This window comes from Pedobacter petrophilus, assembly GCF_009674725.1.
GTDB classification, from domain to species: domain Bacteria; phylum Bacteroidota; class Bacteroidia; order Sphingobacteriales; family Sphingobacteriaceae; genus Pedobacter; species Pedobacter petrophilus.
In genome coordinates, this window is record NZ_WKKH01000023.1 from 1 (window position 1) to 57671 (window position 57671).

Sequence of the window (57671 nt, forward strand, 5' to 3'; positions counted from 1 at the left end):
TCAAAATGAAATACGTTTGGTTTACTAAAGCAAAAGAAACAAATTATTTCTTTTCCCCCAAGAATTCCGCTTGATCCATATTAAGGCCGAGTAATTTTCCAATAAAAAAACAAAACCCTCTTTACAGATTGTAAAGAGGGTTTGTGGGCCCAGCTGGGCTCGAACCAGCGACCAAAAGATTATGAGTCTTCTACTCTAACCAACTGAGCTATAGGCCCCGAAAAAAAACAGTGTTTTTTGCGAGTGCAATGTTACAAATTTGCATTCAATTTTGAAAAACTTTTTTATAATAATTATCGTAAATCTGCCATTAACCTTATTTTCAGGCTAATGTAATTAATTAAAAGGCTTTAGCGTTAAGAGATAATAAAGATTTTTATTCCTGGAATGAAGAAGAATATCAACATTAAGATTGTATAATCAATAAGTCAAAATTTAGCTTAGCTGCTTAAAGATATATTTTTATACAAAATAAGTGTAGTTTTATATCCTTTAATGCCGTAAATTTTTAGCTTTAAACGATCAGGAATTGCTTCAGCGTTTCATAAAGAAAGATCATATCATACTAACATGTCCATAGACTATAAACAATTGCAACACGAGGTAGAGAAATACGTTGGCAATTACTTCCGTACGCACCACGATCCGCGTTTGGTTTACCACAACCTCGAACATACTCAGGAAGTAGTAGATGCGGCACAGCAAATCGCCAATCATTACCAGCTGAATGACCAAGACTTTTTTACCGTCACCATTGCTGCATATTTTCACGATACGGGTTACTTCGAAGAAGCATTACAACATGAAGCAAAAGGAGCAGAGCTGGCAGATCAGTTTCTGGCCGAACACCAGGTAGGAACAGAGCTAAGAGATAATGTAAAGAGTGCTATTTTATCGACTAAAATTCCACAGCGCCCCAAAAATCAGATCGATAAAATTTTATGTGATGCAGATTTATTCCACCTGGGATTGCCAGATTTCCGCCAGAAAGGCAAACTGATGCACAAAGAAGTAGAATTAATCTACGAAAAAAAAATCAGCAAACAAGAATGGCGCAAGCGTGATATTCAGTTTATGGAATCACATCGCTATCAAACCGATTATGTAATCCTGTTGCTTAATGATCAGAAACAGGCAAATATCAGTAAGCTTAAAAGCAAACTCACCACGCAGGAGGAAATTAAAGTAGAACAGGAAGAACCTAAAAACTTTGCCCCGAACATTATTTCCGATACCAATAAAAAGAAGGGCAAAGATGATCGTCCGGATAAGGGGATAGAAACCATGTTCAGGATCACCTCAGCCAATAATCAGCGTTTGAGCGACATGGCCGATAATAAAGCCCATATCCTGATTACCGTAAATTCGATTATGCTTTCCTTAATCGTGAGTTTACTTTTACGGAGACTGGAAGACCATGGTAACCTGATTATTCCAACATTCATTTTATTAATTGTGAGTTTAACCTGTGTGGTAGTTTCCATTTTATCAACCCGGCCATCCATTCCTAAAGGTGAATTTACCCAGGAAGATATGGACAATAAAAAAGTAAATCTCCTTTTTTTTGGTAACTTCTATAAAATGAGTTTACCGAGCTATACCGATGGGATGATCCAGGTAATGAATGATAAAGACTTTCTTTATGGAACATTAATTACCGACGTTTATTCTCAGGGGGTTGTGCTGGGCCGTAAATACAAACTCATCCGCTTAGCCTATAATATTTTCATGTTCGGATTAATTGCTGCGGTATTTGCTTTCGTTATCGCCTATGCAGCTTACGGAAAACTTTAATGGAACAAATGATCGAAACAGCACTTTTTAACAGGGATCTGAGCTGGTTGAAATTCAACGAACGCATTTTAACTGAAGCTGGCCGAAGTAATGTTCCGCTATTGGAACGCATCAGATTTCTTTCCATTTTTTCTTCCAATCTGGATGAATTCTATCGCGTAAGGATGCCCGTATTGCTCGCGTTGGAAAAACTGAGCAACAGGGAAGGTAACGATATTCATCTTGAAGAAGACTTGCTCAAGAGTGCAAATGACTTGATTTCGCGTCAGCAACAGCAATATGGCAGGGTACTGCAGCTGGAAATTATTCCACAACTAAAAGCGCATCAAATTAACCTGCTTTACGGACAGCCTTTTCCAAAAGAGATTCAAAAAACGTTAACGAGATACTTTTTGAGTCAGGTAATGGCCTTTCTGCAGCCGGTTTATATTAATAATAAAACTGATTTTTTCCCGTCTAACAATGAGTTATACTTCCTGATTACGTTAAAGAACGGAAGTGATACCAAATCCGTAATTTTAAATATTCCATCAAATGAGTTGCCTCGATTTTACAAGGTAGAAAGTGCAGGCGAGGGTTTCGTTGTGTTTTTAGATGATCTTGTTCGCTATCACCTCGATCGTGTATTTCCCAATGATGAAGTTTTAGGTTGCTTTAGCTTCAAAATTACCCGGGATGCTGAAATTGATTTGAAGGATGAATATTCGGGCAGTTTATCCGATCAGCTGGAGAAGCAACTCATGAAACGTGATTTAGGTTTGGCCACACGCTTTCTTCACCAGCCTGGCATTCCGGCCAACGTGTTTGAGGTGATGAAAAAATTGTTCAATCTCAAAAAGGCGAACATGGTAGAAGGTGGGCAATACCATAACCTGAAAGACTTAATGAACTTTCCGGTTAAAAACGACCAGCTTTCCAACCAGCCCTGGGAAAAAATCTGTAATACCGATTTTGCAGTTGGCACTCTTACCGAAGCCATCACTAAAAAAGATATCATTGTTCATACCCCGTTTCAAAGCTATGAAAGTGTGCTTCGGTTCTTTAACGAGGCTGCTATAGATGAGGCAGTTAAGGAAATTTATGTTACACTTTACCGTGTAGCCAGCGATTCTAAAATAGTTAACGCCCTGATTAGTGCTGCTAAAAACGGCAAGAAGGTTACCGTTTTGGTAGAACTTAAAGCCAGGTTTGATGAAGCAAATAACATCAAATGGGCAAAAAAAATGAAATCAGTTGGAGTAGATATCATTTATAGCGTTACCGCACTCAAAGTTCATGCAAAGGTTGCCTTAGTGAAACGGAAAGTGGAAGGCAGAATGCACTATGTGGGTTTATTCGCAACCGGAAATTTTAACGAAAGCACGGCATCATTTTATACCGATCACATTTTGATGACAGCCCACAAGGAAATGCTGAGGGAAGTGGAATTGTTATTTATTTTTCTTGCTAAACGGATAAAACCAACCTCTACAGATTTAATTCCTTTTAAACATTTGCTGGTGGCACAATTTAATTTGCAGCAAGGCTTTTTAAATTTAATTGATCGGGAAATAGAACATGCTTCGCAAGGCAAACCTGCGGGCATTACCATTAAAATGAATAACCTCGAAGAAAAGGTTTTGATTAACAAACTTTACGAAGCATCTAATTCCGGAGTAAAAATCGATATGATTGTCAGAAGTATTTGCAGGCTGATTCCGGGTGTAAAGGGAATGAGTGAAAATATAAAAGTAACACGCATTGTAGATCGTTACCTGGAACATGGCCGGATTTTTGTTTTTCATAATCTTGGTAAACAAGACGTGTATTTAGGGTCTGCAGATTGGATGAACAGAAATATCTATCGCAGAATCGAAGTATGTTTCCCGATTTATGATGAGTACATCAAAAGAGAAATTCTGGATATTATCGATATACAAAAACAAGATACTGTACAGGCTGTTTTGATTGATGAAAAAATGGACAATATCCCGGTTCACACTGGTGAGAATGCCATTTCATCACAGCAGGGTGTTTACCAGTATTTAAAAGAAAAATATTAAGTTTCAGGTCATGAATAAGAATAAAACAAGATTGGCATCATTGGTAGCCGCATTTGCAATTGCTTTTATAGGCGTTTCCTGTGTGAATGAAAAACACGGTGATCAGGCAAAAGATAACAGCGAAACGGCTACTGAAGGTACATCGGCCACTGGCCAGAAAACAGACTTCCCCTATGATCTGGCCAATCCTGTAAAATACAATATGCCTCAAAACTTGTTTGAAATCTCCGGTATCACATTTCATAATGGCGATCCGAAACAGGTTTTTGCCATTCAGGATGAAGACGGCGATTTGTTTCATCTTGGTTTAGCAGATAAAGAAGCAAAATATACGAAATTTGGTGGCAAAGGAGATTACGAAGATGTGGCAATATTAAAAGATCAGGTGATCATTCTAAAAAGTAATGGCGAATTGCATACTTTTCCAATCTCAAAAATTAATGATGCTGAAGTAACAGACGCAGTTAAAACTAAAGATTTGGTGCCAAAAGCAGAATACGAAGGCCTTGCTGCAGATGAGAAAACAGGTAACGTTTATGTGTTAACAAAAGAAATTAAGAAAAGTAAAAAAGGAGAAACAGAAATTTTTGCATTCAAGTTTGATAAGGGCAACTATACAGCAGCAGGAACTTTTACGCTGGCTCATGAACAAATTGCAGAATTAGCGGGCACAAAAAAGATGAACTTCCGCCCTTCTGCTTTAGCCAAAAATCCAAAAACGGGAGAGTGGTTTGTGCTTTCTTCTGTGAATAAGTTATTGGTTATCACAGATGAAAACTTCAAAATAAAATCTACCCAGGCATTAGCAGGCGATGCATTTAATCAGCCGGAGGGAATTGCATTCGATAAAGACAATAACTTGTACATTTCAAATGAAGGCGGATCACTATCGGCTGGAAATATTTTAATGTTCAAGTCGAAGTAGGCATATCGAAATTGCTTATCTTTATCAGCATTAACCCATAAGTATGATAAAGACGTTTACCCTTGTTGCTGCATTCTTTTTTTTATTCGGTTTCAGTTCTTTTGCCCAGGATGATGTAAAGTACCGTGTCATTTTATTCGGCGATGCCGGAGAGATGAATCAGGGGCAAATGCAGGACTTAAAAAATGCTGCGAAGCAAATAATTCCGAAGAAAACTACAGTAGTTTATTTGGGTGATAACATCTATCCAACTGGCATGGGTTTGCCGGGAAGTGCTGATGAAGAAGAAACCAAAAAGATTCTGCGTTCGCAATTCGAACCGATGCGAAAAATGGGCGCTTCGGTTTATTTTGTGCCAGGAAATCACGATTGGGATAAATCAGGACCGAACGGCCTGGCAAAAATTAAAGCTCAGGATGATTATTTAAAGGCGCAAAATGACCCTTTACTAAAGTTACTTCCCGCTAACGGATGTCCTGATCCGGTAGCGATAAACCTTACCGATAAATTAACCATCATTGCTTACGATAGTGAATGGTGGTTATTCCCTTATAATAAAGCAAATTCTGATGGTGAATGCGATTGCCGTACAAAAGATGAGGTTTTAGTACGAATGGAGCAGTTGCTGGAGCAGAATAAAAACAAAGTGATTCTGTTGGCTTCACACCATCCATTCCAGAGTTATGGTCCGCATGGCGGATATTTCAACCTGAGAAATCACCTTTTTCCACTTACATCATTAAATAAAAATCTGTATATCCCAATGCCTGTTTTAGGTTCGGTTTATCCATTTTTAAGATCTACACTTTTAAGTCCGGAAGATTTAAATCACCCGGCCTATAAAGACATGATCAAATCGGTAAATGGTGTATTCGGAGATTATCCGAATGTTACCTATGTTGCCGGCCACGAGCACGGTTTACAGTTAATTAAAGGTAAGCAGCTGCAGATTATCAGCGGCGCAGGCTCAAAGGTTTCACCTAATAAGAAAGGCAAAACTTCCTTGTTTCAGGAGATGCAACAAGGCTATGTTGTGGCAGATCAGCTGATGAATAATGATATGCGTTATGAATATTATATCTATTCAGATACCAGCGTTAAAAAGGTTTACAGCTATGTAAAGAAGTTTGAGCAGATTCCGTCAATCATCAGAAATAGAGATAAACCAATCACCGCCGATAGCATTTTCGTCCGCATTAAACCAGAGTACGATAGTGTTGGCCGCTTTCATCGATATGTTTTCGGAGAAAATTACCGCAAGGAATACGCAGAAAGAACAAAAGTGCCGGTTTTGCATGTCTCTAAAATGATGGGTGGCTTAAAAGCAACCCAACGTGGTGGCGGTAACCAGTCGCGCTCTTTAAGGCTGGAGGATAAGGATGGCAAAGAATACGTACTGAGAAGTATAGAAAAATATCCGGAGGTATTATTGCCGGAAGCATTACGGAATACTTTTGCAAAAGACGTTATTAAAGATAACATGTCTGCACAGCATCCTTTCTCGGCATTAGTTGTTCCGGAACTCGCAAAAGCGGCTAAAATTCCGCATGCCAGTCCGATTATTGGCTGGGTTTCCCCGGATGATGGTTTAGGCGAATATGAATCTGCTTTTGCTAATACGTTATGTTTATTCGAAGAAAGAGAGCCGGTTGGTGAATCAGACAGTTCTCCAAAAATGGATAAAAAGCTAAATGATGATAATGATAACAAACTGGATGGCCCTGCCTGGGTAAAGGCACGGGCGTTAGATGTGCTTTTAGGCGATTGGGACAGGCACGAAGATCAGTGGCGTTGGAAAGAAACAAAAACTAAAGACGGCTCGCTATATACACCGATTCCTAGAGATCGCGATCAGGTTTTTTTCAGAGCTGATGGTTTCTTGCAGCGGTTTACGCAATCATCATCGCTGCTTCCTATGATGCAGGGGTATGAGCGTCCGTTAAAAAATATTAACTGGTTTTTATGGGAAGGTAGGGAGATTAGCAGCCGGTGGACAGCCGACATAGAAGAAGACGAATTTAATCAGATTGTGAAAGATTTCTGTGCAAATTATAATGATGAGGTTTTTGAAAGGGCCCTGCGCAAACTTCCTGAACCGAGCTATTCATTACACCATGATGAACTTTTGAAAACGCTTCGTGAGCGGATTGCCAACCTGCCAAAACTGATGAATGAGTATTATCACTTCTTCAACCGCATTGTAGATATCGAGGTAACCAACAAAAATGAGCTCATCAAAATCAGCGATACGAAGAATAAGGGTTTGCGGGTGAAGATCAATAAAATATCTAAAGAAGGGAATATTAAAAACGAATTATTTGATCGCGAGTTCGATCCAAAAGTAACCAAAGAACTTCGTTTTTACCTGCATAATGGAAACGACAGCTTAATTCTGGATAACAAAAACGCAGCGATTAAGATCAGGATTATTGGCGGTAAAGGCAGCAAATACTATGATTTTGAAAACAGCAACGCAAAGGTAAGGCTGTATGGCAGAACCGATAATGCTACCTATACCGGAGCAGATGAAAATAAGATAAGGAAAATCATCTCTAACGATACCTCAAACTTTACCCATATCCACAAAGATATGTACGTAAGGAGATCGTATAATTTAAACGCGGGTTTTAATAATGATGATGGCGTTTTATTGGGATTAATCTACAAGCAAACCAACCCGGGTTTCAGAAGACAACCCTGGGGAAATTCGCAAACGGTTTCATTTTTACACTCATTTTCTACCCGGGCATTTCGTTTCAATTATAAGGGTGAATGGTTAAAGGCTTTCGGAAAAGGCGATTTTATTTTAAAAGCAGATGCCAATGCACCCAATAATACCCAGAACTTTTTTGGCTTAGGGAACGATACCAGGTTTGATGAGCATGGAGATGAAATCAGGTATTACAGGGCCAGGTTTAATTTGTATCAGGTAGATGCAGCCATCAGGTGGCGCAGACCAAAATCAATGGTTTCAATTGGTCCCTCTTATCAATACTATAAGTTTAATAAGGAAGATAACGAAGGACGATTTATCCTGAGCTCAGGCGAGTTGCGTTCTGCAGACAGCTTAACGGTTCGTAATGAGAAGATGTTTGCCGGCGCGATTTTAAATTTTACCAATAACACCCGCGATAACGATTTACTCCCAACCCTTGGAAGTTTTGTCGATTTTAAATTATTAGGTTATAAAGGTGTTAATAAATATTCCAATTCATATGGCCAGTTCCTGGCCAGCATCGCCTTATATAAAAATCTCGATGGCAGAAAGAACTTCATTCTGGCAGATCGCTTTGGCGGTGGAGTAACAGTGGGAAAACCAGCTTTCTACCAGTCTATGTTTTTAGGAGGCCAGGGAAATTTGCTGGGTTATCGCCAGTTTAGGTTCGCCGGAGAACATGCGCTTTATAATAATTTGGAGTTAAGAGCAAAGTTGGGTGACTTAGTGAGTTATGTATTACCCGGACAAATTGGCTTATTGGGTTTTTATGACGTTGGAAGGGTTTGGAAACGCAATGAAGTTTCCAATACATGGCACCACGGCGTTGGAGGAGGGGTTTACTTCGCTCCGGCATCACTCACAGTTGTACGATTAGTAGTAGGCCACTCTACAGATGGCTGGTATCCGTACATTTCTTTAAACTTTAGGTACTAAATTTGCGTAACTTTAATGTAGTATAGTGATCTAAGTATTACGTTTTAAAGACCTAGTTATAGGAAAACTGTTAATATCTTTGTACTGAACAAGATAGCAGCAAATTACACTACAGAAAGGAATACAATATGAATACCAATGTAATACAAATACATAAGAACGAATGTGTAAATGCCCAGGTGGAATCATATCTGTCTTTTCGTCCCCTTGTGGAGTATTTGAAGCAAAGACTGAAGACAGAGAAATCTGTGAAGTCTGAATTTTATAGATTTTTACTGGAAAAGATTCAGAAAGATGAAGTGCTTTTAAGCAGCATAAGTGCGAAGGAATTAGTGAAATATAAAGATACTTTAGAATTAATTTTCACCATTCTTACGCCATTGATGGATAACGAGGATGATTTTTTCTGGGCCCTGAGTACGCCGGTCCCAAATGAAATTTTCTTCAGTACGAATGCATTTTATAAGTTTTTTAAAGATCACGATCCTAAAAATAAAGTTTCTAAAGACACAGATCCGGTAGAGAAGAAACAACTTAAATTTGTTTATAACATCATTCTGGATCGCTTCTACAACTTTACTTCTGTGCTTAAAAATGAAATCATTTATGGTCACATTAATGAGGAAACGAAGCTAACGCAATATTATAATATTCAAACCAATACTAAATTTGTTGATATAAAGTATAAAAACTCGTTGCCAGAACTTAATTTCGAAGAGCTTGGGCAAGCATTTCAGAATGATAGCGAGTTAGAGTATTTATTCGATCGTATACCACTAAGTAATTTTGTATTCGAGGGATTTAGCATTATTTCGATCACTGACGTAACATTACAGCATTCGATTGATGGAATTCGTGATGCGTTGGTTAATCACAACTATCAAACTGAAGCTTATGACCATGTAATTCAGGCTTTGAAGAGTTTAAGTGGAAATGGTAGCCTTGAATTTGGCTTAATGCCATTTCTTACGGTAAATAATAAGCTGGTTTTTGATCACAAGGAATTTACGCAAAGTAAACTGATTAATTCAGCCAAAGCATCAGACCTGGAAGAAGAGGTGTTTTACTCTCTGGTTGATAAATATAAAGAGAATCCAAGAGCCATTTTTGTCACTGCCATTAATGAAGACCAGATTTTAAAAGATCCTTTCTTAAGGGTGCTGAAAGAGGCAGGCGTTTGTTCTTATTCTGTATTGCCGGTTTATTACAATACGCAGTTGGCCGGAGTGCTGGAAGTTTATTCGGAACAGGAAATTGTAATTGATGATAAATTGCTATCTAGATTGCGTCCGGCGATGCCATTAATTGGTCAGCTTTTCCAATACAACATTGAAGATTTTGATGCCAAGATGGATGAGGTGTTGATGGATAAATTTACCGCTTTACAGCCTTCTGTACAATGGAAATTTAACGAAGCCGTATGGCGTTTCCTGCAAAAAAATAACGGTAAAAATAAAATTAGCGAAATAGAAACAGTTACGTTTAAGCACATGTATCCGCTATTTGGAGCCATTGATATTCGTAACTCTACCATCGAACGGAATAAGGCCTTAAAAGATGATTTAACCGTGCTGCTAAACAGTTTGACGCAGGCACTTAAGGAAATTAAAAAAATAGTTTCACTGGAAATTACCGATAAAATATTATTCAATTGTAAAGACTGGACAAAAAGAATTGGTAACCTGTCTTCTTCAAATGAAGAAAACCAGCTGAATGAATTTTTAACGGTAGAAGTTTATCCTTTCCTCTCCATTATAAAAGCCAACTACCCGAAAACTGCAGAAATTGTTGACGAATATTTCCAGGTAATTGTTCCTGAAACAGGGGCCGCTTTTGCCAACCGCAGACAGCTGGAAATTTCTATGCAAATGATTAATACGGAAGTGAGTCAGTTTCTGGAGAAGTCGCAGACTAATCTCCAGGCATCTTATCCTTGTTACTTTGCTAAATTTAGAACTGATGGGGTAGAGTATGATATTTATATTGGCCAGGCCATTTCGCCGGAAAAACCATTTGATTTATTGTATCTCAAAAATATTCGCCTGTGGCAATTAACTTCTATGGTAGAAATTGCACGGTTATCCAAAGGATTAATTGGCGAAATGCCTCGTCCTTTGGAAACAACTCAGCTGATTTTTATTCACTCAAACGCCATCGATATCAGTTTCAGAAATGATGAAAGAAGGTTCGATGTGGAAGGTGCGTATAACATCCGTTACGAAGTTGTAAAAAAACGAATCGATAAAGTTCTGGTTAAGGGTACAAGCGAGCGACTAACACAGCCGCATAAAGTAGCCATGGTTTATTTTAATCCGGATGAGGCAAAAGAATACCTGGAATATGTAAAATACATGCAGGTTCAGGGCTATTTCAATGATGATCTGGAACAGCTTGAATTAGATGAGCTGCAAGGCGTTTCTGGGTTAAAGGCAATGCGTGTAGGGATAAAGTACATCGAGAATAAAAAGGAAACTGCGAAGAAACTGAAGCCTAAAGAACTCGAATCAATCGAAAAAGAAATCGCTTCAATGATGCAAAACTAATTGCTTTTAATAAACCTCATAGGTGCTCAAACCTGTGAGGTTTATCATTATCCTAAAGCCTTAACTTTCCTTCTTTAAATAAATCAAACGCTGTCTGGTAGTTTGCAATGCCTTCGTCTACTAACCGTTTTGGAAGGCTAAATGGTTTCTGCTCATTTTTAGTTTTGTTGTATAAATAGGTATCCACCTTCTTGTGCGGACTCAACAACAGCAAACTATCACCTTTAAGATAGGCAAGCTTTTGATAAGTGCCTAAAAATACCCGTGGTTTATAAGTATCATCCAGTACATTTTGTCCGTAAAATTCACTGCTATAATTCCAACCTAATAAAGACCATAGTGTTGGGAACATATCAATTTGCGAAGTCATTTTAGAGATATTCATCTTTGGCTGATTTCTTAAATTTAAAATCATGCAGGGAATCTGATATTTAGAAATATCAATTTCATTCTTTCCGGCACTGCTTGCGCAATGATCTGCCACAATAATTACAACGGTATTTGCATAATAAGGTTTAGCTTTCAGTTCATCTACAAACTTTCCGATGGCATAATCGGTATACCTCACCGCACCCGCTCTCGTTCCCGATGGAAGTTTGATCTTATTTGCCGGAAAGGTATAAGGCCGGTGATTGGAGGTGGTCATTATAAAATCGTTAAATAGCTGATGCTGCTTATATTTTTCATCTGCATCCTTTAACGCAACGTTAAAAATATCTTCATCACAAATGCCCCATGCGTTTTCAAAAGTTACCTGCTGATCTGTAATTAAGGTTCTGCTTCCACTGTAAGTTTCATTAAGGAGTTTCCGCCCTCTGTCTACAATATTGTAACCATTCGTGCCGAAAAAGTGGTTCATGTTATCAAAATAACCATCGCCACCATAAAAGAAAGTATTGGTATAGCCTTTTGTTTTAAAAACATGGCCGGTTGTAAATAGATTTTCATTATTTGTGCGTCTCACAATGCTGCTACCAGGTGTAGGCGGAATAGATAAACTCAAGGCTTCCATTCCACGAACGGTTCTTGTGCCTGTTGCATACATATCACTAAAAAAAATGCTATGGTTGGCAATAGAATCTAAGCGCGGCGTAAGTTGTTCGGTATTTCCGTAATGCGCCAGAAATTCTGCACTTAAACTTTCTACCGTAATCAGGATAACATTAGGCCGGTAGCTGGAATTTTTACCCTTTATATCGCGTAAAATTGTTGATCCGTTTCTAAAGGTTACGTCTTTCTGATTGAGTTGATTTCTAACAATCGCAAATGCTTTTTTTGTATCAATTAATTTATAAAACTCATGATAGTTTAGTTCATTATTTTTAAATGCAGCGAAAAAAGAGTAGATCCCGGCTTTACTCAGTTCATTGGCATACCGATTATTGCCATTCTCTGCACTGCTGTTTTTGATAAAGACAGAAAACGAAATTGCTGCAATTATTAAAGAGCAGGATATGATTAAGCGGTTTTTAGGAAGTGTTTCGCTTTCAAAGTTTAATTTGAATATTTTCAGCTGGAAAAAAATATAAGTTACCGCAAATGCGATGAGTAAAATGCCAGAAATAAGATAAGGAAGGGGGTAAGATTCATTAATGTTATGAATTACCTCGTAAGTATAAATCAGGTAATCTACGGCAATGAAATTAAATCGGCTTTCGAACTCCTGCCAGAAGGTGATTTCGGCAAAGAACGAAAATAGCGTGATGAGTACAAAGAGGAGGAAGGCTGCAATGGTCAAGCCCTGGTTCCATTTTTTCTGGTAGAGCCGGTTGGGAATTATGAGTAGATACAGCGCGTAAAATGAAGTGATGATCAAAGCTGTTCCAAGATCAAAAAAGAGGCCTGCCAAATAACATTTGATCACTTCAAAGATGCTGAAATCTGTATGTTGCGCCGAGGCAATAAAAAGAATGGTGCGAATAATGAAGGAAAAGAATATGAAATAGGCAATGAATCCAAACAGGATGGAATACCTGCTCTTACGTATGTTGATCATTATATTGATTAGTTTACGCAAGATAGCTGTCGATTCTGAAGAAATACTGAAGTTTCAAAATCGGTTAAAAACATAAGGCCTTCTGATCATCAGAAAGCCTTATTCATTTGTGTGTTTTGATGTTAATTATTTGATGCGATTTCTTTTTCTACCGCCTTGATTTCAACAGAACTCATATTTGTTTTTAAAGCTGCAAATTTATCCATGGTTAATTTTTGCTCTTTACCCATTACCAAAGTGTGGTTGTCAGTAGAGCCGCTTAATTTTAAGTCAGCCTGGTCTTCAATCACTGTGTATAAACCTTCTGTAGTTGTATTAATTTCTGCATGCGCATTTCCTTTTAAAAAGATTTGAAGATATTGAGAATTTAATTTTCCTTCTGTTTTAACCACTGCATTTTCGTTTGCTTCAATTCTGTAAATATTGTCTACATAAACGATTATTTTAGCAGTTGTTCCGCTTGTAGAGGTTACGCGGAGCATATCGCCTTCCTGCATAATTTTAGCCGTCCCTTCATTATCATCTGTATAGGCCACGCCTGTTGCAGGTTTCTGAATTAAAGTAACTTCAACATTTCCGCCGATGGATATTTTTTTGAAGCCCTTAACTGCGGAGACAGCTAAGGGCCTAACTGTTGATGCAGAAACATTCGTTGAGAATACAGTTGTAGATAAAACGATTGCTGTTAATGAAGTTGCGATTAGGGTTTTGATTGACGTTTTCATAATTTCTTTTATTTAATAATTTAATGTTAACTTACTGTTAATTAAATGTTTAAGTTCTTTTTGTTATTGTTTTGTAGATAAGACGTAGCTACTTCAAAAATGTTGCAGGCAGTTTTACATTTTTATACCACTTAATAGAAATTCTCGACCAACGGGCGTTAATTGAAGACGAAATCCTGAAACCTTTTTTAAACCCAATGTAAAATCTTTCCAATTCGCCTATTGAATTATTCTTTTTCTTATCTTTAACCATAATATTCTCAATATTTATATGAAGAAAAAGGTTGTGCTTGTTCAGGATAACAAAGAAATTCTGGAAATAATGGACCAGGTACTGGAAGAAGAAGGTTTTGATGTTACGGCATCGTTAACAACTGATCCGGTAGATAGAATAGATGAGATTGAACCGGATGTGGTAATTGTAGATGATCACATTAAAGGAGATAAGAAAGGATCAGAAATTATTAGAGAATTAAAATCTGATCCTGAAACCGAAGATGTATCTGCTGTATTAACTTCTACATCTAATAAATTGCCTCAGCAAGCAGAAGAGTGCAAGGCAGATGACTATATCGAAAAGCCATTTGATATCGATCACATGATCGAAGTGGTAAAAAAGAATACTTAATTACCTGTTCAATGTTGGTTCATACGTATCTGTATTAACAACCGCTTTCAGTTCGTGCAAAATTTGATATAAACCGAAATTCGTACGGTTTACATAAATAAAATGTTTAACACCCCTGGCTTGCTTAAATTCTGGCATTTTTGAAATCTTCTCACCATAGAGATATAGTTGTTCGAAAAATTCAGTCTTGCTAAAATCAAAAACCTTGCTGATATAGGGTTTAGCGAAGAGACTAATCATTTCCTTATAGGCTTTATAATAAAATTCAACCTGATCATCGGTATCATCATTGTGAATCATATCAAGCTTTCTGAAAGCATCAATGGTTTTCGCCCTATCGTTAATCACATCTGTAGAAATTAAAGAGAAAAACGGATAATAAAAATCGTTTGGTAACTCTTTAATGCATCCAAAATCAATTACGCCTAAATCCTCGTTCGGTGTAATCATAAAATTTCCCGGATGTGGATCGGCGTGAACAGCTCTTAATTCATGTTGCTGGAAATTATAAAAATCCCACAGCGCCTGGCCTATCTTATTTCTTAATTCCTGAGTAGGGTTAGTTTTTAAAAATTCTTTTAAGTGTAACCCATCCAGCCAGTCCATGGTAATGATGCGCTTTCCGGATAATTCCGGATAGTATTTTGGGAAAACCACATGGTCGAGGTTTTTACAGTCTTCAGAAAACTGGATCGATCTTCTAACTTCTAATTCGTAATCAGTTTCTTCCAGTAAACGTTCTTCAACCTCTTTAATATAAATGTTCAGTTCCCGTTCTGACATGCCCAGCAATCGAAAGGCAAAAGGCTTAACCAGTTTTAAATCTGATGAAATACTATCTCCTACACCTGGATATTGAATCTTTACGGCAAGCTTTTTACCATTTAGCGTAGCCTGATGTACCTGGCCGATTGACGCCGCATTACTGGATGACAAGTTAAATGTATCGTAAATTTGCTCTGGTGTTTTACCAAAATTCTTGGTAAAAGTACGTACAATCAGTGGTCCGGAAAGGGGAGGTGCATTGTATTGCGATTGGGTAAACTTATCTACATAAGATTTTGGCAGGATATTTTTATCCATGCTTAACATCTGCGCAATTTTTAAAGCACTGCCTTTAAGTTCACTTAATGATTTATAAATATCTGTAGCATTATCCTCATTCAACTGTTCCCGATCCATGCCTGGATTGAACAATTTCTTGGAATAGTGCTTTATATAATTGCCCCCGATTTGAAAACCTGTTTTAACAAATTTTGCAGAACGCTCTACTTTAGTGGTTGGAATACTCTGTTGTGTTTTCATTAATGATTAAAGCCCCATTTTTTCTTTAAACTTCCCGTTTCTCGATAAAAACTTCCCGTAATCTATCAGGTTATCAATTGGCGAATGCTGAAAAAGATCGAAGGTTACGTTAATTCCTTTTTCAATGGCTTCATCACTTTTTTCAAAGCCATCGCTATCATCATTAATCCAGAAGTTAACAATAAATGCAAATTGAATCCACAGCGCATCTTTATAGCGCTTGGTTAAAAACTTGCGTTCTGCCAGTTCGCCACGCTCCAGGCCATCATCAATAATTTCCTGCGCAAAATTTTCGAAAATCGGTTTAACGCCTGAAAGTACATCCGGAGTGGAAAATTTGCCGCGGTAATTCTTCAAACTATAGATTACAAAACTGCGTTCATTCTTCAGGTTTTCTAAATAGCTGTAAAAGAAAGAAAGCATTTTCTCACGAGAAGTATATTGCAACCAAACTTCCTGTTCCTTTATTTTACTAATGGTTTCGAAAGTAAGCTCAAACCAAATCGCTTTCTCTATACTTTCGAAAGAAGAGTGGAACTGATAAAAATCTGCCTCGGTTATTTTTAGTTTTTTTACGAAACTATATACCGTTTTCGGTTTTTCATTATGGGTTAAAACATAGTCGATGTATGCTTGTCTAATTTGCTGAGCAGTTGCCATATTCGTGTTTATTTACAATTATAACGTTTTAATGATTCCCTTGTTTTTGAACAGCCTGAATTGTCAATCATTAATTTGTAATAAATGCTTTCAAAATATTTGAAAGTTGGTTTTTGGCTAATTTATTTAGTTTATATCCTGTATATGTTGAAATCTATTTCATTCAATAAGCTAAAAATATTAGTATAATTGTGAACTTCTTTTAAATCTTTATTTTATGATTCAGCTTGACGATTTTTTATACGGTAAAATGGAATTTCCGGAAGTGTTTGCGGCGCTTCTGGAAACTGATGCCTTGAAACGTTTAGGCGGTGTTCACCAGAGTGGCGCAATTTTCTTAGTTAATCCAGATATTTGCCATTCGCGTTTAGAACACGCAATAGGTGTGGCAATGCTAATTAAGAAGCTGGGTGGCTCAGTTCTGGAACAGATTGCAGGATTATTACATGATGTTTCGCATACAGCGTTCTCGCACGTGGGCGATTATGTATTTGATCATGTGGAGGAAGATTATCATGAGAAGGTTTTTGCAGAAATCATTTATAACTCACAAATTCCTGAGGTTTTAATAAAATATGGTTTCAGCGTAAATGACATCCTCTCTGGTACTTTCCATATTTTAGAGCAGCCAATGCCGTTACTTTGTGCAGATCGTTTGGATTATACCTTACGCGACGGGATTCATGGCGGGGTAATTTCGAGACAAAGGGCAAAACAATTTTTGAATGCTGTAGTGTTGAGCGATGGGAAAATCGCCGTTAATCAGGATCTTGAAGCCACCTGGATAAATGAGGCATTTGAAAAGTTAATTAACGAAGTGTTTAAACTTCCGCTTCATTTATATGCAAATGGAAAAATGGCCGAACTAATTAAACGCTTTTTAAGTAAAGGTTTGCTGATTGAAAGTGATATGTTTAAAACGGATACGTTGTTATTAAATAAAATAAGAATGAACTACGAGGGCTACGAAGCAATTAAATCAATTAAACAACTGCGTGGTTTTAATGAATACATCCGCCATGGCAAATTGCCTCAAATAAAAAACAGGACATTAAATGTTCTTGCTATTTAAGTTCAATTAAATCGCCTTAGAAAAACATTATCTTTCATTTTAACGTATATTGTTCAAAAATAACTTATGTCGGCTATAGAGATCATTTTAATCGGAGTTGTAATTCTATTGATTTTTGGAGGCAAAAAACTTCCTGAACTTATGCGTGGAATAGGAAGAAGCGTTAAAGAATTTAAAGAAGCAAAAGACGAGCCCGTTAAGAAATAGCCATTTCCGGTAAAACTTTCCTTTCTTAGTGGTGTTTTATTTTTAAAATAAATCAAAATGGAAAATCAGAAACCAGATCAGGAAAAATCTAAGTCAGCCTTTGTTGACCAGGCTCAGGATAATCCGGCAAAAGGATTAAACGATTGGAATGATCGTTTGGATGAGAATTTAGAACCTAAAAAACATGGTGATACGGATGCAGATGAACGTGCAAAAGATTTTTCTGATCAGGTAGGTAGCGGCGATCAGTCTGATCAGGCTGATAGTTAGATTTATTTTTCTTAAACGGGTAAATTCTTATGGTTTTACCCATCATGTTGAAGCCCCTCTTTGCAGGATCTTAAAATCTGCTGTTTCAAGGAACTGAAAAATTAATTAATTTTTATTTTAAGTGGGTATTTAAATCTCTTTAACCATATTCTCGTAGGCAAGATTTGTTAAATTTTTCTTGTGCGTGTTGGATGCGTCTGATAATTAGTATATTGCATTTCAATACATCAGCAAATGCATAGCGGTTCTCAATTTATCGTATGAGTAAAGGTTTTATACTGGCTGTTATTCTATTGCTGTCTATTCCTTTTCTGGCCATTTCTCAAAATGTTTCTAATGAAGGAACTGATTTTTGGGCTGTTTTTCCTTCGCATGTGCAGAGTGGGCAATTTGAAGCCAACTTAAATGTTTTTGTAACTTCAAAATATGATACGGAAGTTACGGTTACCTCTGGTAGTTTTACTTCGGGCATAGTGCTTATTCCTGCCAATACATCGGTAGAAATTCCGGTAGACCGTGCAGCTTCTTACGTAGATGTTACCGATACCAGATTAATTAATCGGGGAATACATATCGTAGTTACTCCCGGGAAACCAAAAGTTTCTGCTTATGCACATATTTACGCCGGAAATCGTTCAGCTGCATCATTAATTTTGCCCTTTGTGGCTTTAGGACAGAAATACTTTTCTGTAAATTTTACACAAAGCATAGACAATTCCAATAATCCAGGCCAAAATTATTTGGCTATAGTTGCCGTTTCTGATAATACACAATTGAAGCTTAAAAAGAAAGATGGTTCGGAAATAGATCTTCCCGAACTGAATGCAGGCGATGTTTATGAATATACTGATGGTGGAAGCGATTTAACCGGCGTCTCAGTTTACGTAGATCCTTCATCAGCATCATCATGTAACCGCTTTGCTGCCTTTTCGGGTTCTTCTAATATCAGTATTGCAGATTGTTCCCCGCGAACAACAAGTTCCGATCCACTCTATCAACAACTCTATCCTATATCAAGTTTAGGTAAATCATACGGAATAGTTCCCTTTTCGGGGCAGTCTTATCTATATCGGGCGATAGCAGTAGAGCCAAATACGAAAATCTATCTGGATGGGGTTTTGGTAGGAACGTTGCTAAATGCTGGTGATTTCTACTCCTCAGCAAGAATGAATAATGCGGCATTTATTACTGCTGATAAGAATATCATGCTAAGTCAATATATGTATAGTGTAGGGTGTGCATCAAGCACGGGCGGAGCAGCAGAATTCGGAGATCCGGATATGGTATTGCTAAATCCTGTTGAGTTCATCGTAAACAACATCACTATTTTTTCTTCAGATAAGCAAAGGATCAGTCAGAAATTTCTAAATATTCTAATTAAAACAAACAAAACATCTTCCTTTAAAATTAACGGAGCTCCCCCTTCGATTACCTGGACACCTTTAACAGGAAACCCGCTATACTCTTTTGCGCAAATTCCCCTTACTGATAACAGCCTATCACTAAGTGCAGATGATGGATTTAATGCAATTGCTTACGGCTACGGAGCAACCGAATCTTACGCTTACTCTGCAGGTACTAATCTGGCAACCAATAATTATTTAACTGTAGTAAGTAGCATCAATAATAACGAAAGCGCAAATGGTTGTGTTGGAGTATTATCTAAGTTTAAAATCACATTACCTTATCAGCCCAATGTTATTGTCTGGAGCTTAGATAGAGCAGCACCAGTGTCACATTTGGAACTGTTAGAACAAAAGCAGTTGGCTGATGGCACTTTTCAGTATGTATATAATTCACCTTTTGAACTGGCTTATGCTACAAGTGGAACTCATACCATTGATCTGCAGGCAAATCCTGCTGCAAACGCTGCCTGCACGATCATAGATACTAATCTTACCTACGTTTTTAACGTTCTCAATCTACCAATTGCTGATTTTGAGATAAATGCCATGGCAGCATGTGCTAATGATGATTTGAACTTTACGAGTAAGGCAGATCCGAATGGACTGGTCATTTCTAATTGGGCATGGGATTTTGGTGATGGATCTGCAGTAATAGATGAAAAAAATCCTTTACATAAATATGCTGAAGAAGGCGATTATGCAGTTAAACTACTTGTAAAATCAGTTGATGGCTGTTGGTCTGACGTGGCTGCAGTACAAACGGTTCATGTAAATCCTTTACCCGTTGCAGCATTTACGATATCGCGTAATATCAGTTGTGTAAATGCCGATATTTTATTTACTGATCAATCAACCATTAGCCGTGCATTAACGGCCTCATCACAAATTGTAAAATGGGAATGGGATTTCGGTGATGGTTCAACTCCCGAAGTGCGTTTATCGAAAGCTCCATTTGCACATCAGTTCTCACAGGTAGGAACATTTTCAGTTAAGCTGACCACAACCTCTGATGTTGGATGCACCACAACATCAGCCATTGAAAACATTACGGTTAATGCCTTACCTGTAGCAGACTTTCTTTTGCCTGCGGTGTGTTTTGACGATCGGGTAGCAACATTTATCAACCAATCCAGAAACGTGGATAATACGGCGAATGGACTAAGTTATGAGTGGAGTTTTGGTGATAATTCATCATCCACTAATCGTGCTGTTTCAATAAATGGAGATCATTCCTATTCAACTCCCGGGGGTTACTTCGTAACCTTGAAAATAAAAAATCAGGATGGTTGTGAAGTTGCTACAACGAAGTCTTTTACCCTGAACGGGCAGGTAAAAACGGCAGATTTTGCCATTCAAAATCAAGGTATGCTTTGCAACGGCTCTGATGTGATCATTAATAATTTATCTACCGCATTTAGTGGTCAGATTACAAAAATAGAGGTTTATAAAAATGCGGTTAATGAACCTACTAATAAAATTACAATAGAGCACCCAACTGCCGACGACATTATTTTAAATTACAATGGCTTAGATATTTCAGTAGATAATGAAGTTAAAATTAAACTCATTGCTTATTCAGGTATAGTATGTTTTAAAGAGGTCTCTAAAATAATCACTTTAAAAGCTGCACCGATATTATCAGCTGATGCAATTGCACCAGTTTGTGAGAATGATGGGAATGTAAATATTAACCAGTTTCATGAAACTTCTGGAATTGCTGGTGATGGTGGCGTTTATTCAAGTGATGGAAACTGGCTCAGTACTACAGGAACTTTTAATCCCAAATTAGCGGGAGCGGGTTCGCACAACATTACTTATACTTTTGTGGCCAATAATGGCTGTTCATCATCCATCACAAGCAGCATTATCGTTAATGAATCGCCTAATGCTAATGCTGAATCAACAGTTTTTATGTTGGCGGGAGGGGAGATAAAGCTTCCTGCTGTTGCAAATGGTGAAAATTTAACCTATCAATGGAGTCCAGCGCTGGCTTTAAATAACGATAAAATTTTAAATCCAATGGCGAGCCCTGACGAAGACACAGAATATACTTTAACCGTGAGCGCAAATCCAAGCGGTTGTGAAGCAATAACAAAAGTATTGGTTAAAGTATTACAGGTGCTAATACCACCAAATTCCTTTACCCCGAATGGAGATAATGTAAATGATGTTTGGAATATTAAATACATAGAAAGCTATCCTAAAGCAACAGTAACAGTGTTTAATAGAAATGGAAATAAGGTTTTCTCCAGTAATGGCTATCAGAATCCGTTTGATGGAAATTTCCAGAATGAGCCGCTACCTGTTGGCGTTTACTACTATATTATAAATCCCGGGAATGAAAGAAAAACAATTACTGGTCCGCTTACTATAATCAGATAATCAATTGAAAAAGTGTCTACTCGTGTTTATTTTGTTGGTATCAACCAAGGCTTTTTCACAGCAAAAGCCACAGTACACGCAATATATTTTTAATCAATATCTACTAAATCCTGCACTATCTGGAATTGAAAATTATGTCGATTTTAAAGGTGGTTACCGGAAGCAATGGTCGGGTATAGCCGATGCGCCTCAAACATCTTTTGTTTCTGCAAACTGGGCTTTGGGTGAGCAACAATTATGGAGCAATGCGCTGACTTCTTTTCCCGAGCAAACCGGAAATCCGATGGACCGGAATTATATGCAAAATTATATGTCGTCTCCATCGCATCATGGGATGGGCATTACGGCAGTTTTAGATAAAACCGGGCCATTAAAGCGGTTAGATGCCAATGTTACTTATGCCTATCATATCCAGCTAAGCAATAATTTCAATTTATCTGCTGGCGTTGCTGCAGGTATCTCCAGTATTTCTTTGGATATTAATGCATTAACCTTTGATACGCCCTATGATCCTGCACTATCAAGGGGATTGGTTAATCAGGTGAAACCAGATTTAAGCCTGGGTTTATGGCTCTACGGCGCAAGACTTTTTGCCGGTATTTCAGCGCAACAGATTTTACCTCAGAAATTAAGTTTTTCTGCAGATAATCAATATAACCGGGGAAAAGAAGTTCCACATCTTTTCGCTACTGCCGGCTATAAATTTTTTATTGAGGAAGATATTGCCGTAATTCCATCAGTAATGGTAAAGTATATACAACCAGCGCCAACTTCTATTGATTTAAATGTAAAACTAGCTTTTAAAGATAAACTTTGGCTTGGCGGAAGTTATCGGAAAAACGATTCATTTTCTGTCCTGGCGGGATTTAATGTAGGTAAAATGGTTAACCTCACTTATTCATATGATTTCACTACCTCAGACTTGAATCAGGTAAGTAATGGCAGCCATGAAATTGTTTTAGGAATCCTGCTCAACAATATTTATAAGGTACCATCATATATAAGAATGTGGTAATTCAGTTAGCAGTTAGCAGTTAGCAGTTAGCAGTCTGCAGTTTAAAGTTTTTAGTTCTCAGTTGAATTGTAAACTGCCATTAAAAACTGCCACTGTCTTTTATCCTCTTTAATATAACTGCAAACTGATAACTGAATTTTTTGTTTACGATCTGAACTGTAAACTGCCCTTAAAAACTGCCAACTGTCTTTTATCCTCTTTAATATAACTGCAAACTGATAACTGAATTGTAAACTGCCAATTAAAACTGCCAACTGACTACAGTTCTTTCCTCAGTCTCGCCACCGGAATATTCATTTGCTCACGGTATTTCGCAACTGTTCTTCTGGCGATATTATAGCCTCGCTCTTTAAGAATTTCCGTCAGTTTTTCATCAGCTAAAGGCTTGCGCTTATCTTCATTTCCGATACAATCTTCAAGAATTTTTTTAACCTCTTTATTTGATACCTCTTCACCATTTTCTGTTTGGATGGCCTCAGAAAAGAATGATTTAAGTAAAAAAGTGCCAAATTCAGTTTGTACATATTTTGAATTGGCAACCCTGGATACTGTAGAAATATCCATAGCAATTTTATCTGCAATATCCTTAAGAATCATTGGACGCATTTTGCGTTCATCGGATGTTAAAAAATACTCGTACTGATAATGCATAATGGCATTCATTGTTTTAAGCAAAGTTTGTTGTCTCTGCTTAATTGCATCTATAAACCATTTAGCAGAATCTAATTTTTGCTTCACAAACTGAACGGCCTCTTTTAGCTTTTTATCTTTTGAAGAAGCCTTATCATAATGCTCAAACATTTCCTGATAGGAGCGACTTACCTTCAGTTCGGGTGCATTTTTAGAGTTTAAGGTCAAAATCAGGATGCCGTCATTATTGCTAATGTGAAAATCCGGAATAATTTGCATCTGTTTGGTGGTTACCTGGTTGGCATCACCTGGTTTAGGATTGAGGCGAAGAATTTCATTCACAACTTCTTTTAATTCTTCACTATCCAGGCCGAGGCTTTTTTCTAATTTATCGTAATGTTTACGGGTAAATTCATCCAGATAGTTTTCCACCACGTTCATGGCTTTAACAATAATTGGATTATTGGGATCTTTTCTTTTAAGCTGAATCAGCAAACATTCTTTTAAATCTCTGGCACCAATGCCCGGAGGATCAAAGCTTTGAATCAGCTTCAGCATCTCTAAAACATCTTCCTTTTCTACCATTACATTTTGAGAGAAAGCCAGATCATCAATCATAGAACCAAGCGGACGACGTAAATAACCATCATCATCCAAACTTCCAATAATCTGCTTTCCAATAATAAAATCCTGATCTGAAAGCGGAACTAAATCTAGTTGTTCCTGCAGGCTTTCGAAAAAAGTACTTTCTATCGCAATAGGAGTTTCTTTTTTTTCTTCATCATCATCACTATTGTTATAATTGGTGCTGTAGTCGTTGGTGCTGTCATCCTGCAGGTAGTCATCAACGTTAAACTCATCCATACTGGTGTCTTCGGTCGGCCCATCAAACTCTTCAGGCCCGTCGTTTAGATCATCATATTCGCCTTTTGGCTCTTCCTGGGTCATTAAACTGGGATCTTCCAAGGCAGGATTCTCCTCAAGTTCTTCTTTAATTCTGGTATCTAAAGCAACGGTTGGCACCTGCAACAATTTTATAAACTGAATTTGTTGGGGTGATAACTTCTGTAGTAATTTTTGTTGTAAGTGTTGCTTTAGCATATTATAAATTAGAATGGGAACAAAAATAAACAAATCCTTTCAGATATTTTATGGAATTAGTTCCAAATGCCTTCGTTTGCTTATTAATTATCGCTAAACGTTTGTATTGAGTTCAATGTTTGTTACTTTAGTAATTAAATAAATTTAACCTATTTATGGGCTTTGTAAAAGAATTTAGAGATTTTGCAGTTAAGGGAAATGTTCTTGATTTAGCTGTTGGTGTAATTATTGGGGCTGCATTCGGGAAGATTGTAAGCTCGTTAGTAGAAGATATTATTACCCCGGCAGTATTAGGCCCGGCACTAAAAGCTGCAGGTCTTGAAGATTTAAGTAAGCTCAAAATCGGCGGTACGGCAATTAAATATGGTAACTTTCTGTCGCAGGTAATCACATTTATTATTGTTGCGCTGGTGCTGTTCTTAATTATTAAAGCCGCAAACAACTTAAAGAAAAAAGAAGCTGTTGCGCCTGCTGCACCACCAGTTCCAACTAAAGAGGAAATTCTTCTGGCAGAAATCAGAGATTTGCTAAAAGCAAAAGCATAGTCCAGCATATTTAATTATTTAGGTGACTTAGCCATATTGCGTTCGTTGGAATATCCGATAAGCGCAATGTGGCATTTTCGCTATTGGCATTAATTTATTTACTGCCTTTAACCGCTGGATCAGTGATGATGAGGTAGTCTCCTAAATTTGAAAACTTACTCCAATCTGGTTTATTAAAACCTTCATCAGCGAAAGCCGATATATTCAGCACTTTTAGTTTCTGTGAATATTGCTGAAGTTTAGCCAGCGTACCAAGCCTTTCGTCGCTGTGAAACCTGCCGTTCAAATGAAAAACTTTAATCCCTTTATTTGCCTGCGTAAACTTTGAAATGGACCAGGCCATCGTTGCATCCCAGAAATTTTGTGTTTGATAAACTTTCATTGTTCCCATGCCATGGCCGCCGAGTAAACCAGTAAATTTTTCATGATACCTGCCTGTGGCCGTGTCAATTGGCAACGGCGGTAAAAAACTTAATGATGTTTTTGGAAAGTTCTTCAGCGTTGCCAAACCATTTTTAGTCACTGCATTACTATATCGTGCCGCCGCATTTGCCGCAATTACCTGTAGTTTATTGATTTTCGCATATTCAACCAAAGGTCTATAGTCATTATAATTCTCCCAGGCTCTGCCTTCTTTTATGAAATTCTTTTCTGAAATAACATCCGCTAAATATTCGTTTACCACGGGCTGGATATCGGTATGAAACATTTCCATACTTAGTGCTACGTGTTGAGGATAAGCCTGATTAAGTTTTTTGAAGATTTCTGCTTCCAGATAATGACCAATGGAATCATTGTGCTCTTCACCGAAAAACAGCACATCTGCATCTTTCATATCAGTAACAATGCCATCAACTGAGATCTCCTTCTGTTTTTTAACATCGTAAATTTTATATTGATTAGGAGTGCTCTGGGCCTTTACACCAATGGCAACAGTCATCGCTATTGCTAGCAGGAAATATTTCATGGGCTCAAATTAGTAAATATTTTTCACCGATAAAATTCAGCTATTCACCGCTCTTTTTCCAGTTTTTATAGAGGATGCCTATATAAACGGTTTTTTTGTAAACATCTTTACTTATTCAAATACTGCAACACATGGATAATATCAATTATAAAGAGAATAATCAAATCAAAAACTCCGGGAAGGCCCTGGGTGGTTTGGTTATCGTAATAATAGGAATGGCTTTTTTATTAGATAATTTGGGACTTGATATTCCCAATTGGATTTTTAGCTTTTGGAGCCTGCTTATTGTACTGGGAATTTTTATTGGTGTTCGCCGGAATTTTAAAGGTATAGGATGGCTGGTTTTGGTATTGATTGGAAGTTATAACACCGTAGATAGAATGGGCTTTGATTTAGATTTATCAAAATATGCACCTGGTGTGGGCCTGGTAATTATTGGTGGCTTTCTGATTTTCAGGGCGAATGGTAGCAGCGGTGTTAAGATAAAGAGAAAAATGAAAGACCGGTTTAAAGACCAACAGACAAACACTGTTGAGGGTGTTGAGTTTAAAGCAGCAGACAAAGATTCTTTTGATAATGATATTATAGATGTTGTGGCAATTTTTGGTGGCAACACGCAAACTGTTTACTCTAAAAACTTTAAAGGGGGTGATATTTCAGCCGTATTTGGCGGTGCGGATATCATTATGACACAAGCTGATTTTGCTGAAACGGCAAGTCTGGATGTAACTGCTATTTTTGGTGGCATCAAACTCATTGTTCCCCATCACTGGGCTATAAAATCAAACGTTACCGCAATGTTTGGGAGTGTAGAAGATAAACGATCACATCTTACACCAGGAGAATTTCAGAAAACCTTAATTTTAAACGGAACTGCAATGTTTGGCGGGATTGAAATTAAAAGTTTTTAACCAAAGTTTATTTCTTGCTAAAACTAAATTCAGTTAACTGATGGTTAATCGAACCAAAATCAAATTATATCTAAACTAAACCACTTTGACAACTAGACCACTCTCTATCCCGCAGATACAAAGGATCTCGCTCAGCTTCGCTGTAGCATGGGTAATCCTGTGCGCCATAGGGTTGCATTTTGTAATTAATTTTTCCTGGATAATCGCCTTTACGGATAGTCTTGTAAATAATGCGTTGCTAGCTGCGGCATGTATAGGAATCAGTAATATGCTGGGCTACTATCAGCCGAAGAACGAGAAAATTTTATATGTGCTCATCGTTACCCTCGCATTAACATTTGTAATTATCTACATCGCCAAATATGCAATGCTCTATGTTTTTGGCGACTATAAAGAGTATCAGGATTTCTATAATTTTTCTTTTGCATTCAGGGGGCTCATTTCCTTTATGTGCCTTGGATGGTGTGCACTAGCCAATATATTATGGTATAGGCTGGAAGAACAAACCGAAACGCATGAACGACTTTCTGCCGCAAAAGGTTTAGCTAAAGAAGCGGAGTTAAACAAGTTAAGGCACCAGCTACAGCCACATTTTCTCTTTAATAGTTTGAACTCTGTGTTTGCGCTGACCATGATTAACCCGAAAGAAGCAGGCGTAATGATTACCAAACTGGCTTCTTTTTTACGCGGTACGCTAAAGCGCGATGATGAATTATGGGTTACGGTGGAAGAGGAGATGGAATATATTCAGCTTTATCTGGATATTGAGAAAGTACGGTTTAGCCACAGGTTAAATATTGAGGTAAATGTGGCAGAAGAAACGCTGAAGCTCTGTTTGCCTGGTACTTTGCTCCAGCCAATAGTAGAAAACGCCATAAAATTTGGCCTTTATAATACATCTGCAGGGATTACCATCAAAGTTGATGTAACCTATGAGCATAATCTCCTGTTATTGAGGGTAGAAAATCCTTTCGATCCGGAAATGAAAGCGGCCGGTGGAACAGGTTTTGGATTGGGGGCGATAAAACGGCGGCTTTACCTGTTGTTTGCCAATCCGCACTTGTTACAAACAGAAATTGAGGCAAATAATTTATATATTACGACCTTAAAAATCCCACAAAAAAATGATCAGAACGATTCTCATTGATGATGAACCTTTAGCCAGAGATATTGTTAAATTTTACCTGAACGATTATCCTGAAATAGAAGTTGTTGCCGAGTGTTGTGATGGTTTTGAGGGATTAAAAGCCATTACGCTACACAAACCCGACCTTATTTTTCTCGATATTCAAATGCCTAAAATAAGTGGCTTTGAAATGCTGGAACTAGTGGATGATCAGCCTGCTGTGATTTTTACGACTGCTTTTGATGAATACGCCATCAAGGCTTTCGAGGTAAACGCTGTAGATTATCTACTGAAGCCTATTGATAAATCCAGATTCGACGCCGCAATCAAAAAACTGCCTGGAAGATTAAATCAGCAGGGCAACACTGAAGCTGTATTGGATGCGGCGGCATTAAGTCCGGCGCAAAATAATAGGGTAGTGGTAAAAAAAGATGGTGTAATTAAAATTATTCCAACAGCAGATATCAACTACCTCGAGGCTGATGATGATTATGTAAAGTTGAATACGGTGGATGGTATTTTCCATAAGAATAAAACGATGGCCTATTTTGAGCAGACTTTAGATTCGACTCAATTTATCCGGATCCACCGTTCTTATATTATCAATCTGGCCCAGGTAACCAAGATTGAATTGAAAGAAAAAGATAGCTACGTGGTGTTATTAAAATCAGATATCTGGTTGCCGGTAAGCAAAACTGGTTACCTCAAACTAAAAGTTGCATTGGGCCTATAAAAGATCTCACAAGCTTTTTATTTGTTTAATAAAATTGATCATACTACGAATCTATATCTGAAATCTCAAATGAATTGGTTTTTAAACAGGAGAAATTGAAGTGATTATTCCCGATTTTAAGCAGAATTAGTATATTTGCATGCTAATAAAAAATAAAAAGTAAACACTCTTGCATTTGTAGAGAAATCACTTTATATTTGCACCTCTTAATTTTGAAATTAATAAGATAATATACAGTCATGAAAAGAACATACCAACCTTCGCAAAGAAAGAGAAGAAACAAACACGGCTTCCGCGAAAGAATGGCAACAGCTAACGGCAGACGAGTATTAGCATCACGTCGTGCTAAAGGAAGAAAAAGATTAACAGTTTCTGACGAACGCAAGCATAAAGCATAATTTTTGATTGCTTTTCCGGAATCGGAATCGGCAGAGCAAAATCTGCAATTATCAATCAAAAATATATGTACACATTCAGAAAAGAAGAACGGTTATGCAGCAGAAAACATTTAGATCTGCTGTTCAAAAACGGTTCTTCTTTTTTATTATACCCATTTCGCATTTCTTATCTTTTTATTGATGAATCTGCCAGCGTTCCGGCTCAGGTAGTAATCAATGTTCCAAAGAAACGATATAAGCGAGCAGTAGATCGTAATCTGCTTAAGCGTCGCATTCGCGAAGCTTACCGTTTAAACAAACAAGAAGAATTTTATAATCAGCTAGGAACCGGTAGCGGTTTTTTACTTTTCTCTATCCAGTTTGTAGGAAAAAAGAAATACGAATTCAGCTTCATCCAAAAGAAATTAGTCGCTACTTTTAAGCGTTTCCAAACCTTAATTCAGCCCAATGAAATTCATCAATAAGTTTTTCGGTTGGTTTTTTTTAGGTTTGATCAGGATTTATCAATATGCCATTTCTCCAATGCTGGGTGCCAACTGCAGGTTTACGCCCACGTGTTCGCAATATGGAATTGAAGCCATTCGTAAATATGGTCCGTTCAAAGGGGGCTGGATGGCTTTGAAGCGGATTGGTCGCTGCCATCCCTGGGGTAAACATGGACACGATCCCGTGCCTTAGCTAAAAAATATTAAACCTTCTACCTAAAAACCTTCTACCTTTTTTACCTTTGCATCATGGCTAAAATACTTCAAATAGAAACTGCTACGCAGGTTTGTTCTGTTGCTTTATCAATTGATGGAAACACTGTTGCTGTGAAAGAGGAGAGTGGTCAGAATATTCATGCCAGTAATGTTACGCTTTTTATTGAAGAAGTAATGAAAGCTGCTGGGCTAACCTATCCTGAAATAGATGCGGTAGCGGTAAGCAAAGGACCTGGATCTTACACAGGGTTAAGAATTGGTGTTTCTACCGCTAAAGGCTTATGTTATGCATTAGAAAAGCCGTTAATAGCTATTGAAACATTGAAGATGATGTCGGCTGGATTTCAAATTGAAAACCCGGCATACAGGGGTTTGATTTGTCCGATGATTGATGCCAGAAGGATGGAGGTTTATACCTCAGTTTTTAATTCATCACTAGAAATTATCGAGCCAACATCTGCCAAGATTATTGATGAAACCAGCTTCGCTAATTTACTATCACAAAATAGAATCACCTTTTTAGGGGATGGCGCAGCAAAATGTGCAGAAACCCTTAATCACCCAAATGCAGATTTCAGCAATCAGAATTTCAATGCTGCGCCTTACATGTCTGCATTAGCAAACCTGGCATTCAATCATGGGAATTTCGAGGATGTTGCTTATTTCGAGCCTTTTTACTTAAAAGATTTCGTGGTTACTCAACCCAAAAAGAAAGTCTGATTACTTCCTTTTAAAGATAGAGAACAGGTTTTTGAAGAAACTTCCTTCCTGTTGATCATTAATCCCGGGCATGGTATCGCTAAACTGGGGATGGTTAACAACATTTCCAAACTTAATCCCGATTCCCATATAAAATGATGCACCATTCGGGCCACTTCCTGCATCAGCGGTGCTGCTGTAAAGCCCTCTTGCATAGCTGATACTCGAAAACATATTGTCTGTACCACCAAATATTTCGAAGTTTGGGGTCTGATATTTTCCTTGTAAACCAACCATGAAAATGTTGTTAAAATTGTAAAGCGGTGTTACGCTTGCAGCCAGGTTTCTGTAGATAAACGTGTTGACTAATGCTACATCTCCGCCTTTGTAAAAGAGGTTCTTTGAGGCCACTAAAGCCGGTTTATAAAAGCCAAACTGTCTGGAAACATAGGTATCTATTTTAGCATTTGTGGGTGCAACGAATTTGCCATTTTGGCCAGCCAGGAAAATATCTCTGATGCTTTGGTTGATGTTGACGGATTCGTCATTTAAGATAATGACTTTTGCAGGGTCTCTAATGATATTCTCCTGAGTTCCGCTTCGCCACCAGATAAACCCCAGGTCCTTCACATTTGCCATTATAAATATACCATTCTTTGTAGTATAGTTGGTGCCAAGACTTAGCGACAAGCCAGGATTTTTGAAGGTTGGGAGAAAAGATCTTTTACCAATTTCTTCCGTATCTGTGAAATTAGCCTGATATGTACCATTTACACCAAGCAGCATTTGGCTACCGTCTGGTTCAATATAAAGGTTTGACTTTACAATATTTAGGTTATTATATAGAATTCCACTAAGTAAACTTGCCTTGATGCCGAAAGCAAGCCGCTTGTTATAGTTTTCCCTATAGGTAAAGCTAAACTGGTGATAAGACTGCTGATATCCTTTATTGTTTAATATTCCATTGGTCTGTTCAACCTGGGATAATCGGTCTAAATTATCAAAAATCGCTAGTGTTTCATTGGTGTAATCGATATGAGAATCTACCCTGACCTGCCAGGCCAGCCCCACCTCTTTTTGATATTTATAAGATTTGAACATGCGTACTGTAGCCACATATACATTGCTGTTTAAAAAGAAATGGTTGATTGCGCCTGTTCCAAGCGTAAGTCTTCGGGTGTCGTTTACACCTTCCTGAGTTAATTTTCTTATGGCATATTCAGACTCTCCGATATTTGCTGCATTAGCACCGAAGTTTGGAAGAAAGAAATTAGACGAAAATTTACGGGAAGAATCCAGCGTGAAGGACTTTTGAGAAACATTTTCAAAGGCATCGAACATGGTTCTGGTTCCAAACATGGCATATTGCTGCGCCTTCGCAAAATAGCCGCTACTCAATAAGAATACGGTAAGTAAAAGTTTCTTCATTTAGTTTAGTTTTCTGCCCTGTTTCCTATTTAACGGTTGCCTGATGAATCTGGTACTTCCTGCTTTAAATATTTGTTTAGAAGCATGTTAGTGATAAATTTGTTTTGATCGGCGCTCATTTGATAGTAAAAAGTATCAAAAGATTTCAGGCCATTGTTTTCTTGCAAATGTTTGTAATATCGGGATAGCATCTGACTTCTGAAAATGTTATTTGAGCGTTTTAAATTAATATAATATCCGATATTGGAAGTGCTTGGAAGCTGGTTCAGGGCATCAATATATTCAGGCTCCTGAACCAGTAATTTATTGTTGCGATAACGACTTAAAAATGACTGGATGGTACTGGCATTATTCGCAGTAATCAGATAGTTATCAATAATGGTATAATACGGTCTTGCAAAATTCTTTAGCGGTTCACCCAGGTAAGAAAAGAGGATATCAGGAGACTTAAAGTGTTTAATTTCATCATTATAATCTTCACTTACATCAAAAAGAAGTTGCTTCACTTTTTCACCATTACTCAATGAGATTGCTGCCAGCTTTTCTCCTGTGTTTAACTGGAAAGTTACGAATTGATTTTTTAAATAGACTGGAAAGATGGCATTTAGATCTGTCCGGTAGTCACTTTTAATCCGTTTAATTAATGAACTTGTTTTATCCGTTAAATTCTTTTGCGCTTGCCAGCTCATTAATTTTTTATGCCAAGATTGATAATTATCGAATGCGTAAAGCGTATAGTTGGCGGTCTGATCTGGTAAAACATTTTGGATTTCTGTTTTTTGAACCGGTATATTTTCGAAGAGTTTCAAATAATTATCTGCTGCCTTAAGTTCGGTATTGCCGTTAAATAAAATCTTTTCCCTGCTAAAATTATAATTCAGTGTAGCAAAACTATTTTGTGCATTAAACACTGCAAGTTCGCCCGTAATATTTCCCGAAAGAATATTCTTAAGTAAGGGCGGCACCTGATTAAAATTAATATACAATTGTGCCAGGATGTTTTTATTCTGAAGTCTTGCTTCCTTAATATAAGCTGTAAAGGGATTTTCTTTTAGCCTGACCCCGGCATCTTTTATCAGTTTAAGTGAAGTTGATAAAGTTAATACCTGGTGTTGAACGCCCACAAATAGGTTTAGGCTGTCATCTACCTTTGCAAGATAAATATTTTTTTCCTTCGGTACCGGCGTGAGGAATGGTTTAAGTTTGTTTTGAAAGTTCAGCGCAGTCTGATCCGGTTTAACCTGAACAGTAATTAAAAAATTGAGTGTTTTATTGCTGTCAGGTAGTAAGCTTAGGTAAATTTCCTGGTCCTGGATCAGGTTATTAACGGTTTTATGATTAATGAATTTTTCTTTGAGTTGTCTCAATAAATCAGTTTTTTCTTTTCCAATGGCTTGCTGCAGCAAGTTTTGACCTTCAATGATTTCATAAAAACCTTTATCGTTCCGGAATGAAAATAGCAAAGCGGCATTATTGGTTGCTGACTGAAGAGCAAGGTCTTTCGTATCGTTTTCAACCCCCAGTTTAGAAAAGTATAAATAGGACATTAATGCTACGCCTAATAATAAAACGCTTATTAAAATTATGATTTTTCTCATCTGCTGTGCAACAAATTTAATTTATTACATTGATTAGAGCGAAGTTCTTTGTCAATTTATTAATTTAGCGATTGCTTCGGGCAAAATGTACATATGAATAAACGAATAATACTTACTGCGTCTTTTTTCGGATTTGTTGCTGTTTTATTAGGCGCGTTCGGCGCACATGCCCTAAAGGCATTGGTTGATGGACCTTCACTTGAGATTTGGCAGAAAGGCGTTGATTATCAGTTTTATCATGTTTTCGCCCTTTTATATTTGTCAACCTTTGCCCGCTACAGAAACAAGCTGATTAATATTGCTTACTTCTGCTTCACATTTGGTATTATTCTTTTTTCGGGTTCGCTTTATTTATTAGCCACCCGCAGTATTTTACATTTAAATTTTGTAAATTTAATCGGTCCCTTAACGCCAATCGGCGGATTATTGTTTGTTTTAGGTTGGATCATGCTGTTTTTTGCTGCATTTAAAGATAAATAATGGAAACTTTTGAGAATGATTTTTTTGCAGAGAGAGAAACACTTTTTGTAGAAGTGATCTTGCCTTTATCTTTGGCCAAGAACTACACTTACCGAATCCCTTTTGATTTAAATGATCAGGTAGCGATTGGCAAAAGGGTAGTAGTTCAGTTTGGAAAACATAAAATTTATGCGGCGTTGATTAGTGGCATTTCCAAAAATCCACCAACCGCTTATGAGGCGAAATATATTATTGATATTATCGATTCCGAGCCAGTTGTAACGCCAATGCAGCTTAAATTCTGGACCTGGATGACCAATTATTACATGTGTAATGAAGGTGACGTAATGACGGCTGCGCTGCCAGCCAGCTTAAAACTGGCGAGTGAAACGATTCTGATGCTTAGGGAAGATTTCAGCGATGAGATCGTGCTTACTGAAAAAGAGGAGATTATTATTTCTACCCTTAAAAAACAGGAAAAACTAACTGTTAATGATGTTTCCAAGCTTTTGGGGCAGAAAACAATTTATCCCATTATTAATAATTTATTAGAAAAAGATTTAATTTTAGTAGCCGAAGAGGTTGTTCAAAAATATAAGCCACTATTAAAATCCTTCATCCTGTTAAATGATTTTTATAAAGATCAGGAGAATTTAAAGCAGCTTTTTACTGTTTTAGAACGTGCCCCAAAACAATTGGATGCCTTGCTGGCTTATTTGAAGCTTCAAAAATCAAATTTGCCAATTGCAAAAGAACAATTATTAGAAGAAAGTAATTGTGGTCCTGCGGCGCTAAAAGCGCTTACTGATAAGGATATTTTCGTCGTAACGAAACGTCCGGTGAGTCGTTTAGCGGCTAATGATGAAGAGTTTAGCGTTAATTTCAAACTTAATGACCATCAGGAAAGGGCACTAGCGAAAATTAACGACCATTTTAAAGAGAGAGAGGTAGTATTGCTACATGGCGTTACCGCATCTGGCAAAACTCAGGTATACATTAAATTAATTGAAGAAATCATTCAGAATACCGATGGTCAGGTATTGTTTCTATTGCCTGAAATTGCATTGACAACCCAAATTGTGGAGCGGATTAAACGCTATTTTGGAAATGCAATTGGCGTATACCATTCAAAATTTAACAACAGCGAAAGGGTAGAAATCTGGAATAAGGTAAGGACAGGTGATTTTAAAGTGATTTTAGGCGCTCGTTCGGCAGTCTTTCTTCCCTTTCAAAATCTAAAACTAATTGTTGTGGATGAAGAGCATGAGCCTTCTTACAAGCAATATGATCCGGCACCGAGGTATCAGGCCCGCGACGCTTCCATTTACTTAGCGCATCTTCACCAGGCAAAAGTAATTTTAGGATCGGCCACGCCATCGTTAGAAAGTTATTATAATGCCCTGCAAGGTAAGTATGGCCTTGTAGAAATGAAAGAACGATTTGGTGGTGTGCAATTGCCTAATCAACAAGTTGTTAGCATTTCCGAAGAGACGAAAAAGAAAACAATGATTTCTTATTTCTCCAGTGTGCTGATTAAAGATATTGACCTCGCACTTTCTAAAAAAGAGCAAATTGTACTTTTCCAAAACAGACGTGGATATGCCACTATTCTGATCTGTGCAACCTGTGGATATACGCCCAAATGTGTGAACTGTGACGTTAGTTTAACTTATCATAAAAGCAGCGGGAAACTGCATTGTCATTATTGTGGCTATCAGCAAAGCAGTGTAAATATTTGTCCGGCATGTGGTTCCGTGCATGTAGAACAAAAGGGTTTTGGTACGGAACGCATTGAAGAGGAGTTGAAATTGCTCTATCCGGAGGTTTCTATTGCCCGCCTGGATATGGATAGTACGAGAACGAAAAATGGCTTGCAGCAAATCTTAAATGATTTTCAGGAAAAGAAAACCGACATTCTGATTGGTACACAAATGGTTGCCAAAGGATTGGATTTTGATAATTTAAACCTGATTGGCGTAATCAATGCGGATACGCTTTTGGGCTATCCGGATTTCAGGGCTTACGAAAGAAGTTACCAATTATTGGCTCAGGTTGCGGGCAGGGCAGGAAGAAGGGCAAATCAGGGTAGCGTATGTATTCAAACTTACGACGCCGGAAACCGCATCATTAAACAAGTGGTGGAAAATGATTACGAAGGCATGTATAATGATGAGATTGCGGAACGGGAAAAGTTTCTGTATCCACCATTTTCGCGGATGATATTCCTTTATATCAAACACAAGGATTCTCACGTATTAGACCATGCCGCGCTGACATTAGCCAATATTTTAAAGGCTAAATTCGGGAAGAGGGTACTTGGACCGGAGCAGCCATTGGTGAGCAGGGTGCGCAATCTTTATATCAAACAGATCATCATCAAAGCAGATAAACACACCGCTATACAGAAAGTTAAAGATGCTTTGCGTGAGACCCTTACGCAGTTCAATGCAACTAAAGAGTTTAAGGGTGTGTTTATGCAGATTGACGTAGATCCATATTAATTTTTTCCGTTTAAACTGAATTGTAATCCAGCTGAAATTGGATTAAGCAAAAACTCCCATTTTTTGTATGTGGTTACTGTTCTGGCTACACCACCAGTTTCGGTGATGTCTTGTTTTTCGTAAGAATAGTAGAAATCAAGATTACTCTCCGCATAAAAGTTCAATTGCGGAATAATATTCACTTTCAAACCAATCAATGGTGTAAGCACCAGGCCATTTTTGCTGGCATCAGCCGTTTGTACCACATTACTGGCCGCCGGGTTGCGTTGCGCAATTGTACCGGTGAATCGGTTAGACCGATAGCCCAAATCAAAACCAAAATAAGGCTGAACTTTCGAGTAGTTGAAGTTTTTTTCGAAACCAATTTTGAAAGAGTAATCAGTTACTTTTCCATCTGCTATTTCGCAGGTAGCGCAAGTATTGTCGAACCGGGTATCATTTCTGAAATAAGCACCGCTAATGCGATAGCTGATCTGGTTATCGTTAAATTTCAGCATGGCACCGTTAGCGAATGCTTTAGTGTAATCCTGAGTGTTGGTTTGGTTCAATATTTTTGGCAACTGCATAATACTAAAAGCACGAAAACCTATAGTGTAATTATAATCGGCTCCGGTTTGAGCAAACGACGTTAAAGATATACACAGTGTGAACAGACTTAGTAAGATTTTCTTCATAGGTAATGGTAGTAATTTTCTTTGAAAATTATTGATTCCAAAAGTAGAAATAATTCCTCACTTCAGTATTATGATTAACCCAAACTTTATAAATAGCATATTTTGCTTTTGATATTCTGCAACTTAAGTTAATGTGGATTTCTTTATCTTGCATCACCACATAAAAAAACTAATTTTGAGACTTCATGGCCTATAAATTTGTTGATAATTACCGAGAACGTGGTGCGAGAAAGAAACTGGTAGAACTGTTAAGATCCCGTGGAATTGAGGATGAACAAGTGTTAAAAGCGATTGGTAAAGTACCACGTCATTTCTTTTTCGATGAAACTTTCTGGAATCAGGCGTATAAAGATATTGCCTTCCCGATTGGCGATGGTCAGACCATTTCGCAGCCCTACACCGTTGCTTATCAAAGCGAGTTATTACACATCAAAAATGGCGATAAGGTGCTGGAGATTGGAACTGGTTCTGGTTATCAAACTTGCGTTTTGATGGAACTCGGCGCCAAAGTGGTAACCATCGAGAGGCAACAGAATATCTATAACAGAACTATTCAGGTTTTACCAGGAATGGGATATAAGCCTGTTTTCTGCTGTGGCGATGGATCTAAAGGAGTTGCAGAACATTCGCCGTACGATAAAATTATTGTTACTGCAGGCGCACCGCTGGTTCCTGAAATACTATTGAAGCAACTCAAAATCGGCGGAATTTTAGTGATTCCGGTTGGTGATGAAAAAACGCAGAAAATGGTTACCGTTATTAGAGTGAGCGATACGGATTACGAAAAAATAGTGTTGGATACTTTTAGATTTGTGCCACTGGTAGGAGATCAGGCGTGGTAGTTGAGTTTGGAGTGGTGAGTCCTAAGTCGAAAGTCTAGAGTCTTTAGTCAAAACCCATAGTGTTAAAAAATGTAAAGCTTTATTTGGTTTGGAGTTGTGAGTTTTGAGTCCTAAGTCGAAAGTCCAGAGTCTTTAGTCAAAACCCATAGTGTTAAAAAATGCAAGGCTTTATCTGGTTTGGAGTTTGAGTTTGGAGTTGAAAGTCCAGAGTCTTTAGTCAAAACCCATAGTATTAAAAACTTTCAGGCTTTAGTTAGTCTCAAGTATAGTGTTTGGATACACCTTAACGTCTTCAGCTTATAACTTCACGCTTCGGACTAATGACTCCAGACTAATGACTACAGACTCAAAAACTACCTCTTCATCGCCCGATCCATTTCACGTTTAGTATCTCTGTCTTTGATGCTATCGCGTTTATCAAATTCTTTTTTACCTTGAGCAAGGGCGATTTCAATTTTGGCAAAACCACGTTCGTTTACAAAGATGCGAAGCGGAACGATGGTATAGCCTTTTTCTTCCCCTTTTAGTTTTAGCTTTCTGATTTCCTTTTTTTGCAAAAGCAAAGCGCGGTCTCTTTTAATGTCGTGATGGTAGAATGAACTGTGGCTGTATTCCGAAACATGCAGGTTTCTTACATAGAGGTTTCCACCAATAAACATGCAGAAAGCATCCGTCATATTTGCTTTTCCTTGTCTAATCGCCTTTATTTCTGTTCCTAACAGCGCAATTCCGGCTACATATTTATCTAGTAAATTGTAATCAAAATAGGCCCGTTTATTTTTTATGTTGATGTCGTTTTTCAAAGCTTGTATTGTTATTAATTTGTGCAGCAAATTTTGCCACAACTTACCGGTACGTATTGCCGGGCTGCAAATATCTTAAAAATTGATATGATATCACGATTTTATTCGATTTCATCATTGGCTAAATTAACAAATAGAAAGTTCATCTGTTTGTAAAAGCTAAAAGGAATATGATTATCTTCCCAAATAAATCAATTAAGTTTGGGATTTAAACATCGAAAATGAAATTTAAAAGCCTTTTATTAGTTCTCCTATTAGCTGCTACTTTTCAGGTTAAAGCACAACAACCTACTTTATTGCCGCAATTCACATTTTTTAAATTGGATGGAAAGGCATTTTCGAACAAAGACCTGAAACAAGGAAAGAAAAACTTATTTATTCTTTTCGATTGCACCTGTGAGCATTGCCAGAGAGAAATTAAAAGCTTAAGCGCTAATTATGCTCAGTTTGAAAAGGCCAATATTTATCTGATCACTTTGGATGAAGCTTACATCATTCCACAGTTTTTTAATACCTATGCAAAAGGATTAAATACGAAGCCTAACGTTACTGTGCTTCAAGATAAAAATCACATGTTTATTCCTGCGTTTTTGCCTTCCATGTATCCTGCAATATATTTATACTCATCAACCAATAAACTATTGGTATACAATTCAGGCGACGGTGGGATTAAAAAGGTGATGAAGGTTATCAATAAATAATGGCTAACGGATAATCAGTACCGGAATATTCACTTTATGCCGAACGGAATTTACTGTAGTTCCAAAAATCAAATCCTTCAGGCCTTTGTGACCATGAGCACCCATCACTAAAAGTTCCAGTTCATTTTTATTACTGATATCTGCTATGGCCTTTGCGGTGCTTCCGAAGCCAATATAAGGTGTAGAATCGTATCCCAAATCTTCCAGGTTTATCCTATATTTCTCCAGGTTTTTCGCATCGCTTTCGGTTTCATGGTCCATTACATCCTGACCATGGTACCTTGCTGCTGCCGTTTCCACCACATGAATTAAATAATAATGCGCATCTTTTCCACCCTGAATAAGGGCATGTCTGATGGTATTGCGATCGTTCTTTGAAAAATCGACAGCGATACCTATTCTGTTGTAACTGATTCTTTCAATTTTTCCAATATCCAAAGCATTTCCATGGGGTACCATTTGTTTTTCACGATTTTTTTTCTCAATAAGTGGATGGAAGAATACGTATAAAAGCAGAAATACTATACAGATTAAAGCCGGAGCTACAATTACATAGATCCACCAGTTATTTGCTGCAGAAGCCCAGCCGCTTATCTCTTCGATCACTAATTTTACATTTAATGCAATAATAGCGAAGGCGCTTGCCCAGGCCAAAACTTTTACCCAGGTTTTAATGGCAAAGTCCTTCATCAGTTTTTTATCTGAATTGAAATGTATTAACGGAATTACCGCAAAACCCAGCTGTAAACTCAATACGACCTGACTTAAAACCAATAATCCGCCAAGGGCATCATCTCCATAGTGAAGGATGGTGAAGAATGCAGGGATAATCGCTAATAAACGAGTAATTAGCCTGCGTAACCATGGCTGAATCCGAAGATTGATATGTCCTTCCATAATAATCTGGCCAGCTAAAGTACCAGTAACAGTGGAGCTTTGCCCTGCGGCGATTAAAGCGATGGCAAAAAGGGTTGGCGCTACATTCCCGAAAATATTAGAAAGTAATTTATGGGCATCCTGTATTTCTGCTACTTCATGTAAACCGTTTTTATAAAAAGCAGCAGCAGCTAAAATTAAGATTGCAGCATTCACAAAGAAAGCCAGGTTGAGCGCAACCGTAGTATCAATCAGGTTAAATTTTAGCGCTTCCTTAATCCCTTTATTAGTACGTTCAATTTTTCTGGTTTGAACAAGAGACGAGTGTAAATAAAGGTTGTGCGGCATCACGGTTGCACCGATAATCCCGATCGCGATATATAATGCATCACCGTTTAGAATAGAGGGTTCGAAACCTTTTGCAATCTCTTTAAGTGAGGGTTCTACAATGAACATTTCCACCAAAAAAGATATTCCCACAATGAACACCATCGATACAATAAAACCTTCCATAGCCCTCATGCCTCGGTTTAACAGGAACAGGAGCAGGATGGTATCGAAAATGGTGATGGAAATGCCCCAAATGAGTGGCAAACCGAAAAGCAGTTGCAAACCGATAGCCATCCCGATGATCTCTGCCAGATCGCAGGCAATAATTGCCGTTTGCGCCAAGCCAAATAAAGGGATATTTGCCCAGCGGGGATAGGCATGTTTAGATGCCTGTGCTAAATCTAATCCGCGTACAATACCTAATCTGGCGCTTAGCGATTGAAGCAGCAGGGCAATGAGATTAGACATTAACAGCACCCAGATTAGTTGGTAGCCAAATTTACTTCCGCCGGCTAAATCAGTGGCCCAGTTTCCCGGATCCATGTAGCCGACGCTGATAAGGTAGGCGGGGCCAATAAATGCTAAAATTCTTTTCCAGCCTTTTCTTTTACTGGTATTTACGCTTTGATGTACTTCGCTAAGCGATTCAGTTTTTGCCATTACTGCTTATTAAAATATGTTTTGCAACTTCTCTACTAATGTTTATTTGTTTTCCGGCAACCAAAATTTCTACCGAACCATCGAAATCGGTAACATCATTAATTTCGATTTGTTTGCCAAGTGTTAACCCAAGTTTTTCTAAATGCTTTAAAAAGGCAGAACTGTGCTGACTTACCCCTGTAATTGTACCTTGATCACTGATTTTAAGATCAATCAGTTTTGTAAATTGTGTTTTTGCAAACCGGCCGTTTTTATCGGGAATGGGATCGCCGTGCGGATCTGATTTCGGGAAACCCAGAAATTCATCCAGTCGCTCAATGAGTGCAGTAGATTTGATATGTTCAAGTTCTTCTGCCACATCATGCACTTCATCCCATTTAAAATTGAGTTTATCCACAAGGAAAACTTCCCACAAACGGTGTTTTCGCACGATATCAACCGCTGCATTTTTGCCTTTATCCGTTAGGGTAACACCCTGGTATTTTATATAATCTACAAAACCTTTTTCAGCCAGTTTCTTAATCATGTCTGTTACCGATGCTGGCTTGGTTTGCATTTGTTCTGCAATGGCATTCGTTTGAACGTTATTGGTTTTTTCTGCTAAGTGGTAAATGATCTTAAGGTAATTCTCCTCGGTAAAACTCTGCATTTATGTTTATCTAATTAAATTTTTAGGTAAATCTAAAAATTATTCTTTAAAATTTATTAGATAAATTATGTTAAAATTTAGAATTTAATTTGGTTATGTTTGTGTTCTCAATACCTTTGAATTTATATGGCATCAGAATTAGATAAAATAGATTTTAAAATTTTAAGAATTTTACAAGAAAACGGTCGCATAACGAATTTACTTCTATCCCAGGAAATCGGATTATCTCCGGCACCAACTTTAGAGCGTGTGCGTAAACTCGAAATGGCCGGATTTATCAAAAGTTATCATGCCCTGGTTGATGAAGAGAAGCTAGGTTTGGGAATCAAGACCTTTATTCAGATTCAACTCGATTTTCATAAAAATAATACCATTCAAATCTTTTTAGATGAGGTGAATCAGATTAAAGAAATTACAGAATGCCACCATGTAACTGGTCAGGCAGATTTCCTTTTGAAAGTTTATGTGAAGGATATTAAATCTTATGAGCGTTTAATTATGGAGAAAATCAGTAAAATCTCCGTAGTTAAAACTTTCCAAACGATGATGATTATGTCAACCACCAAGAAAGAGCCAATTGTGCCTTTGGAGTATTAACCCCAAAACCCCTGAAGGGGCTTTTCCGAGCGATCGCCCATGTGGCCACGAAGAATCGTCTTCCTGAACTTGATTCAGGATCTTAACAAGAAAGGTGCTGAACTAAATTCAGCATGACGATTCGGTTAAGAATCTTCAAATGGTTGTCGTCTTGAACTTGATTAAAAATATCTTGATACTAATTTATCTATAAGTTCAGAAATCTCCTCTGCATTCTGATATACCATAAAATGTGTTCCCTTATCAATCGTATAGTCAACTTTAGCAGCTCTGGAATATAAAATTCTATCACTCGTGCCATGAATTAGCACAAGGTTATCTGGTCTGATGGTGTTTTGCCAGGTCAAAATACTACCAATTGCCCATTTTAAAAATGCTGGTTGAGTATCGTTGATAATTTTCGTGAGTAACCTTTTTTCTTCCATAGTTTTAGTGCCAAAAAAAAGATTCTGACTAAACCTGTTAGACGACTTAATGAGGGCTGACGGAATTATTTTTATCAAACCTAAGCTGCCCGCAAGCCGATAGAGAAACGGCAATTCGCTACTTACTATCGTACTTGAGATAGCGATGGTTAGCAAAGGCTTCAGAATTTTCGAAATCTCAACCGCAATCATGCCTCCAAAAGAAACTCCAACCAAAATGTATGGCTGATTAGTATTGATAATTGCACTCAACCGTTTTGCGTAGTTAGGCAAAGTCTCATTCTGATATGGAGGAATCCAATCAACATGAATCACATTGATGTGTTCATGGAGCTTTATCTTAGTGAAAATTCGTTTATCGGCACCTAAGCCACTAATAAAATAAGCGTTCATTAAGCAGTTAAATTCCAGTCAATAGGTGTCAAATTATTTTGAATGAGTAATTGATTTGTCTTTGAAAAGTGTTTGGAGCCAAAGAAGCCATTATAAGCCGAAAAAGGAGAGGGGTGAGCTGCTGTAAGTACATAATGCTTCTTTTGATCAATTAAAGCAGCTTTCTGTTGTGCATATTTTCCCCAAAGCAAGAACACTACATGATTGCTTTTTTCAGAAATGGACTTTATAATCTCATCCGTAAAAATTTCCCAGCCTCGATTTTGATGAGAACCAGCTTCTGATGCACGAACAGTTAACGTTGCATTTAATAGCAATACACCCTGTTCGGCCCAATGTGTCAAGTTCCCGTGGTGAGGCGCTTTGAAACCCTCAATGTCGGTTTCCAGTTCTTTATATATATTCTTCAGCGAAGGCGGAACGGTCATGCCACGTTGAACTGAAAAAGATAAGCCATGGGCCTGCCCAGTGCCATGGTATGGATCCTGACCGAGAATAACCACCTTAATCTGATCAAACGGAGTGGTATTTAATGCATTAAAAATATCTGGTCCTTTGGGATAAACTGTTGCACCACGTTCCTTTTCTTCTTTTAAAAAAGATTTAAGATTTTTCATATAATCTTTTTCGAATTCTTGATCCAAAACGGCTAACCAACCAGGTTCTAATGCTGCAGACATATTATTGTTGTAACGGTAATTTTAAATTAATGTTCTAAGTCGTAATTAATCTTAAAACGAATTGGAGTGCCAATAGTTTATGATTTCTTCTTAAAAATGGCTAACAAGTCGCCTTCTAGTGTGGTTTTTGGCCCCTCAATGATTCGGCCTAATTCCTTTCCCTTTTGATCATAGATAATAAACGTAGGTACCATTTTTATCTCCAGGCCATCAATAATGCCATTTTCAGCTTTCTTGTTTCCATCAACGGCAATAAGTTCCACATTCTTCTCTTTGAACTGAAGAGCATCTAAAATTTTAAAAAAGTTTGGAACATTAACTTTACTGTCGCCACACCAGGTACCGAAAACGATTTTGATTTTTTCTTTTTTTACCAGCTTTTTTAATTCAATCATGGTAGCCGCATCTGGTGTATAAGCTGCATAAAGCGGATCATACATTTCCTTAAACTCTGGAAATGTAACTAATCGTTCACGACTGCAAGCATTGATCAGGATATCTTTATTATGAACCTGATCATGTATTTTTTTATTGATTTCTTGTGCAGTAACGTTCATTGCGATGATGATTAGGGTGATGGATAAGAGGATTTTCATGTTAACCAGGTGAATTGTTGTATCAGTGAAATTTTTAATGAAATTATTGTTTTAATATCTAATTTCTGCCATTTAAAAACGATATTTGCAAAAAAGAATAATTAGAATAAATTTTATGCCAAATTTTGTAAGATTAATAGTGGGGTTTGCTTTACTGGGTGGCGCAGTAGCTTTATTTATTTTCGGTTTCTGGCCATGGGGCATTGTAGCCATTTTATTAGGTCTTATTGTATTGGTTACTTACTTCTTTAATGAGAACATGCTTTTAGCACAATGGTTTTTAAGGAAAGACAATATGCCGAAAGCAAAAATGTTTTTAGATCGGATTACCAACTATGAAAGTCAGTTAATTAAGGTACAACACGGTTACTATAATTTATTAATCGGTTTAATTGAAAGTAGAACTGCACCAATGAAGTCTGAGAAATATTTTAAAACGGCTTTAAGTTTAGGGATGCAAATGGACCATAACATTGCATTGGCGAAATTAAGCTTAGCTGGAATAGCAATGGCAAAAAGAAACAAGCGCGAAGCGACAATGTATCTCGCTGAAGCGAAAAAAGCTGATAAAGGCAAATTGTTAGCAGATCAGATTAAACAAATGAAAGATCAGATGGGCATGATGGATAAGCAACAACAAGTTCGTTATCGCTAATTGAATAGGATATAACATGGAAGAGCCAATTTTGGCTCTTTTTTTTTTGATGCGGGTTTTTGATTGAAAAAGTCATAATCTAAAAAATATTGAAAAATATTTTGAGATTTTACGGATCCTTCAAAATATTATGGAATTCTATTACTCCTTCTTTGTATTCATTGTTTCGGCATCATTTTTATCCTATTTAACCTTCTATACCTCTTTTTCCATCAACTATTGGGATTATGATTAAAGAAAGGATGTCCGAAGAGTGGGGTGGTTATAATCCGGTATTTCTTGCTGATTATTCTGATCCAGGCCAGGCGGGCTTAATCCTTCATTTCTTAAATAGTTAAAACCAAATCAAAATTATTTTTGTAGTCTATAGAAAATATACACCTATGGCAACATCACAAGAAGGAAGTACTAATAATACTCAGGAAGAAGATAACATTCAGGATTTAGGCGGAAAAGAAGCCGTTGAAAAACTAAGAGACCTTGCAGAAAAAGCAGAAAGTTGCTTTTTCTGTACCAGCATCAAAACAGGCGTACCTTTATCGGTAAGACCAATGGCAATTCAACAAGTTGACGACGAAGGTAATATCTGGTTCATGAGTTTGAAAGACAGTCATAAAAATGATGAGATTTCTTCGGATCCGTTTACGCACCTTTTGTTTCAGGCTGGCGCACATTCTGGCTTTGTAAATATTTACGGAATTTCTGAAATCAGCAGAGATCAGGCGAAAATTGATGAATTATGGACCCCATTGCTAAAAACCTGGTTCCAGGGTGGTAAGGATGATCCAGATATTACTTTAATAAAAGTAATTCCATCAGAAGGTTATTATTGGGATAATAAAAATGGTACTGCAGTGGCCTTCCTTAAAATGGCAGCCTCTGTTATTACCGGAAAAACCATGGATGATTCCGTTGAAGGTACTTTAAATATTGATTAAACTGGAAACGATAGTTTGGAGGATTATTTATCGTCCAAACTATCGTAACCTTCTAATTCTTCTCTTTGAGATCTCTTACTCAAAAGATCATCCTCATCAGTCTGAGTCCTGGAGAAAAATAAGGCTTCGGCCTGAATCCTTTTAATTAACTGGCGTACCAGTGTTAAATCAAAAGCATCTTTACTTAATTTGATGCAGTATTCTCTTTCGTTGATTTCTAAACTTGAAGTATTCATAAGGCAATGATTTTAATTATCGATTGCTGTAAATATAGAAAAGGCTTGCTAAACAGTTGTTAACAAGCCTTTTAATTTTATGTTATGTTTTTGTTAACAGCAATGAGTTGGATAACCAATTGCTGTTCTTCAACTATTTATGAGATAGGAATAAACCTTCGTCGGTTTTAGCCACTTTTAAAATATTTTTAGCAGTTAGTGCTTTCAAAGTAGTGTCCCACTTTTTGTTGCTCCAGTCAGCTAACTTTGCTTTCACCTCCGTTAGTAATACTTGTTGTCCTTCAGCTACCAAAGCAAATAAAGCCGTCTCTTCTCCTGTTAATTCAATTTTCTTTTTCTCCGGGCGCATCTGCGGGAAAAACAATACTTCCTGAATAGTACTTTGGTTGGTCATTAGCATCACAATTCTATCAATACCAAAACCTAAACCTGAAGTTGGAGGCATACCATATTCCAAAGCACGAACGAAATCATCATCCATTGCCATTGCTTCGGCATCACCTCTATCGGCAAGGGTTAACTGATCTTCAAAACGTTCTTTTTGGTCAATCGGGTCATTCAATTCAGAATAGGCATTTCCAATTTCTTTACCATTAACAAATATTTCGAAACGCTCCACTAATCCTGGTACAGAACGGTGTTTTTTAGCAAGGGGAGTCATTTCAATAGGATAGTCTGTAATGAAAGTAGGCTGAATTAAATTTGCTTCTACTTTATCACTGAAAATTTCGTCTACCAACTTACCCCGACCCATCGTTGAATCGGTTTCGATGCCTAATTCTTTACAAGTTTGCAGCAACTGTTCTTCTGTCATTGCTGAAACATCAATACCTGTAAATTTTTCGATGGATTCATACATCGTTAATTTCTCATACGGGCCTTCAAAATTAATATCATTTTCGCCAACTTTAACCACGGCTGATCCATTGGTTGCGATGGCAACTTTTTCCAGACATTCTTCTACCATCGCCATCATCCAGATATAATCTTTATAGGCTACGTAGATTTCCATTGAGGTATATTCCGGGTTATGGGTACGGTCCATTCCTTCATTGCGGAACATTTTACCAAACTCATAAACCCCATCAAAGCCAGCTACAATGAGTCTTTTCAGATACAGCTCATTTGCAATGCGCAAATAAAGCGGCATATCTAAAGTATTGTGGTGCGTCGCGAACGGACGGGCAGCTGCGCCACCATGAATGGGCTGCAGGATAGGCGTTTCCACTTCCATCCAGCCTTGCTCATCGAAATAGTTGCGCATAGTGTTGATTACCTTACTTCGTTTAATGAAGATTTGCTTGTAATCAGGATTTACCGTTAAATCTACATAACGCATTCTGTAACGTAATTCAGGATTGGTAAAGCCATCATAAACGTTTCCTTCATCATCTCGTTTTACGATTGGAAGCGGGCGTAAAGATTTGGCTAAAACCTTAAATTCAGTAACATGGATAGAGATTTCTCCGGTTTGTGTAGTAAATACATAACCTTTAACGCCAATAAAATCGCCGATATCCAACAATTTTTTAAATACCGTATTGTACAGGGTTTTATCATCACCTGGGCAAAGTTCATCTCTCTTCAGGTAAACCTGAATTCTGCCGGTAGAATCTTGTATTTCGGCAAAAGATGCTGCACCCATAATATTACGTCCCATAATACGGCCCGCAAGCGAGATAGTTTTATAAGCAGTTTTGTCTTTTTCGTAGTTGGCTAAAATATCAGCAGCAGTTACATTAACCTCGTAAGCTTCTGCAGGATAAGGCTCTATGCCTAATTGACGTAATTGTTTTAACGACTCACGTCGTAATATTTCTTGTTCTGATAATCCTATACTCATTTCGGGTATTTTTTGCAAAAGTAATGATTTTTGAAAATATAATCCATTACTTCACAATATTTGTCTTTGGCTTAAAAAAGCTTATTTATAATAATCAATCTGTATATCGCTTATTATTTTGAACCTGGTTTTTCCTGAAGATAGAATGTCATGTTTCCGCCGTTGATTAAATCCTGGTGGGTAATCTGGTTTTGCCTTAAAATTTTTCCATTAAACAGCATTTTGGAAATGTAGATCGAATTTTTCGTTGTTCTTATCGTTTTAATCGTCAGATTTTTGCCGGTTTTAAAACTAATCGTTGCCTGGTTAAATAGTGGGCTGGTAACCTGATACACGCCCGAAACCGGATCTACCGGATATAAGCCAAGCGCTGCGAAGACGTACCATGCAGACATTTGTCCGGCATCATCATTGCCACTTAATCCGCCTGCACCTTCTCCATATTCTTCGGCTAAAATTTTCGATACCTGCTTCTGCGTCTTCCATGGAGCGGAGGTATAGTTGTATAGAAACGGAATCTGATGCCCCGGTTCGTTGCCATGCCAATATTCTTTCTTCGTAAAGATAGAATCAAGTTCATTCTCCAAAGCCTTTTTTCCACCCATGATCGAAATCAACCCCGGCATATCATGTGGTACATAAAAAGTATATTGTCTTGGCGTTCCTTCGGTGATGTAGGCTTCGCGGTGATCTGGCAGATAGGGACTATACCATTCTCCATTAATGTATTTTCCCCTCACCATTCCAACCTTCGGATCAAACACGTTTTTGTAGTTTAAAGATCTTTTATGCAGCTCCTTATAATCATTTACTTTACCCAAATCTTTGGCTATAGTAGAAAGTGCATAATCATCATAAGCATATTCCAATGTTCGGCTCACCTGTTCTTTTTTATGGAAAGCATTCGGAATACTGTCTTCCATTGGAATATAACCATATTTTAAGTAACTATTAATGCCGCGTCTACCTTTTCCGTTCAGGTAATCTGCTGAGTCCGGCATTTCAAAGGCGTTCTGCCTCATCAGCCTGTAGGCCTCATTAACATCATAATCGCGGATACCTTTGTTATAAGCAGCCGCGAGGAAGGCCGTGCTGTGGTCGCCAATCATGGCGGCTGTATAGCTATTCCAGCATGGAAAGATCGGCAGCCATCCACCTTGTGTACCTTTTATAATTAACGAATTGGCAAATGAATTGGCGAGCTTTGGTTGAAGCAGTTCTACAAGCGGCAATTGCGCACGGTAAATATCCCACATCGAGAAATCATCATAGTAATTCCCTTTCGTAATTTTTTTGATTTGATAATCACCGGCAAATTGCGGGTAACTTCCATCTATATCGTTAAAAAGCCTCGGGTGTTGTTGCGCATGATACATCGCGGTATAAAATATTGTTTTCCGTCTTTCGTCATTATCGGCAATTTTAACCTGAGCTAATGATTCTTCCCATGCAGCTTTCGTTTTTGCCCGGGTTGCGTTAAAACTAGCAGCGCCTATCTCTTTTTCAAGATTGAGTTTAGCTGCCGCGATGCTGGTGAAAGATGTTCCGGAAGTGATGATCAGTTGCGCTCCTTTTTGTAATTTGAAGCCTGCAAAAACACCGATATCTTTTTTATTGGCGACCGATGGCTGGTTGGTGGTTTTTCCTGCTGCATATGAGCCACTTACATGGAAAGATTTTTGAATCCGGATGTAGAAGTAACCACTAAAACCTGCCGCCTGTCCCCAACCCTGATAAATGCGATGAACGGGATTGTATCCGGAAATTTCTCCTTTTTCCTGATCAATTTTGATGAATCCTTTATTTTGATCGCTGTTCGGGCTGATTAATAAATAGACACTATCCGACTTTAAAGCGGTAATCCTCATCATGCTGCTGCGAAGCGTTGCCGTAATTTCTGTTATAAGCTGGTGGTTAGGTAAGGTGACTTTATAATAATCAGGACTTGAAACTTCCTGCGCGTGGCTGTAATTGTCAGCAATATCTATCCATTTTGTTTTTAGTTTTCCAGAAATTGGCATAATGGTGAAGCTGCCATAATCCTGCGTGCAGGAGCCGCTAATCCAATGGGTAGCCCGAAACCCGTAGATCTTTTTATTACTATAATAATAAGGTGCCAGGCACTTTGTTTCACTGAGCTGTGTTTGTGGCGTCCATTGGGTCATGGCAAATGGCGGAGCAACTGCCGGTATAGTGTTTGCCAATCTTTCTGTTTTATCTTCAATATGCTGACTAGCCATTGTTGTACTGGCAGATGTGCCGGAAAAGGGCTGAATGTATTTTACCAGTGAAGCTTGCTGCCCGAATCCCGGATTTGGCAGGGCAATTAATTGTAATACCAGTAATAGAAGGATTATTTCCCATTTAAAGTTATTTTTATGCTGATTGCTCGATACTGAAATGGGCATATTTGATTGTATTTGTTTGTAAATTACTAAAGTATTTTAAGCGTTCTTATTGTTGAATTTTATTTGCTCTAGTGTATTAAAATATTGTAATACAGTGTTTTATTGCTTTGCAGGCTGGTGCGCAATGTCCATCAACTTCCGGTATTTAGCGTGCATTTCAACTGATGTTGTAATTGGGTTTCCAATCGGATTTACAGGATAATCCTTTCTTTGATTTACCCATTTCCATTCCCAATCACTTACCTCTTCATTAAATTTATTAATGTTTAAGGGAATATTTTGGTTAAGTGCCGATTCAGCCCTGTTAAAAAATAATGCCCACCTTGGTTTGTAGAAGTCGCTTAGTAAACCGCTCCATTGCCGGCATGCATATTCATTTAAAGGGCTCTTTTTATCGCCCCAAAGGGTGATGAGGTCTTTTGCATTAAACTCATACAAAGCCTTTTCTTCGGCAGTTGTTCCCCATTTTCTGGCGTCACTTACCCAGGGTCCGAGCATGAAATCTTTTCTCGTCGCCAGCAGTTTATCCATATCATCAATTAGCTGAATAAATTTCTGGCTTTCCAATTTAAAATTTTTCAGGTCCTTCTTTTGATAAGCAGCAACAATTTTCCGCTGAAGAGTAAGTGCATAATTGGCCATTACCTGTCTGGTGAGATCAACAATATCATATTGAAAACCATCGCTATGCTTCACTATAGGTGCGGCTTTTACAAAGTGATCCCATGCGGGTAGTAAATCTTGTGCTTCGTAATTAAGGGTTGTTTTTGCCCACCTGGTAAGCGAATCAAAGGTTGGTCTGGCCTGAATAATCGACTCTGCACCATCTCTAATGTATTTGTTTTCGGGGACAGTATATACAGTTTTTCTTAAGATCTCCCAGGCTTTTAACGCATGGGCATTTTGACTGCCATACCTGTTGAAAACAAATTTGGGCAGCCAGGTATTTAAATCAATAGGAGTAGATTGCCAGGTGTTTTCCATCATCAACTCATATAGAACCGGATTTTGCTCTATACCTTCCATGGTGAGGCCAATGCCGCTCATTTTTCCACTTTTTGGATCTTTCAAAGCTGCAGCCGGAGCAGTAGCTACAACATCCATCCGACCAAACAAATTGGTATTTCCACCAAAGTTATGAAGCATGTTCCAAATCCATGGCTTACCGTAGAAGCCTTCGGTACGCTTCCAAACCGGTTCAATTTCAGTCGCTAAATCCAGCAGAATCATTTTATCATTCGGAACTGCTTTTAGCAATGCTTCCGTTTGAGGCTCTTTCCAGAATTTGCGATCGCTATAGAAAAGCCATCCCTGCATTACCCAAACTGCTTTTGGATCTGCCGCAGACATTCCATCATAGATTCTTGCACTCAGTTTACTCAGAAACTCCGGCTCCGAAGAAGGGGGTTCATTTTCATTGAAAGTATCAGCAGAGTAGAGGTGATCGGTACCTAAAAGTTCCGTTTGTTTTTGCAGGAATTTCTTTCCAATCGTGGCAAACATTGGATCTTCAGAGTCTAAAATATAGGTATCGGCAAATCCATTTGTCCAGTTGGTTGCCTTTAACTTTGCTTTGGGGAATTTACTTTTAAAAGCTGCTGGTACATGCCCGGTGAAAGCAGGCAGCACGGGTTTCATTCCCAACGCACGTTGCCGCGTTAAGATTTTCTTTTGCAATTCGAAATGACTTTTCATCCAGCTAACTGGTAGCGGACCGCCCCAACCATCTATGTTCCCCATCCAGAACCACGAAAAGTATGCAGGGCCGGTAAAGAAACCTTTTAATTCCTCATCAGAAAAGCCCATTTCCTTATACAGCAGATACCAGGTGTATTCTTCTCCGGTAATGGCAAGTGGCATGTTGATGCCGTGTAAGGCCATCCAATCAATTTCTTTTTCCCATCGTTCCCAGTCCCACCAGCTCATACTGTAGTTAAAAGTGCAGTAGTTTAAATAATACCGGTATTCATAAGGGGTTTCCTTTCTTATTTTTTGTGCAACCGGCGGAAGCGTTTTTGGCATATTTAAGTTTGTGCCGTTCCAGGTGATCTGACAATGTGCATATTCGGTGAGGTAATGATAAAATGCCGAAGCAAGCGCCACGCCACTACTTCCCCTTAAAATAATTTTACTGTTTTTACTCTCAATTTCGAAAACATCCATGCCATTTTTAGCGGCAATGCGCTCAGTAAGAAAGGCGTCATGCTGTTTCGGTAAAACCCTTGCAATAAGCTGATTGGATGAGGTTAAATAATCCTGCGACCAGATGTTGCCGGAAAGCATAAGCAGAAATGCGGTAGATAATATCAGTTTAAATTTCATATTAAATTTTTAGGAACCACTTTTTATCGTAGCAAAACTTTAGAAGAAACAATTGTACAATCAATACACCAGTCCATAAGGCAGCTTGCTGCCAGATTAATGGGATGAAGTTAATAAGACCGCCAAATATAAACTGAGCGGTTGATTCGAAATTGAACAAACCATGTGCGCAAACATAAATCAGGATAGAGTTGGTGCCCATCCAAACGAAGGGAATACTCCATTTGCTGATTGCCTTCACGTCTATAATGTAGTAGAAAATCGCAAAAATGATGATGCTCCAGCCACCGGCAAAAAACACAAATGAGCTGGTCCACATGGTTTTGTTAATCGGAAAAACTGAGCTCCATGCTAAACCAATAAGCATACAAATTGCCCCTGCGGTTAAAAGATATAAAGCTTTTTTACCCGGCGTGAAAAGGGGCGAAGCCGACTTAACAAATGTACCTGCGAAAATTCCCAGCATGGCTGAACAAATGGCGGGAATGGTACTGAGCAAGCCTTCAGGATCATATACGGTTCTGTGAAGTTTGCCCGGGAGCAGTAACCTGTCTATGTAAGCAGAAAGATTGCCTTCAGGCGTAAAAATCCCTGAACCGAAGTTTGGAACAGGTACAAATCTCATCAATAAATAATAGCCAATAAGTATTGCCAAAAACCAGATGATTTGTTTAGGCAAAGAAAAATTGAGGTAAATCAACGCAGCAAAAAATGTTGAGAGGCCGATTCTGGCCAGTACACTGGCAAACCGCGTATGTTCATAACCATTCCATTTAAAAAGACCATTAACGATAATACCTAACAAAATTAGCGTCAGGGTGCGTTTAATTAATGCAAAATAAATTGCCCGCGAAGCATCATCACCCTTTTGCTTATTGTCAAAGTATTTCTGATAAGAAAAAGGCATTGATACACCAGAAATAAAGATAAATAGCGGAAAAATTAAATCATAAAAGGTAAAGCCATTCCATGGAGAATGGTGTAGCTGATTGCTGATGCCTACAAATATACGTTCAACTACCGAAAGGTGATTATTCGTTGCAATTTGCCAATCAAAGGGGTTTTGAATTAAGCCATGCTTTTCTTTTACGCCATTGGCTAATCCATGGAAAATTCCTTCGCCACTTACAATCCAAAACATATCGAAACCTCTTAATGCATCGAGAGAAATAAGCCGTTTGCTTTTGACAGCGGAGGTTATAGAATTTTGATTTTCTGCAGTTTTCATGTTAAAGCCTTTAAAACTAAACGGTTCGGCATTTTTGTTAAAAGCTATTTTTTTATCAATGTACTGTAGATAATATATCCTTCATCGTTAAGTACCTGCACACGTAATTGGTTGTTACTTACCGAAAACAGCATGAAGCCATATTCTGATGCAACCATTTGCGCATCGGGAATGAGTTTTACCGGCGTTTTTTCAGATGCAGCGCCAGAAATAAAATGATGGGTCTTACCTTCAGGTTTGATGTACTGTAAGCTATGTTCATGGCCGGTGAGGTAAACATCTACACCGTATTGATCTAATACAGATTTCAGTGATCCTCTAATGGCTTTTGTATCATAGCCATCGGTTCTGCTTCCGCCTGTAAACATCGGGTGATGCCCAACCACAATTTTCCATTTGATAGTAACATCTTTATCGCCCAGGGTTTTAGCTAACCATTTTTTTTGTGCCGTGGTATCTTGTCCTTTAACATTCGGGCCATATTCAGCATTTTTATAAAATTCAGGGATCAATGGATTTGTATCGATAAAAGCAATTAAAACCTGATTGTTAAGGTCGCCATTAATTGGAAACTTCTTCGCGAAATAGCGGGCGGGCATTTTCCATCTTCTGCTGATTTTTGAGTAGGCTACCTGCGCATCAGGATTTGATTTGTAATCGTGGTTTCCCAGAACGGAATACCAATCCCATTGTAAGGAGAAGTCAGTATAAATGTCTTCAAAAGAGTATTTAAATAGCGGATCATGATCACTGATTACACCGCTTGGATAGAAATTATCACCAGTAGAAATGATAAACTGTGCCTTTACTTCCGAAGCCGTAAGTCCCATTTGCTTAGCTACTTGCTTCTGGTGATCAGCTCCGTTTCTTCCCCAATCGCCCATGGCAATAAAATTTAATGCCGTTGGCTCTTTTGTAAGGGTTTTTGATACGGTTAGATTTTCTGATGGTGTTTTCATCAGTACCTGTGCGTATAAAGAAACAGAAGTTATCAGCGGAAATATTAGAAGTAGCCGTTTAATCATGGAGATGAATTTGGGTAATTTTTTTGAGATAAGCTTTAATGAAAAAGAAATTTCTCCATATGTGTTGGAGAAATTTCTTCCTGATGCAGGATCAACGTTAATTGTAACCTGGATTTTGTTTCAATTTAGGATTGAGGATCATAGCTGATGCTGGAATCGGCATGAGCCGATGGAAGGTTTGTGCATCGGTTTTGAAGCCCCAGGTTCCCTCATATTTACCAAAACGAATCATGTCATTGCGATGCCAGCATTCCCAAGACATCTCCCTGCACCGTTCTTTATACAAATCTTCCAGTGTGATAGATGTCCAGGCAGGTGAGGTAGTACGAACTGACCGAAGTTGATTGACTAAAGACAAGGCGGTTTGACCTTGTGTAGGGGTTGCACCTCTAAGTATAGCCTCAGCTTTCATCAATAAAATATCCGATAATCTGAAGATCGGCACGTCATTGTTTTGATTTCTATTTGATGAGGTGCTGTCGCAATAAAATTTGTTGTTACGATAGCCCATATTCCAGGCGATCTCATCGTTCCCGGCATCAAAAGGTCTGGATGCATCTCTTAACGTTACATTAGGAGTAATATCTACCTGATAAGTAATAGGGTTGGAGGCATCCGATCCTGTGTAAAATTGATCGTATCCTTTACGGGTTGTAGCAACCGTTACTGGTCTGCCATCATAATAAGTTTGTAAACCCTTAATCCATTGTGCATTTCTTTTATCATTAGGATCGTTAAAGTTTGCATAAAATTCAGGCAAGGTGCTCATCGGCGCACTTGGCGTATGTTTTAAGCTAAACTTTGCCTGTAAAGATCTGGGTAAAGAATATCTCGAATAGATCATAAACCCATTACTATATCCCGGATCATATGGAATGGCGAATATAAACTCTTTAATTTGTGGGCCGTTATCAATAAAAAACATCTTTTTGAAATCGGATTCCAGGCTATAAGGCGTTCCAGTTGCTGTCGTAATTGCATCGCACATTGCAACGGCTTCATTATAACGGGCAGTGCCAGTATAAACTTCAGAATTAAGGTACATTTTTGCTAATATGGCGTAAGCAGTGTATTTGTTCGGTCTGCCATAGTTAGCGGTTCCGGTGGCGATGCTCAAGTCTGGCAAGATCTCCTTCAGTTCAGTCTCAATGAAAGCAAATACTTCCTGCCTTGTTTTCGTTTCTGGTGAGGTAGTTTCGCCGAACGTAGTTACGATAGGAATATTTCCCCAAAGATCCATCATCATAAAAAATGCCAATGCCCTGGTTGCCCGCAATTCTGCTATAGCTGAAGTTTTTGCAGGAGATTCTGGCGCATCTTTAAGTAGAAATAAACTTTGGTTTGCTTTACTAATGATACCCGAAAGCCATGACCATCCACTATTTACATGCCCGTTATCTTTATTCCAGGTATGCTTATGGTGCATTTCATAAGTACCACCGTCATACCAGTTACCACCTCTGGCTGGCATAATCGCCTCATCTGTGCTTAACGTTTGCATAAAAAAGTAATCTGTGCTCCATCCCTGACGCAATTGTACATACACCTGGCCAGTTAACTGAACGAAATGCTGTGCGGTTTGAGGAAATGTTTCCGGTGTTAATTGTGTTTCCACTTTTAAATCCAGCTTATGGCAGGATGTTAACACACTTAGCGTCAACGCTGCTCCTGCAATGTATTTAATAAGATTTTTCATCTTTACTAATGTTAATTAAATGATACGTTTAAACCGAACAAGAAAGTCCTGGTTTTTGGATAAAAGTTATTGGTGTCTACACCTGGTGCGGTACCGCCCTGGTTAATTTCCGGGTCAATTCCTTTGTAGCCAGTGATCACGAATAAATTGTTAGCGGTAGTGTAAAGGCGTAATGAATTTACACCTGGTATAAGTCCTTTCTTAAAGGTATAACCTAAGGTAGCATTATCCAATCTTAAATAACTTCCGTTTTCAAGGAAACGACTTGAATATTTATATGAATTGAAATCAGCTGCCGATTCGTTCTCCACCTCAACCGGAATATTAGTGAATTGTGCGGTACTCGGACGGAATAGATCAGCACGTGTAACGTTCATAATCTTATTACCCAATACAGCCCTCAGGAAGATACTTAAATCGAAATTTTTGTATTTGATGTTGTTTGACCATCCGATTAAAGCTTTAGGCTGTGCATTTCCAAGAATATAGTAATCTGTTCTGTTTAACAATCCCTGGGTTTTAATATTACCTGCGGCATCATAATATTGAGATACACCATTTGCATCTTTACCTGCATACTTAAATGTAAAAAATGTACCTATTGCCTGGCCTGGTGCTAAAATTTGTAATGATGCACCACTTTGCCCGGCACCATCTGGTGTTATAGTCAACCTG

50 protein-coding genes and 1 tRNA gene (1 of these 51 running past the window's edge) are annotated in these 57671 nt (G+C 38.0%); 26 read left to right on the forward strand and 25 right to left on the reverse strand.

Annotated elements, in window-relative coordinates; all coding sequences use genetic code 11:
• Positions 1 to 144: 144 nt before the first annotated feature.
• A tRNA-Ile gene (locus GJU39_RS14385) sits at positions 145 to 218 on the reverse strand.
• Positions 219 to 570: 352 nt separating this feature from the next.
• Between GJU39_RS14385 and GJU39_RS14390 the strand changes: the two genes are divergently transcribed.
• The 5 genes from GJU39_RS14390 to GJU39_RS14410 all read left to right on the forward strand — a co-directional run bounded on the left by GJU39_RS14390 (position 571) and on the right by GJU39_RS14410 (position 10956).
• Positions 571 to 1794, forward strand: coding sequence for a Pycsar system effector family protein (locus GJU39_RS14390; protein ID WP_154281589.1), 1224 nt, complete (start codon positions 571 to 573; stop codon positions 1792 to 1794).
• An 8-nt stretch (positions 1795 to 1802) separates the two neighbouring features.
• The gene (ppk1, locus tag GJU39_RS14395; RefSeq protein WP_154281591.1) at positions 1803 to 3836 is read left to right on the forward strand and encodes a polyphosphate kinase 1; all 2034 of its coding nucleotides are present in this window, start codon (positions 1803 to 1805) and stop codon (positions 3834 to 3836) included.
• A gap of 10 nt (positions 3837 to 3846) precedes the next feature.
• Complete coding sequence (locus GJU39_RS14400; RefSeq protein ID WP_245227913.1) at positions 3847 to 4761, forward strand: SdiA-regulated domain-containing protein; 915 nt, start codon at positions 3847 to 3849, stop codon at positions 4759 to 4761.
• Positions 4762 to 4804: 43 nt separating this feature from the next.
• Entirely contained in the window at positions 4805 to 8413 is a 3609-nt protein-coding gene (locus GJU39_RS14405; RefSeq protein WP_154281593.1) for a metallophosphoesterase, read from the forward strand.
• Between the two features lie 128 nt (positions 8414 to 8541).
• Complete coding sequence (locus GJU39_RS14410; RefSeq protein ID WP_154281595.1) at positions 8542 to 10956, forward strand: GAF domain-containing protein; 2415 nt, start codon at positions 8542 to 8544, stop codon at positions 10954 to 10956.
• Between the two features lie 52 nt (positions 10957 to 11008).
• Here the strand turns inward: GJU39_RS14410 and GJU39_RS14415 are convergent, their stop codons facing one another.
• Both GJU39_RS14415 and GJU39_RS14420 read right to left on the reverse strand, forming a co-directional pair.
• On the reverse strand, positions 11009 to 12952 hold the full coding sequence (locus tag GJU39_RS14415; RefSeq protein WP_154281597.1) for an LTA synthase family protein: 1944 nt from the start codon (positions 12950 to 12952) through the stop codon (positions 11009 to 11011).
• A 122-nt stretch (positions 12953 to 13074) separates the two neighbouring features.
• Complete coding sequence (locus tag GJU39_RS14420) at positions 13075 to 13677, reverse strand: GIN domain-containing protein (protein ID WP_154281599.1); 603 nt, start codon at positions 13675 to 13677, stop codon at positions 13075 to 13077.
• Between the two features lie 271 nt (positions 13678 to 13948).
• Between GJU39_RS14420 and GJU39_RS14425 the strand changes: the two genes are divergently transcribed.
• Positions 13949 to 14305: a response regulator gene (locus tag GJU39_RS14425; RefSeq protein WP_154281601.1), complete on the forward strand. Its 357-nt coding sequence runs from the start codon at positions 13949 to 13951 to the stop codon at positions 14303 to 14305.
• On the opposite strand, the gene GJU39_RS14430 is transcribed toward GJU39_RS14425, so the two are convergent.
• Both GJU39_RS14430 and GJU39_RS14435 read right to left on the reverse strand, forming a co-directional pair.
• Entirely contained in the window at positions 14306 to 15610 is a 1305-nt protein-coding gene (locus GJU39_RS14430) for an ABC1 kinase family protein (RefSeq protein ID WP_154281603.1), read from the reverse strand.
• Between the two features lie 6 nt (positions 15611 to 15616).
• Positions 15617 to 16270, reverse strand: coding sequence for a TetR family transcriptional regulator C-terminal domain-containing protein (locus GJU39_RS14435; protein WP_154281605.1), 654 nt, complete (start codon positions 16268 to 16270; stop codon positions 15617 to 15619).
• Between the two features lie 217 nt (positions 16271 to 16487).
• Here GJU39_RS14435 and GJU39_RS14440 point away from each other — a divergent pair, with 217 nt between their 5' ends.
• From GJU39_RS14440 to GJU39_RS14460, 5 genes are all read left to right on the forward strand, one after another.
• Positions 16488 to 17342, forward strand: a complete 855-nt coding sequence (locus tag GJU39_RS14440; RefSeq protein ID WP_154281608.1) for an HD domain-containing protein — start codon at positions 16488 to 16490, stop codon at positions 17340 to 17342.
• 66 nt (positions 17343 to 17408) lie between these two features.
• Positions 17409 to 17549 (forward strand): twin-arginine translocase TatA/TatE family subunit, encoded by a 141-nt coding sequence (gene tatA / locus GJU39_RS14445; RefSeq protein ID WP_154281610.1) that lies wholly within the window; start codon positions 17409 to 17411, stop codon positions 17547 to 17549.
• 57 nt (positions 17550 to 17606) lie between these two features.
• Positions 17607 to 17819, forward strand: coding sequence for a hypothetical protein (locus GJU39_RS14450; protein ID WP_154281612.1), 213 nt, complete (start codon positions 17607 to 17609; stop codon positions 17817 to 17819).
• A gap of 260 nt (positions 17820 to 18079) precedes the next feature.
• Complete coding sequence (locus GJU39_RS14455) at positions 18080 to 21607, forward strand: PKD domain-containing protein (RefSeq protein WP_154281613.1); 3528 nt, start codon at positions 18080 to 18082, stop codon at positions 21605 to 21607.
• A 4-nt stretch (positions 21608 to 21611) separates the two neighbouring features.
• Entirely contained in the window at positions 21612 to 22622 is a 1011-nt protein-coding gene (locus GJU39_RS14460) for a PorP/SprF family type IX secretion system membrane protein (RefSeq protein ID WP_154281614.1), read from the forward strand.
• A gap of 258 nt (positions 22623 to 22880) precedes the next feature.
• Here GJU39_RS14460 and rpoN read toward each other — a convergent pair whose 3' ends face one another.
• Positions 22881 to 24353 carry an RNA polymerase factor sigma-54 gene (rpoN, locus tag GJU39_RS14465; protein WP_154281615.1) on the reverse strand — a complete coding sequence of 491 codons (1473 nt, stop codon included), beginning with the start codon at positions 24351 to 24353 and terminating at the stop codon, positions 22881 to 22883.
• A gap of 155 nt (positions 24354 to 24508) precedes the next feature.
• Between rpoN and mscL the strand changes: the two genes are divergently transcribed.
• Positions 24509 to 24898 carry a large-conductance mechanosensitive channel protein MscL gene (mscL, locus tag GJU39_RS14470; protein WP_154281616.1) on the forward strand — a complete coding sequence of 130 codons (390 nt, stop codon included), beginning with the start codon at positions 24509 to 24511 and terminating at the stop codon, positions 24896 to 24898.
• 94 nt (positions 24899 to 24992) lie between these two features.
• Here mscL and GJU39_RS14475 read toward each other — a convergent pair whose 3' ends face one another.
• Positions 24993 to 25865 carry a ChaN family lipoprotein gene (locus GJU39_RS14475; protein ID WP_154281617.1) on the reverse strand — a complete coding sequence of 291 codons (873 nt, stop codon included), beginning with the start codon at positions 25863 to 25865 and terminating at the stop codon, positions 24993 to 24995.
• A gap of 131 nt (positions 25866 to 25996) precedes the next feature.
• Between GJU39_RS14475 and GJU39_RS14480 the strand changes: the two genes are divergently transcribed.
• From GJU39_RS14480 to tsaB, 7 genes are all read left to right on the forward strand, one after another.
• Positions 25997 to 26776, forward strand: coding sequence for a LiaF transmembrane domain-containing protein (locus tag GJU39_RS14480; protein ID WP_154281618.1), 780 nt, complete (start codon positions 25997 to 25999; stop codon positions 26774 to 26776).
• An 85-nt stretch (positions 26777 to 26861) separates the two neighbouring features.
• Positions 26862 to 27923, forward strand: a complete 1062-nt coding sequence (locus GJU39_RS14485) for a sensor histidine kinase (RefSeq protein WP_154281620.1) — start codon at positions 26862 to 26864, stop codon at positions 27921 to 27923.
• The gene (locus tag GJU39_RS14490) at positions 27901 to 28635 is read left to right on the forward strand and encodes a LytR/AlgR family response regulator transcription factor (protein WP_154281621.1); all 735 of its coding nucleotides are present in this window, start codon (positions 27901 to 27903) and stop codon (positions 28633 to 28635) included. The genes GJU39_RS14485 and GJU39_RS14490 overlap by 23 nt, the downstream gene beginning before the upstream one ends.
• Before the next feature lie 239 nt (positions 28636 to 28874).
• A complete protein-coding gene (rpmH, locus tag GJU39_RS14495) occupies positions 28875 to 29033 on the forward strand; it encodes a 50S ribosomal protein L34 (protein WP_010601723.1) in 159 nt (52 codons plus the stop codon).
• A 65-nt stretch (positions 29034 to 29098) separates the two neighbouring features.
• Positions 29099 to 29497 (forward strand): ribonuclease P protein component, encoded by a 399-nt coding sequence (locus GJU39_RS14500; protein ID WP_154281623.1) that lies wholly within the window; start codon positions 29099 to 29101, stop codon positions 29495 to 29497.
• Complete coding sequence (gene yidD, locus GJU39_RS14505) at positions 29481 to 29711, forward strand: membrane protein insertion efficiency factor YidD (RefSeq protein WP_154281624.1); 231 nt, start codon at positions 29481 to 29483, stop codon at positions 29709 to 29711. The genes GJU39_RS14500 and yidD overlap by 17 nt, the downstream gene beginning before the upstream one ends.
• 56 nt (positions 29712 to 29767) lie before the next feature.
• A complete protein-coding gene (gene tsaB / locus GJU39_RS14510) occupies positions 29768 to 30454 on the forward strand; it encodes a tRNA (adenosine(37)-N6)-threonylcarbamoyltransferase complex dimerization subunit type 1 TsaB (protein ID WP_154281626.1) in 687 nt (228 codons plus the stop codon).
• Here tsaB and GJU39_RS14515 read toward each other — a convergent pair whose 3' ends face one another.
• Both GJU39_RS14515 and GJU39_RS14520 read right to left on the reverse strand, forming a co-directional pair.
• Positions 30455 to 31861 carry a DUF5723 family protein gene (locus GJU39_RS14515; protein WP_154281628.1) on the reverse strand — a complete coding sequence of 469 codons (1407 nt, stop codon included), beginning with the start codon at positions 31859 to 31861 and terminating at the stop codon, positions 30455 to 30457.
• Between the two features lie 29 nt (positions 31862 to 31890).
• Positions 31891 to 33459, reverse strand: a complete 1569-nt coding sequence (locus GJU39_RS14520) for a hypothetical protein (RefSeq protein ID WP_154281630.1) — start codon at positions 33457 to 33459, stop codon at positions 31891 to 31893.
• A 93-nt stretch (positions 33460 to 33552) separates the two neighbouring features.
• Here GJU39_RS14520 and GJU39_RS14525 point away from each other — a divergent pair, with 93 nt between their 5' ends.
• Entirely contained in the window at positions 33553 to 33939 is a 387-nt protein-coding gene (locus tag GJU39_RS14525) for a DUF423 domain-containing protein (RefSeq protein ID WP_154281631.1), read from the forward strand.
• Entirely contained in the window at positions 33939 to 36419 is a 2481-nt protein-coding gene (priA, locus tag GJU39_RS14530; RefSeq protein WP_154281633.1) for a replication restart helicase PriA, read from the forward strand. The genes GJU39_RS14525 and priA overlap by 1 nt, the downstream gene beginning before the upstream one ends.
• Here priA and GJU39_RS14535 read toward each other — a convergent pair.
• Positions 36416 to 37093, reverse strand: a complete 678-nt coding sequence (locus tag GJU39_RS14535; RefSeq protein WP_154281635.1) for a hypothetical protein — start codon at positions 37091 to 37093, stop codon at positions 36416 to 36418. The genes priA and GJU39_RS14535 overlap by 4 nt on opposite strands.
• Positions 37094 to 37278: 185 nt before the next feature.
• Here GJU39_RS14535 and GJU39_RS14540 point away from each other — a divergent pair, with 185 nt between their 5' ends.
• Positions 37279 to 37935, forward strand: coding sequence for a protein-L-isoaspartate(D-aspartate) O-methyltransferase (locus GJU39_RS14540; protein ID WP_154281636.1), 657 nt, complete (start codon positions 37279 to 37281; stop codon positions 37933 to 37935).
• 353 nt (positions 37936 to 38288) lie between these two features.
• On the opposite strand, the gene smpB is transcribed toward GJU39_RS14540, so the two are convergent.
• On the reverse strand, positions 38289 to 38738 hold the full coding sequence (gene smpB / locus GJU39_RS14545) for an SsrA-binding protein SmpB (protein ID WP_154281638.1): 450 nt from the start codon (positions 38736 to 38738) through the stop codon (positions 38289 to 38291).
• A 221-nt stretch (positions 38739 to 38959) separates the two neighbouring features.
• On the opposite strand from smpB, the gene GJU39_RS14550 reads away from it, so the two are divergent.
• Entirely contained in the window at positions 38960 to 39439 is a 480-nt protein-coding gene (locus GJU39_RS14550; RefSeq protein WP_154281640.1) for a TlpA family protein disulfide reductase, read from the forward strand.
• Positions 39440 to 39442: 3 nt separating this feature from the next.
• Here GJU39_RS14550 and GJU39_RS14555 read toward each other — a convergent pair whose 3' ends face one another.
• Positions 39443 to 41305 carry an Nramp family divalent metal transporter gene (locus tag GJU39_RS14555; RefSeq protein WP_154281642.1) on the reverse strand — a complete coding sequence of 621 codons (1863 nt, stop codon included), beginning with the start codon at positions 41303 to 41305 and terminating at the stop codon, positions 39443 to 39445.
• On the reverse strand, positions 41292 to 41954 hold the full coding sequence (locus tag GJU39_RS14560) for a metal-dependent transcriptional regulator (RefSeq protein ID WP_154281644.1): 663 nt from the start codon (positions 41952 to 41954) through the stop codon (positions 41292 to 41294). Before GJU39_RS14560 ends, GJU39_RS14555 begins: the two co-directional genes overlap by 14 nt.
• A gap of 126 nt (positions 41955 to 42080) precedes the next feature.
• Between GJU39_RS14560 and GJU39_RS14565 the strand changes: the two genes are divergently transcribed.
• Positions 42081 to 42551 (forward strand): Lrp/AsnC family transcriptional regulator, encoded by a 471-nt coding sequence (locus tag GJU39_RS14565; protein WP_056850310.1) that lies wholly within the window; start codon positions 42081 to 42083, stop codon positions 42549 to 42551.
• Here GJU39_RS14565 and GJU39_RS24305 read toward each other — a convergent pair.
• The 4 genes from GJU39_RS24305 to GJU39_RS14585 form a co-directional block, all read right to left on the reverse strand.
• Positions 42510 to 42632: a DUF3309 family protein gene (locus GJU39_RS24305; protein ID WP_379104777.1), complete on the reverse strand. Its 123-nt coding sequence runs from the start codon at positions 42630 to 42632 to the stop codon at positions 42510 to 42512. The two genes, GJU39_RS14565 and GJU39_RS24305, sit on opposite strands and share 42 nt — an antisense overlap.
• 80 nt (positions 42633 to 42712) lie before the next feature.
• A complete protein-coding gene (locus tag GJU39_RS14575) occupies positions 42713 to 43369 on the reverse strand; it encodes an alpha/beta fold hydrolase (RefSeq protein ID WP_154281646.1) in 657 nt (218 codons plus the stop codon).
• Complete coding sequence (gene ung / locus GJU39_RS14580; protein ID WP_154281648.1) at positions 43369 to 44049, reverse strand: uracil-DNA glycosylase; 681 nt, start codon at positions 44047 to 44049, stop codon at positions 43369 to 43371. Before ung ends, GJU39_RS14575 begins: the two co-directional genes overlap by 1 nt.
• A 77-nt stretch (positions 44050 to 44126) precedes the next feature.
• A complete protein-coding gene (locus GJU39_RS14585; protein WP_154281650.1) occupies positions 44127 to 44645 on the reverse strand; it encodes a thioredoxin family protein in 519 nt (172 codons plus the stop codon).
• A gap of 115 nt (positions 44646 to 44760) precedes the next feature.
• Here GJU39_RS14585 and GJU39_RS14590 point away from each other — a divergent pair, with 115 nt between their 5' ends.
• Together GJU39_RS14590 and GJU39_RS14595 are read left to right on the forward strand one after the other, a co-directional pair.
• Complete coding sequence (locus GJU39_RS14590; protein ID WP_154281652.1) at positions 44761 to 45300, forward strand: DUF2892 domain-containing protein; 540 nt, start codon at positions 44761 to 44763, stop codon at positions 45298 to 45300.
• Between the two features lie 383 nt (positions 45301 to 45683).
• Positions 45684 to 46238 carry a pyridoxamine 5'-phosphate oxidase family protein gene (locus GJU39_RS14595; protein ID WP_154281654.1) on the forward strand — a complete coding sequence of 185 codons (555 nt, stop codon included), beginning with the start codon at positions 45684 to 45686 and terminating at the stop codon, positions 46236 to 46238.
• A 23-nt stretch (positions 46239 to 46261) separates the two neighbouring features.
• On the opposite strand, the gene GJU39_RS14600 is transcribed toward GJU39_RS14595, so the two are convergent.
• The 8 genes from GJU39_RS14600 to GJU39_RS14635 form a co-directional block, all read right to left on the reverse strand.
• The gene (locus GJU39_RS14600) at positions 46262 to 46474 is read right to left on the reverse strand and encodes a hypothetical protein (RefSeq protein WP_154281656.1); all 213 of its coding nucleotides are present in this window, start codon (positions 46472 to 46474) and stop codon (positions 46262 to 46264) included.
• Between the two features lie 133 nt (positions 46475 to 46607).
• Positions 46608 to 48317, reverse strand: a complete 1710-nt coding sequence (gene lysS / locus GJU39_RS14605; protein WP_154281658.1) for a lysine--tRNA ligase — start codon at positions 48315 to 48317, stop codon at positions 46608 to 46610.
• A gap of 113 nt (positions 48318 to 48430) precedes the next feature.
• A complete protein-coding gene (locus GJU39_RS14610) occupies positions 48431 to 50725 on the reverse strand; it encodes a GH92 family glycosyl hydrolase (protein WP_154281660.1) in 2295 nt (764 codons plus the stop codon).
• Positions 50726 to 50824: 99 nt separating this feature from the next.
• The gene (locus GJU39_RS14615; RefSeq protein ID WP_154281662.1) at positions 50825 to 53047 is read right to left on the reverse strand and encodes an alpha-N-acetylglucosaminidase; all 2223 of its coding nucleotides are present in this window, start codon (positions 53045 to 53047) and stop codon (positions 50825 to 50827) included.
• 1 nt (position 53048) lies between these two features.
• Positions 53049 to 54275, reverse strand: a complete 1227-nt coding sequence (locus GJU39_RS14620; RefSeq protein WP_154281663.1) for an acyltransferase family protein — start codon at positions 54273 to 54275, stop codon at positions 53049 to 53051.
• Between the two features lie 44 nt (positions 54276 to 54319).
• A complete protein-coding gene (locus GJU39_RS14625) occupies positions 54320 to 55300 on the reverse strand; it encodes a purple acid phosphatase family protein (protein ID WP_154281665.1) in 981 nt (326 codons plus the stop codon).
• 97 nt (positions 55301 to 55397) lie between these two features.
• Complete coding sequence (locus GJU39_RS14630) at positions 55398 to 56996, reverse strand: RagB/SusD family nutrient uptake outer membrane protein (protein ID WP_154281666.1); 1599 nt, start codon at positions 56994 to 56996, stop codon at positions 55398 to 55400.
• A gap of 11 nt (positions 56997 to 57007) precedes the next feature.
• Positions 57008 to 57671, reverse strand: partial view of a SusC/RagA family TonB-linked outer membrane protein gene (locus GJU39_RS14635; protein WP_154281667.1) — the 3' portion only. Its footprint extends 2378 nt past the window's final position; 664 of the gene's 3042 nt are visible here — the last part of the coding sequence; its start codon lies beyond the right edge, outside the window; the stop codon is at positions 57008 to 57010.

Bases quoted from the DNA above. Each gene is read 5' to 3' on its own strand.
- GJU39_RS14625 (WP_154281665.1), bottom strand. From the start codon at position 55,300: ATGATTAAACGGCTACTTCTAATATTTCCGCTGATAACTTCTGTTTCT.
- priA (WP_154281633.1), top strand. From the start codon at position 33,939: ATGGAAACTTTTGAGAATGATTTTTTTGCAGAGAGAGAAACACTTTTT.
- GJU39_RS14400 (WP_245227913.1), top strand. From the start codon at position 3,847: ATGAATAAGAATAAAACAAGATTGGCATCATTGGTAGCCGCATTTGCA.
- GJU39_RS14405 (WP_154281593.1), top strand. From the start codon at position 4,805: ATGATAAAGACGTTTACCCTTGTTGCTGCATTCTTTTTTTTATTCGGT.
- GJU39_RS14490 (WP_154281621.1), top strand. From the start codon at position 27,901: ATGATCAGAACGATTCTCATTGATGATGAACCTTTAGCCAGAGATATT.
- GJU39_RS14540 (WP_154281636.1), top strand. From the start codon at position 37,279: ATGGCCTATAAATTTGTTGATAATTACCGAGAACGTGGTGCGAGAAAG.
- rpoN (WP_154281615.1), bottom strand. From the start codon at position 24,353: ATGCTAAAGCAACACTTACAACAAAAATTACTACAGAAGTTATCACCC.
- GJU39_RS14590 (WP_154281652.1), top strand. From the start codon at position 44,761: ATGCCAAATTTTGTAAGATTAATAGTGGGGTTTGCTTTACTGGGTGGC.
- GJU39_RS14500 (WP_154281623.1), top strand. From the start codon at position 29,099: ATGTACACATTCAGAAAAGAAGAACGGTTATGCAGCAGAAAACATTTA.
- GJU39_RS14595 (WP_154281654.1), top strand. From the start codon at position 45,684: ATGGCAACATCACAAGAAGGAAGTACTAATAATACTCAGGAAGAAGAT.
- GJU39_RS14420 (WP_154281599.1), bottom strand. From the start codon at position 13,677: ATGAAAACGTCAATCAAAACCCTAATCGCAACTTCATTAACAGCAATC.
- GJU39_RS14415 (WP_154281597.1), bottom strand. From the start codon at position 12,952: ATGATCAACATACGTAAGAGCAGGTATTCCATCCTGTTTGGATTCATT.
- GJU39_RS14565 (WP_056850310.1), top strand. From the start codon at position 42,081: ATGGCATCAGAATTAGATAAAATAGATTTTAAAATTTTAAGAATTTTA.
- GJU39_RS14475 (WP_154281617.1), bottom strand. From the start codon at position 25,865: ATGAAATATTTCCTGCTAGCAATAGCGATGACTGTTGCCATTGGTGTA.
- GJU39_RS14535 (WP_154281635.1), bottom strand. From the start codon at position 37,093: ATGAAGAAAATCTTACTAAGTCTGTTCACACTGTGTATATCTTTAACG.
- GJU39_RS14585 (WP_154281650.1), bottom strand. From the start codon at position 44,645: ATGAAAATCCTCTTATCCATCACCCTAATCATCATCGCAATGAACGTT.
- ppk1 (WP_154281591.1), top strand. From the start codon at position 1,803: ATGATCGAAACAGCACTTTTTAACAGGGATCTGAGCTGGTTGAAATTC.
- GJU39_RS14575 (WP_154281646.1), bottom strand. From the start codon at position 43,369: ATGAACGCTTATTTTATTAGTGGCTTAGGTGCCGATAAACGAATTTTC.
- GJU39_RS14610 (WP_154281660.1), bottom strand. From the start codon at position 50,725: ATGCCCATTTCAGTATCGAGCAATCAGCATAAAAATAACTTTAAATGG.
- GJU39_RS14620 (WP_154281663.1), bottom strand. From the start codon at position 54,275: ATGAAAACTGCAGAAAATCAAAATTCTATAACCTCCGCTGTCAAAAGC.
- GJU39_RS14600 (WP_154281656.1), bottom strand. From the start codon at position 46,474: ATGAATACTTCAAGTTTAGAAATCAACGAAAGAGAATACTGCATCAAA.
- GJU39_RS14435 (WP_154281605.1), bottom strand. From the start codon at position 16,270: ATGGCAACTGCTCAGCAAATTAGACAAGCATACATCGACTATGTTTTA.
- GJU39_RS14525 (WP_154281631.1), top strand. From the start codon at position 33,553: ATGAATAAACGAATAATACTTACTGCGTCTTTTTTCGGATTTGTTGCT.
- rpmH (WP_010601723.1), top strand. From the start codon at position 28,875: ATGAAAAGAACATACCAACCTTCGCAAAGAAAGAGAAGAAACAAACAC.
- GJU39_RS14515 (WP_154281628.1), bottom strand. From the start codon at position 31,861: ATGAAGAAACTTTTACTTACCGTATTCTTATTGAGTAGCGGCTATTTT.
- GJU39_RS14630 (WP_154281666.1), bottom strand. From the start codon at position 56,996: ATGAAAAATCTTATTAAATACATTGCAGGAGCAGCGTTGACGCTAAGT.
- GJU39_RS14390 (WP_154281589.1), top strand. From the start codon at position 571: ATGTCCATAGACTATAAACAATTGCAACACGAGGTAGAGAAATACGTT.
- GJU39_RS14555 (WP_154281642.1), bottom strand. From the start codon at position 41,305: ATGGCAAAAACTGAATCGCTTAGCGAAGTACATCAAAGCGTAAATACC.
- GJU39_RS14520 (WP_154281630.1), bottom strand. From the start codon at position 33,459: ATGAGAAAAATCATAATTTTAATAAGCGTTTTATTATTAGGCGTAGCA.
- GJU39_RS14430 (WP_154281603.1), bottom strand. From the start codon at position 15,610: ATGAAAACACAACAGAGTATTCCAACCACTAAAGTAGAGCGTTCTGCA.
- GJU39_RS14425 (WP_154281601.1), top strand. From the start codon at position 13,949: ATGAAGAAAAAGGTTGTGCTTGTTCAGGATAACAAAGAAATTCTGGAA.
- yidD (WP_154281624.1), top strand. From the start codon at position 29,481: ATGAAATTCATCAATAAGTTTTTCGGTTGGTTTTTTTTAGGTTTGATC.
- GJU39_RS14615 (WP_154281662.1), bottom strand. From the start codon at position 53,047: ATGAAATTTAAACTGATATTATCTACCGCATTTCTGCTTATGCTTTCC.
- mscL (WP_154281616.1), top strand. From the start codon at position 24,509: ATGGGCTTTGTAAAAGAATTTAGAGATTTTGCAGTTAAGGGAAATGTT.
- ung (WP_154281648.1), bottom strand. From the start codon at position 44,049: ATGTCTGCAGCATTAGAACCTGGTTGGTTAGCCGTTTTGGATCAAGAA.
- lysS (WP_154281658.1), bottom strand. From the start codon at position 48,317: ATGAGTATAGGATTATCAGAACAAGAAATATTACGACGTGAGTCGTTA.
- GJU39_RS14560 (WP_154281644.1), bottom strand. From the start codon at position 41,954: ATGCAGAGTTTTACCGAGGAGAATTACCTTAAGATCATTTACCACTTA.
- GJU39_RS14455 (WP_154281613.1), top strand. From the start codon at position 18,080: ATGAGTAAAGGTTTTATACTGGCTGTTATTCTATTGCTGTCTATTCCT.
- tsaB (WP_154281626.1), top strand. From the start codon at position 29,768: ATGGCTAAAATACTTCAAATAGAAACTGCTACGCAGGTTTGTTCTGTT.
- GJU39_RS14440 (WP_154281608.1), top strand. From the start codon at position 16,488: ATGATTCAGCTTGACGATTTTTTATACGGTAAAATGGAATTTCCGGAA.
- tatA (WP_154281610.1), top strand. From the start codon at position 17,409: ATGTCGGCTATAGAGATCATTTTAATCGGAGTTGTAATTCTATTGATT.
- GJU39_RS14480 (WP_154281618.1), top strand. From the start codon at position 25,997: ATGGATAATATCAATTATAAAGAGAATAATCAAATCAAAAACTCCGGG.
- GJU39_RS14410 (WP_154281595.1), top strand. From the start codon at position 8,542: ATGAATACCAATGTAATACAAATACATAAGAACGAATGTGTAAATGCC.
- GJU39_RS14550 (WP_154281640.1), top strand. From the start codon at position 38,960: ATGAAATTTAAAAGCCTTTTATTAGTTCTCCTATTAGCTGCTACTTTT.
- GJU39_RS14450 (WP_154281612.1), top strand. From the start codon at position 17,607: ATGGAAAATCAGAAACCAGATCAGGAAAAATCTAAGTCAGCCTTTGTT.